Source organism: Lactococcus muris (assembly GCF_042849115.1).
Taxonomy (GTDB): domain Bacteria; phylum Bacillota; class Bacilli; order Lactobacillales; family Streptococcaceae; genus Lactococcus; species Lactococcus muris.
Genome location: NZ_BAAFQO010000003.1, coordinates 113,979 through 162,214 on the forward strand (window position 1 = coordinate 113,979; position 48,236 = coordinate 162,214).

The 48,236-nt window shown below is 39.1% G+C and carries 54 protein-coding genes and 2 pseudogenes (1 of these 56 only partly in view); 53 read left to right on the forward strand and 3 right to left on the reverse strand.

The window, feature by feature from the left end:
- The 9 genes in view from ACGHCK_RS02975 to ACGHCK_RS03015 are tightly spaced (at most 24 nt apart) and all read left to right on the forward strand, a layout consistent with a single transcriptional unit that may run on beyond the window.
- Positions 1–183 carry the end of an NAD-dependent epimerase/dehydratase family protein gene (locus ACGHCK_RS02975; protein ID WP_251420319.1) on the forward strand. The gene continues 762 nt to the left of window position 1, outside the view, so the window shows 183 of its 945 coding nt (coding positions 763–945); its start codon lies beyond the left edge, outside the window; it ends in the stop codon at positions 181–183.
- Entirely contained in the window at positions 180–1,613 is a 1,434-nt protein-coding gene (locus ACGHCK_RS02980) for a lipopolysaccharide biosynthesis protein (RefSeq protein WP_271327889.1), read from the forward strand. The genes ACGHCK_RS02975 and ACGHCK_RS02980 overlap by 4 nt, the downstream gene beginning before the upstream one ends.
- Positions 1,606–2,745, forward strand: a complete 1,140-nt coding sequence (locus tag ACGHCK_RS02985; protein ID WP_251420317.1) for a glycosyltransferase family 4 protein — start codon at positions 1,606–1,608, stop codon at positions 2,743–2,745. The genes ACGHCK_RS02980 and ACGHCK_RS02985 overlap by 8 nt, the downstream gene beginning before the upstream one ends.
- Positions 2,742–3,572 carry a LicD family protein gene (locus tag ACGHCK_RS02990; RefSeq protein WP_202229690.1) on the forward strand — a complete coding sequence of 277 codons (831 nt, stop codon included), beginning with the start codon at positions 2,742–2,744 and terminating at the stop codon, positions 3,570–3,572. The genes ACGHCK_RS02985 and ACGHCK_RS02990 overlap by 4 nt, the downstream gene beginning before the upstream one ends.
- Positions 3,569–4,570, forward strand: coding sequence for a glycosyltransferase family 2 protein (locus tag ACGHCK_RS02995; protein WP_251420314.1), 1,002 nt, complete (start codon positions 3,569–3,571; stop codon positions 4,568–4,570). Before ACGHCK_RS02990 ends, ACGHCK_RS02995 begins: the two co-directional genes overlap by 4 nt.
- 1 nt (position 4,571) lies before the next feature.
- Complete coding sequence (locus ACGHCK_RS03000) at positions 4,572–5,459, forward strand: glycosyltransferase family 2 protein (RefSeq protein ID WP_202229694.1); 888 nt, start codon at positions 4,572–4,574, stop codon at positions 5,457–5,459.
- Between the two features lie 24 nt (positions 5,460–5,483).
- On the forward strand, positions 5,484–5,900 hold the full coding sequence (gene tagD / locus ACGHCK_RS03005) for a glycerol-3-phosphate cytidylyltransferase (protein ID WP_251420313.1): 417 nt from the start codon (positions 5,484–5,486) through the stop codon (positions 5,898–5,900).
- Between the two features lie 24 nt (positions 5,901–5,924).
- Positions 5,925–7,649 (forward strand): surface protein, encoded by a 1,725-nt coding sequence (locus ACGHCK_RS03010; RefSeq protein WP_271327890.1) that lies wholly within the window; start codon positions 5,925–5,927, stop codon positions 7,647–7,649.
- 9 nt (positions 7,650–7,658) lie between these two features.
- A complete protein-coding gene (locus ACGHCK_RS03015) occupies positions 7,659–9,026 on the forward strand; it encodes a DUF2142 domain-containing protein (RefSeq protein ID WP_202229700.1) in 1,368 nt (455 codons plus the stop codon).
- 97 nt (positions 9,027–9,123) lie between these two features.
- Here ACGHCK_RS03015 and ACGHCK_RS03020 read toward each other — a convergent pair whose 3' ends face one another.
- Entirely contained in the window at positions 9,124–10,722 is a 1,599-nt protein-coding gene (locus ACGHCK_RS03020) for a GH25 family lysozyme (protein WP_202229702.1), read from the reverse strand.
- Between the two features lie 174 nt (positions 10,723–10,896).
- On the opposite strand from ACGHCK_RS03020, the gene guaB reads away from it, so the two are divergent.
- The 11 genes and pseudogenes from guaB (at position 10,897) to ACGHCK_RS03075 (ending at position 19,268) form a co-directional block, all read left to right on the forward strand.
- Positions 10,897–12,378, forward strand: coding sequence for an IMP dehydrogenase (gene guaB / locus ACGHCK_RS03025; RefSeq protein ID WP_202229704.1), 1,482 nt, complete (start codon positions 10,897–10,899; stop codon positions 12,376–12,378).
- Positions 12,379–12,674: 296 nt separating this feature from the next.
- Complete coding sequence (locus ACGHCK_RS03030) at positions 12,675–14,321, forward strand: glycerophosphodiester phosphodiesterase family protein (RefSeq protein WP_251420311.1); 1,647 nt, start codon at positions 12,675–12,677, stop codon at positions 14,319–14,321.
- A gap of 220 nt (positions 14,322–14,541) precedes the next feature.
- The gene (gene rpsU, locus ACGHCK_RS03035; protein ID WP_003134539.1) at positions 14,542–14,718 is read left to right on the forward strand and encodes a 30S ribosomal protein S21; all 177 of its coding nucleotides are present in this window, start codon (positions 14,542–14,544) and stop codon (positions 14,716–14,718) included.
- Between the two features lie 178 nt (positions 14,719–14,896).
- Positions 14,897–15,831, forward strand: a pseudogene (gene comGA, locus ACGHCK_RS03040) (competence type IV pilus ATPase ComGA).
- Between the two features lie 10 nt (positions 15,832–15,841).
- Positions 15,842–16,798, forward strand: a pseudogene (gene comGB, locus ACGHCK_RS03045) (competence type IV pilus assembly protein ComGB); the annotation flags it as partial.
- Between the two features lie 17 nt (positions 16,799–16,815).
- On the forward strand, positions 16,816–17,121 hold the full coding sequence (gene comGC / locus ACGHCK_RS03050; protein WP_394304467.1) for a competence type IV pilus major pilin ComGC: 306 nt from the start codon (positions 16,816–16,818) through the stop codon (positions 17,119–17,121).
- A complete protein-coding gene (comGD, locus tag ACGHCK_RS03055; RefSeq protein WP_237459868.1) occupies positions 17,081–17,512 on the forward strand; it encodes a competence type IV pilus minor pilin ComGD in 432 nt (143 codons plus the stop codon). The genes comGC and comGD overlap by 41 nt, the downstream gene beginning before the upstream one ends.
- Positions 17,484–17,786: a competence type IV pilus minor pilin ComGE gene (gene comGE, locus ACGHCK_RS03060; RefSeq protein WP_251420309.1), complete on the forward strand. Its 303-nt coding sequence runs from the start codon at positions 17,484–17,486 to the stop codon at positions 17,784–17,786. Before comGD ends, comGE begins: the two co-directional genes overlap by 29 nt.
- Entirely contained in the window at positions 17,764–18,192 is a 429-nt protein-coding gene (gene comGF, locus ACGHCK_RS03065; protein WP_237459870.1) for a competence type IV pilus minor pilin ComGF, read from the forward strand. Before comGE ends, comGF begins: the two co-directional genes overlap by 23 nt.
- Positions 18,193–18,194: 2 nt before the next feature.
- Entirely contained in the window at positions 18,195–18,368 is a 174-nt protein-coding gene (locus tag ACGHCK_RS03070) for a hypothetical protein (RefSeq protein WP_202229764.1), read from the forward strand.
- 54 nt (positions 18,369–18,422) lie between these two features.
- The gene (locus ACGHCK_RS03075; protein WP_202229714.1) at positions 18,423–19,268 is read left to right on the forward strand and encodes a metal ABC transporter solute-binding protein, Zn/Mn family; all 846 of its coding nucleotides are present in this window, start codon (positions 18,423–18,425) and stop codon (positions 19,266–19,268) included.
- A gap of 70 nt (positions 19,269–19,338) precedes the next feature.
- Here ACGHCK_RS03075 and ACGHCK_RS03080 read toward each other — a convergent pair whose 3' ends face one another.
- Complete coding sequence (locus ACGHCK_RS03080) at positions 19,339–20,220, reverse strand: RluA family pseudouridine synthase (protein WP_202229716.1); 882 nt, start codon at positions 20,218–20,220, stop codon at positions 19,339–19,341.
- 71 nt (positions 20,221–20,291) lie between these two features.
- On the opposite strand from ACGHCK_RS03080, the gene ACGHCK_RS03085 reads away from it, so the two are divergent.
- The 6 genes from ACGHCK_RS03085 to ACGHCK_RS03110 all read left to right on the forward strand — a co-directional run bounded on the left by ACGHCK_RS03085 (position 20,292) and on the right by ACGHCK_RS03110 (position 26,961).
- The gene (locus ACGHCK_RS03085; RefSeq protein WP_271327892.1) at positions 20,292–22,583 is read left to right on the forward strand and encodes a PBP1A family penicillin-binding protein; all 2,292 of its coding nucleotides are present in this window, start codon (positions 20,292–20,294) and stop codon (positions 22,581–22,583) included.
- A gap of 167 nt (positions 22,584–22,750) precedes the next feature.
- Positions 22,751–24,586, forward strand: a complete 1,836-nt coding sequence (locus tag ACGHCK_RS03090) for an acyltransferase family protein (protein ID WP_251420303.1) — start codon at positions 22,751–22,753, stop codon at positions 24,584–24,586.
- Between the two features lie 41 nt (positions 24,587–24,627).
- Positions 24,628–24,777 carry a 50S ribosomal protein L33 gene (gene rpmG / locus ACGHCK_RS03095; protein WP_202229722.1) on the forward strand — a complete coding sequence of 50 codons (150 nt, stop codon included), beginning with the start codon at positions 24,628–24,630 and terminating at the stop codon, positions 24,775–24,777.
- 5 nt (positions 24,778–24,782) lie between these two features.
- Complete coding sequence (gene secE / locus ACGHCK_RS03100; protein ID WP_202229724.1) at positions 24,783–24,980, forward strand: preprotein translocase subunit SecE; 198 nt, start codon at positions 24,783–24,785, stop codon at positions 24,978–24,980.
- Between the two features lie 112 nt (positions 24,981–25,092).
- A complete protein-coding gene (gene nusG, locus ACGHCK_RS03105; RefSeq protein ID WP_277612219.1) occupies positions 25,093–25,638 on the forward strand; it encodes a transcription termination/antitermination protein NusG in 546 nt (181 codons plus the stop codon).
- 45 nt (positions 25,639–25,683) lie between these two features.
- Positions 25,684–26,961 carry an MATE family efflux transporter gene (locus tag ACGHCK_RS03110; protein ID WP_251420302.1) on the forward strand — a complete coding sequence of 426 codons (1,278 nt, stop codon included), beginning with the start codon at positions 25,684–25,686 and terminating at the stop codon, positions 26,959–26,961.
- 46 nt (positions 26,962–27,007) lie between these two features.
- Here the strand turns inward: ACGHCK_RS03110 and mscL are convergent, their stop codons facing one another.
- Positions 27,008–27,388 carry a large-conductance mechanosensitive channel protein MscL gene (gene mscL / locus ACGHCK_RS03115; protein ID WP_202229730.1) on the reverse strand — a complete coding sequence of 127 codons (381 nt, stop codon included), beginning with the start codon at positions 27,386–27,388 and terminating at the stop codon, positions 27,008–27,010.
- 311 nt (positions 27,389–27,699) lie between these two features.
- Between mscL and rpsJ the strand changes: the two genes are divergently transcribed.
- The 27 genes from rpsJ to ACGHCK_RS03250 all read left to right on the forward strand — a co-directional run bounded on the left by rpsJ (position 27,700) and on the right by ACGHCK_RS03250 (position 47,897).
- Positions 27,700–28,008, forward strand: a complete 309-nt coding sequence (gene rpsJ, locus ACGHCK_RS03120) for a 30S ribosomal protein S10 (protein ID WP_003129973.1) — start codon at positions 27,700–27,702, stop codon at positions 28,006–28,008.
- 14 nt (positions 28,009–28,022) lie between these two features.
- On the forward strand, positions 28,023–28,646 hold the full coding sequence (rplC, locus tag ACGHCK_RS03125) for a 50S ribosomal protein L3 (RefSeq protein WP_202229732.1): 624 nt from the start codon (positions 28,023–28,025) through the stop codon (positions 28,644–28,646).
- Positions 28,647–28,668: 22 nt separating this feature from the next.
- The gene (gene rplD / locus ACGHCK_RS03130) at positions 28,669–29,295 is read left to right on the forward strand and encodes a 50S ribosomal protein L4 (RefSeq protein WP_202229734.1); all 627 of its coding nucleotides are present in this window, start codon (positions 28,669–28,671) and stop codon (positions 29,293–29,295) included.
- Positions 29,295–29,597 (forward strand): 50S ribosomal protein L23, encoded by a 303-nt coding sequence (locus tag ACGHCK_RS03135; protein WP_202229736.1) that lies wholly within the window; start codon positions 29,295–29,297, stop codon positions 29,595–29,597. Before rplD ends, ACGHCK_RS03135 begins: the two co-directional genes overlap by 1 nt.
- Before the next feature lie 15 nt (positions 29,598–29,612).
- Entirely contained in the window at positions 29,613–30,446 is an 834-nt protein-coding gene (gene rplB, locus ACGHCK_RS03140; protein ID WP_202229738.1) for a 50S ribosomal protein L2, read from the forward strand.
- Positions 30,447–30,629: 183 nt separating this feature from the next.
- A complete protein-coding gene (rpsS, locus tag ACGHCK_RS03145) occupies positions 30,630–30,908 on the forward strand; it encodes a 30S ribosomal protein S19 (protein WP_003133742.1) in 279 nt (92 codons plus the stop codon).
- 15 nt (positions 30,909–30,923) lie between these two features.
- Positions 30,924–31,271: a 50S ribosomal protein L22 gene (gene rplV / locus ACGHCK_RS03150; protein ID WP_202229740.1), complete on the forward strand. Its 348-nt coding sequence runs from the start codon at positions 30,924–30,926 to the stop codon at positions 31,269–31,271.
- A 12-nt stretch (positions 31,272–31,283) separates the two neighbouring features.
- Positions 31,284–31,937, forward strand: coding sequence for a 30S ribosomal protein S3 (gene rpsC, locus ACGHCK_RS03155; protein WP_202229742.1), 654 nt, complete (start codon positions 31,284–31,286; stop codon positions 31,935–31,937).
- A 3-nt stretch (positions 31,938–31,940) separates the two neighbouring features.
- Positions 31,941–32,357: a 50S ribosomal protein L16 gene (gene rplP, locus ACGHCK_RS03160; RefSeq protein WP_202229744.1), complete on the forward strand. Its 417-nt coding sequence runs from the start codon at positions 31,941–31,943 to the stop codon at positions 32,355–32,357.
- Positions 32,354–32,563 (forward strand): 50S ribosomal protein L29, encoded by a 210-nt coding sequence (gene rpmC / locus ACGHCK_RS03165; RefSeq protein ID WP_003133747.1) that lies wholly within the window; start codon positions 32,354–32,356, stop codon positions 32,561–32,563. Before rplP ends, rpmC begins: the two co-directional genes overlap by 4 nt.
- Positions 32,564–32,581: 18 nt before the next feature.
- Positions 32,582–32,842, forward strand: a complete 261-nt coding sequence (gene rpsQ / locus ACGHCK_RS03170; protein WP_003133748.1) for a 30S ribosomal protein S17 — start codon at positions 32,582–32,584, stop codon at positions 32,840–32,842.
- A gap of 22 nt (positions 32,843–32,864) precedes the next feature.
- Positions 32,865–33,233, forward strand: a complete 369-nt coding sequence (rplN, locus tag ACGHCK_RS03175) for a 50S ribosomal protein L14 (protein WP_202229746.1) — start codon at positions 32,865–32,867, stop codon at positions 33,231–33,233.
- Between the two features lie 166 nt (positions 33,234–33,399).
- The gene (rplX, locus tag ACGHCK_RS03180; protein ID WP_202229748.1) at positions 33,400–33,705 is read left to right on the forward strand and encodes a 50S ribosomal protein L24; all 306 of its coding nucleotides are present in this window, start codon (positions 33,400–33,402) and stop codon (positions 33,703–33,705) included.
- Between the two features lie 19 nt (positions 33,706–33,724).
- Entirely contained in the window at positions 33,725–34,267 is a 543-nt protein-coding gene (rplE, locus tag ACGHCK_RS03185; protein ID WP_202229750.1) for a 50S ribosomal protein L5, read from the forward strand.
- A gap of 19 nt (positions 34,268–34,286) precedes the next feature.
- A complete protein-coding gene (locus ACGHCK_RS03190; RefSeq protein ID WP_003129946.1) occupies positions 34,287–34,472 on the forward strand; it encodes a type Z 30S ribosomal protein S14 in 186 nt (61 codons plus the stop codon).
- Positions 34,473–34,696: 224 nt separating this feature from the next.
- On the forward strand, positions 34,697–36,313 hold the full coding sequence (locus ACGHCK_RS03195) for a Na/Pi cotransporter family protein (protein WP_271327893.1): 1,617 nt from the start codon (positions 34,697–34,699) through the stop codon (positions 36,311–36,313).
- 228 nt (positions 36,314–36,541) lie between these two features.
- A complete protein-coding gene (locus tag ACGHCK_RS03200) occupies positions 36,542–37,495 on the forward strand; it encodes an L-lactate dehydrogenase (RefSeq protein WP_202231547.1) in 954 nt (317 codons plus the stop codon).
- A gap of 566 nt (positions 37,496–38,061) precedes the next feature.
- On the forward strand, positions 38,062–38,460 hold the full coding sequence (rpsH, locus tag ACGHCK_RS03205; RefSeq protein ID WP_202231546.1) for a 30S ribosomal protein S8: 399 nt from the start codon (positions 38,062–38,064) through the stop codon (positions 38,458–38,460).
- Positions 38,461–38,549: 89 nt separating this feature from the next.
- Positions 38,550–39,086 carry a 50S ribosomal protein L6 gene (gene rplF, locus ACGHCK_RS03210; RefSeq protein WP_202231545.1) on the forward strand — a complete coding sequence of 179 codons (537 nt, stop codon included), beginning with the start codon at positions 38,550–38,552 and terminating at the stop codon, positions 39,084–39,086.
- A gap of 142 nt (positions 39,087–39,228) precedes the next feature.
- Positions 39,229–39,576 (forward strand): 50S ribosomal protein L18, encoded by a 348-nt coding sequence (gene rplR / locus ACGHCK_RS03215; protein ID WP_202231544.1) that lies wholly within the window; start codon positions 39,229–39,231, stop codon positions 39,574–39,576.
- Positions 39,577–39,596: 20 nt separating this feature from the next.
- Positions 39,597–40,091 (forward strand): 30S ribosomal protein S5, encoded by a 495-nt coding sequence (gene rpsE, locus ACGHCK_RS03220; protein ID WP_202231543.1) that lies wholly within the window; start codon positions 39,597–39,599, stop codon positions 40,089–40,091.
- 10 nt (positions 40,092–40,101) lie between these two features.
- Positions 40,102–40,284 (forward strand): 50S ribosomal protein L30, encoded by a 183-nt coding sequence (gene rpmD, locus ACGHCK_RS03225; RefSeq protein ID WP_003134512.1) that lies wholly within the window; start codon positions 40,102–40,104, stop codon positions 40,282–40,284.
- A gap of 254 nt (positions 40,285–40,538) precedes the next feature.
- Complete coding sequence (locus ACGHCK_RS03230; protein ID WP_202231542.1) at positions 40,539–41,588, forward strand: BMP family lipoprotein; 1,050 nt, start codon at positions 40,539–40,541, stop codon at positions 41,586–41,588.
- Between the two features lie 199 nt (positions 41,589–41,787).
- Positions 41,788–42,240 (forward strand): 50S ribosomal protein L15, encoded by a 453-nt coding sequence (gene rplO, locus ACGHCK_RS03235; protein WP_202231541.1) that lies wholly within the window; start codon positions 41,788–41,790, stop codon positions 42,238–42,240.
- Positions 42,241–42,310: 70 nt separating this feature from the next.
- A complete protein-coding gene (secY, locus tag ACGHCK_RS03240) occupies positions 42,311–43,627 on the forward strand; it encodes a preprotein translocase subunit SecY (protein WP_251420298.1) in 1,317 nt (438 codons plus the stop codon).
- Positions 43,628–43,779: 152 nt separating this feature from the next.
- Entirely contained in the window at positions 43,780–47,106 is a 3,327-nt protein-coding gene (locus ACGHCK_RS03245; RefSeq protein WP_271327894.1) for a leucine-rich repeat domain-containing protein, read from the forward strand.
- A 143-nt stretch (positions 47,107–47,249) separates the two neighbouring features.
- Positions 47,250–47,897: an adenylate kinase gene (locus tag ACGHCK_RS03250; protein WP_251420295.1), complete on the forward strand. Its 648-nt coding sequence runs from the start codon at positions 47,250–47,252 to the stop codon at positions 47,895–47,897.
- Positions 47,898–48,236 lie beyond the last annotated feature (339 nt).

A 48,236-nucleotide genomic window follows, 5' to 3' on the forward strand; every position in this document is an offset into this window, starting at 1 on the left:
TTGATTCGCTTTTCCCAAAGCAATTTAGGCAAAGTGGTAGATGTCAAATATGCTGAACCAAGAGAAGGCGATATTAAACTTTCAATCAGTAACATCCAAAAATTAAAGAAAATAGGATATAATCCAAAGTATAATCTCGAAAGTGGAATGAAGAAATACTTAGATTATGAATTTCACAAATGAAAAACGAGTTTAAATCAGGAATATTTTTCACGGCAATTGCTCAGTACAGTACCGTAGTTGTACAACTCATCCTCAATATGGTGCTTTCACGGCTATTGACCCCTGAGCAAATAGGGATAGTAACTACGGTACAAGTGTTAATTTTATTTTTCCAACTCTTAACTGGTACGGCTATCGCACCAGCAATTGTGCAAAATAAAGAGTTGAAGCTTGAAGATTATGGAGTGATTTTTAATTATACAATCTTAATTGGCGTGATTACCTCTCTATTTTTCGGAGTTGTTGGTGGCTTTACATTATCAACAATTTTCAACGACCCAATCTATATTCCGATCAGTTGGTCAATGTCACTTATAATTCTTACTGCAGCGATGAACCAAGTGCCTAATGGTATCCTCAGTAAGGAAAAGAGATTTAAGGCAATCAGCCTTAGATTGGCTGGGGCAAGCATAATTAGCGGGGTAATGGGTATAACTGCTGCATTAATGCATGCTGGGATATATTCATTGGTAATCACCTTTACGATGATTGAAGCAATCATACTTGTGTTGAATTTACGACTGGTAGATATTAAGTTTACAAGGTCAATGCATCTTGGCCCAATGAAGAAAATCTTTTCATTTGTAAAATATCAAACGAGCTTTTTATTATTAAACTACTTTTATCGTAACTTCGATAACCTACTTGTAAGTAAGTTTTTTGGCGCCAAGCCCTTAGGAAATTATTCAAGAAGTTATCAATTGCTATCACTTCCGATAACTGTATTCTTAAGTGTCGTCAATCCTGTTTTACAACCTATTTTGGCCGAACATGAAAAAAATGTCCCTTTAATAAGAGATACATATTTAAAAATTAGTCAAATCCTCGCCTTTATCGCTATTCCGGTATCTGTTTTCTTTTCACTCAATGCTGAACCCATCATTTACTTGCTGTTTGGGAATCAATGGGGCGGAGCAGTCGTGCCCTTGAAATTTTTAAGTTTGAGTATATGGGCACAGATGCTGGCACAGATGATGCCAGCGATATGGCAGGCAAGAAATCTTGTGAGGATCCAATCCTTTAATGGGATAGTTTCTTTAGGAACTATTTGCATAAGCATCATAGTTGGAATTTCCTTTGGTTCAATAGATACTGTGGCAATTGCAGTTTCCATCTCTTATATCATTAATTTTATTATTTCAGGAAGTTTGTTAATGAGTCGCGCACTTGAAGGGAAGTTTCGTCTAATAGTACGAAATCTCATCAAACCTTTCATTCTGGGAATACTACTTTATGCAGTTTTATATTTCACACAAGATTTTACTAATATTTTAAATTCCTTTGTTACCCTTCTTGTGAGAGGAAGTATTTGGCTAGCTTTGATTGTAGTTTTCTTGTACTTCTCTGGCGATTTGAAAAATATAAAACAATTGGTGAAAAATAATGAATAAAACAGTTGCGATTTTTAATGGATATTACCTGCCTCATTTAGGTGGTGTCGAACGCTATACCTACAATGTTAGTAAAAAACTGCACGAGCGGGGCTATAATGTCATTATAGTGACGACTCAGCATAGTGATGATTTGCTTAACGAAGAGGTACAAGATGGAATAAAAATTTATCGTCTTCCTGTAAAAAATATTTGGAAAAACAGATATCCATTTTTGAAAAAGAACGCCTTATATCATTCTTTAATAAAGAAAATTTCATCTGAACCCATTGATTATTATATCGCCAATACTCGTTTTCACCTTCCTGCCTTGTTAGGAACTGAACTGGCAAAGAAAAAAGGAAAAGAAGCAATCGTTATCGAGCATGGTTCGTCCTACCTTACCTTGAACCAGCCCATTTTAGATTTATTTTTACAAAAAATTGAGCATTGGTTGATAAAGAAGGTGAAGAAAAATACTTCCCTTTTTTATGGTGTATCCAAGGAAGCTTCTGAATGGTTGAAAACTTTTAACATACATGCAAAAGGTACACTTCCTAATGCAGTCTCCATTGAAGAGTATAATAACCAAAAGATAGAAAAAGTCCAGGATAAGATTGTTATTTCCTATGCTGGGCGATTGATTCCACAGATGAAAGGCGTTGAAATATTGCTTTCGGCTTTTGAAAAGCTTTCAAAAGAACGAGAGGACTTGGAACTGATTATAGCTGGTGATGGTCCACTATTAAAGGATGTTCGGACACAGTATCAACAAGAAAATATAAAATTTTTAGGACGACTCCCTTATGAGGGCGTACTAGAGTTAGATGCGAAATCGGATATTTTTGTTCTGATGTCTCGGAGTGAAGGTTTTGCGACAGCAATGCTTGAGGCAGCCATGCTAGAGAATGTTGTAATTGCAACTCCAACTGTCGGTGGAGCACGAGATATTATGCCAGATGAAAGTTATGGCTTTATTATCGAAAACAGTGAATCTGCACTACTTCAAACGCTGAGAAAAATCATTGCGGATAAAGAAGAGATGAGACGCATACAGAAAAAAGTCTCTAAGAATGTGGTAGAAAACTTTACTTGGGAACAATCAGCAGAAGCTTTCGTAAAAGTTTTCAAAGAATTGGACGAGAAAAAATGAAAGAGATAACTCAAGAAGAACTTCGTGAAATACAGCTTGACCAACTGGCTTATATCGATACTATTTGTCGAGAAAATGGTATTGAATATACTTTAGCTGGCGGCTCTTTGATTGGAGCTATGCGTCATGGGGGCTATATTCCATGGGATGATGATATTGACATCGAGCTTACACGATCAAACTATGAACGCCTCATTAAGATTTTGATGGAAAAACTCCCAGATGAGAGATATGCTCTTCTTTACTATAAAGTCAGAGAAACTTATCTTCCTTTTGCAAAGTTATATGATACACGTACAACATTTGAAAGTAAAATTGATAATTTGAATAGAGGAACAGGAGTGTTTTTAGATATTTTTCCGATGGATATTTTACCGGATGATGCGGAAGAACGAAAGCAGTTTAAAAAAGAGTTCTTGAAAAAAGCCGTTCGATTAACGGCTTCAAATCCTCATGGTTTAGACTTTGCCAGTGCAAGCAGAAAACTTTATTTTTGGGGGAAGTTGATTTTGTGGATGCCGCAGCATCTCAAATACCGTGGAAAATATCGAACTTTAGCTGAACAGTTAGATCTCTTTATGCAAAAATACAATAATACAGATAACAATCTAGTCTCATATCTGTATACTGGTTATAAAAATGCAATTTTTCCTAAAAAAATCTGGGAAGAATATGAAGATGTAAAATTTGAGCATTTGATTTCTCGAAAACTGAAAGATCATGATGCTTATCTCTCCCGTCAGTATGGCGATTATATGAAATTACCCCCAGAAAATGAGAGAGTAAATCATGAATACTATAAATGGTTTTGGAAGGATAAATCATGAAATTTAGCATTATTATCCCAGTTTATAATTCGGAAAAGTATATCGAAAAATGCGTATCCAGCATTACTCAGCAAACACATCAAGATTTAGAGATTCTTTTAATAGATGATGGTTCAACAGATAATTCTGGAAATATATGCGATGAACTATCAAAGGCTGATTCCAGAGTGAAAACCATTCATCAAGAAAATGGAGGGACATCAAAGTCTAGAAACACAGGTTTAAAAGAAGCCACGGGCGACTATATTATGTTTATGGATAATGATGATTTATGGTCGACTAAAGATGGTTTGGCGGCTATAAACAGCCAACTTCTAGAATCTAAGGCTGATGTTTTAATGTTTGATTCTGCAATTGAACGTAATGGAAACGTAGATCATGTAGGAGAATCTAATTTTTCAAGAGATAGAGTATTAAAACAACCTACAGAAGTCGCTTTGAAAGAATTAATTGTAGGGAATAAATTGGTTCGAGCTGTTTGGACAAAGGTAATCAAAAATGATTTAATAAAAAAATATCATTTGGAATTTCCAGTAGGAATGAGAAATGAAGATACAGCTTTTACAGCAGATTTAATTGCTGTAGCTCAAAGCTACGACTGGTACAATTATCATTTTTACACTTGGATTAAAACAGGAGTGAGTCAAACTTCGCAAAGAGTCTCTCTTCAAAGTATGAAGGATTTAGAAGAAATTTTGGTTGCTAACTTCGATAGAGCTTCAAAAATAGAAAATAAAGAAATAAAAAAAGCTTTTTTATCTTATTTGGCCTATCCATATGTAGTTCTCTTAGGGCAAGCTAAAGAATATCAGAAACAAGATAAAACGGCGAGTCTCCAAATAATAAAAAACTTGGAACAATATAAATTTATCTTAAATATTGAGGGGCATCCCACAGTCAAAAAGATAAAATACATTTATAAAATATTTGGATTCAAAGTAGTCGTCCACCTTTTAGGAAGAGAAATGAATAGAATATACAGAACACAAGGAATTTGACATGGGATATAGTTTGACAATTCTGACCCCTACATACAATAGAGCATATGTCTTACCCAAGCTTTATGAAAGTTTAACAGGGCAGACCAATCTGGAGTTCACATGGTTAGTAGTCGATGATGGAAGCAGTGATAATACAGAAGAGCTAATCAACGAATTTATCAAAGAAGAAAAGATAAAGATTGTATATATTAAGCAAGAAAACGGTGGAAAGCACAGGGCTCTAAATACAGGAGCTAAAGCGGTTACTACTGATGCTGTATTTGTTGTAGACAGTGATGACTACTTGACTTCTGATGCAGTGGAAACAATTCTTAGCTCATGGAATATTGTAAAAGAAAACAAGCTTATGGGAATCAGCCTTTTACGAGGCTACAGTGAAACAGAGGTAATAGGGGAAGAGTTTCCTGAGAACTATCTCATTAAAAATTTCAATGAGGTCAGGTATAATATGGGGATAAAAGGAGATAAGGCAGAAATCATAGATGCTGAAATTATGAAATCAAGCCCATTTCCAGATATCCCTAGCGAACGCTTCATGAGTGAAGGAGTGGCTTGGAAAGAAATGGCTAAAAAGGGCGACTCACTCTTCATTAATAAGATTATCTATATCACAGAGTATCTTGAAGATGGCTATACAAGTTCTGGCAGAATGCTACTCATCAATAATCCACTTGGAGCCATGCTCAATGCAAAGATGGCGATGACAGATGAATTTACTCTAAAAGTTCGCTTAAGAAATGCTCTCCTGTACATTGCTTATGGCTACGTTGCGCATAAGAGTAGAAAAGAGATTGTTCAAGAAAGTGGTCAGAAAGCCCTTGTTCAGTCATTACTCCCATTTGGTTGGTTGTTTTACCGGTACTGGAAGTTTAAATATAAATTTTAAGTATAGGAATTGAAAGGAAAAAGAATGAAAACAGTCTTAGTTGCAGGAACATTTGATATTATACATGAGAGTCATATCAATATGCTTAAAAATGCGCGTAATCTTGGCGATCGCTTGATTGTTATGGTTTCTACGGATGAGTTTAACTGGAATGAAAAACAAAAACGAGCTTATCAGGAGTATGATACGAGAAAATATATTTTAGAAGCAATACGCTACGTTGATTTGGTTGTGCCAGAACAGTCATGGGATGATAAAGCGCTCTATATTGATATGTTCGATGTCGATATTTTTGCCATGGGAGATGACTGGCGGGGCAAATTTGATAGCCTTAAAGAACAGTTTCCAAATTTGAAAATAATGTATTTTCCACGTGGAAAAACATCTTCTTCTAAAATAAAAAAAGACCTTTGGGAAATGTATCAAGAAAAAGAAGAATAATTCGTAGGTAAAAATGGAGAGCTCATGTTAGAAAAAAATCTACCCATATTAAAAAGAAAGATGCCATACATACTTTTTTGTACGTTTTTTGGCCTCCTTTTTTTGAACATGCTATTTGCCCCAGTAAAAGCACAGGCTGCACAAGTAGAGAAATTATCGACTAGAATTGAAGTGAGCAATAACGGGACACCTGTCATAAATACTTCTTTCAGTGCTTTGAATGTTGAGGTTGCTATGCAGCAAATCAAGAAGGGGGAGTTTTCACAAAGCTTTCTTGAGGGGGGAGCATGGAAGACCTTTCTTCAAAGTGCTCCAAAATGGATGAAAGTTCAAGGAGATGAAGTTCTTTTTGATAATGGTTTGAAGTTTGGCCCAGGAATTATACTTAATGATGCAGATGCTAGAAAAATAATGAATAGTATTCTGGTTTCTAATGGGAAAGCTATTATTGAGCAGTTAAACTTAGAGACATCAGATGTACCAGAATCTCCAGTAGCTTTTTATCAGCCAGGCAAATTTACAAATAAATTTACCAATCAAAAAGGAATTGCAGAGACAACGTTGTCTGCAGGATTAACGGCTGTTTTAGATGCCCAGTTGAACTATGTCAAGTTGATTGATGTGCAGAACAACAATCAAACTTTTTCCATTGATTTGGAGAATACGAGTCCAGACTTGAAATTTAATTTGCAAAGTGTAACCCCAGAGGAGAAAACCACTTTTGGTCAGTATGTTGTCTCATTGGATCAGAGTTTGGAGTACCATCTTATCATCAACCGGAATCTGCTACACACGACAGATTCAGTGACGTTGTCCCTGCCTGCCAATTCTCAACTTGTTGTGGATTCCATCGAGAGTTCAAATCCTGAGGTAAAAATTACTCCCAATCTCCTTGCCTTTGATGAAAATACTGCAAGTGGTCCCTCTCCTGTTGTTGCTGCAACGGTAGGGTTTAGTGAGGGTTTGAATCAAGATGTTGTGGTCATAGTCAAGACACATATGAATAAAGCATTGATTTCAGCGGCAAACCCGCTTGAACTCAATCTAAGTTTGCAGGCAACCACGACTCAAAATGGAAATGGTATCCAGCTGGCGACCACTCCTGATTTGGTTACTTCGGGTATTAATTTTGCGATGATTGACGGTGAAAAATTATCTTTGGCTTCCGGTGCAGAATATGTTTTGGGGCGCGAGAGAGGAGAGGTAAAAGAGATATACTCACCCGATGGTTCTTGGAGAGAAGTGCAAGACTTAGACAGCAATCTTTCTTCCATTGCTGAAGTCATTAAGGGAGGACAAAGATACACGATTGCATCAGGGAGTGGAGCAATCCCTCTGGCTACGACTCGGTTTAACTTTGACTTAGACAAGAACAGAGCTATCAATCGCTCCCTTATCCAAATATATGGCTTGAGTAAGGGTGAAAAGTATTTTCTATATCAGATTAAGGCCGCACAAAACTATACAGAGAACAATAAGATTCATTATTTTGATGTGGATTATTCTACTCGAATTTCAAAGAATGGAACTTCAATCAGTGAAAGCACGGTTTCAAAATCCAATACGGCTCTGCCGACACTTAATGGGAGTATCCCAGATTTTGCGGCAGGAGAAAATGAATACCATCCGTTATTGATTAGTGATGCTCCTGTAAGAAAAATAGATGTGCTAAAAAAGATAGTTATTAGTGTTGTGGCTTTTATCCTTATAGGTGCTGTTTCTGTTTTTGCTGTTATTAAATATTTGTAAGGAGATTATATGAAAACTAAAGAATTTGATAAGGTTGAGAAAAATCTCCATAAAATTTATTTTGTTGTAGCGGTGATAATCAGTAGTGTTCTTTCCATCGGGATGCCTTTGTTTAGTGAACCGGATGGCCAATGGCATTATTCGGTGAGTTCAAATATTGCACATCTCAGCAATGATTTGTCTGCCTATGGTGAACCCATAGGAACAGGTACGGATGTTCAGGAAGCTGCCTATCAGAGGGGCGATTGGTTTGAAAAGTACTTTGAAAATCAAATTGTAAAAATGCCGATAGAGAAAATTCCAAGAACAAGTTCTATCCCGCCGGTCTTAAACTTTAACTTTCTAGGTCATGCCATCCCGGCTTTTGGTGTCTGGCTAGGTTATCATATTTATCCATCTGTTGGTGTTATGGTCGTCGTTGGGCGTTTGGTTTCTAGTTTAGTTGCTAGCTTTGCGATTTGCATGATTATTAAGTACTTGAAACGAGGGAAGTTACTTTTTATGGCGCTTTCCCTGACACCAGTTATCGTAGCTACGACGGCAAGTTTATCTTATGATACACTTTCTTATATTGCAGCATTGCTGGTCTTCATGATTACGATTAATGTCTATGAAGCTAAACGTATGACTTGGAAGTACGCACTTGCGATGCTTGCCACGACAGTTTTTGTTATGATAGGGACAAAAACAAACATAAAGATTTTAGTGGCTCTTTTTCCACTCGTTGCTTTTGTATTATTTCTTCAACGTCGTAAAGAGCTAGGAAAAAGTAGTTTTCTTAACTTGAACCGCAGAAGTCTTGTGATTTTGAGTGTTACCGGTACGGCATTGCTGGTATTGGCTTTGGCTGCTGTTTTCACTTTTAAACCTAGTTTATTGTTTTCAGCTTACCGCATTATTATTAATTTCATGGTGAATCTAGCACCGGGTCTTTCAACGAATAATATATTTATCGGCTTGCTTGTCTCACCTTACCCAGGTTACAATTACATGCCTTATTGGGTAGCAGGAGCATGGTATATTCTCCTAGTGCTTGTTATGCTGTCCGAGGAGAAGTTTGTAAAATCAAAATTATTAAGTTTTGGAGCTTTGGGGCTTTTTCTAGCCAATTTTTTAGGTGTTTATCATGGATTTTTGACATTTTTGGGAGCAGGCTATAATCCTGCACCTAATAACATCGTGGCAGGGGCAATCTATGGTCAGCAGGGCAGGTATTTTACGCCATTTATTCCCTTACTTGCCTTAGGATTGTCTAATACAGCTCTTCCACTCAAAATATTGTCCAAACGTTCAGTCCTATATTTGACTGTCGGGCTTGCTTTTGTTTCTAACTTTATCTTAATTTTTGCTACCTTGTTTGGCATCTATTATCTATAGCAAGAAGAAAAGTAGAACTAAAAATTGCTTTTGGGTTCCTATAAGTAAAAACGCTTAACCATGTGCACAAACATGCCAAGGTTAAGCGTTTTTTCTATTATCGTAAAGTATTGTAAAAGCGATTGATAAAGGCTGCCATCTCTCCACGAGTGATGCTGGCATCAGGTCTGAATGTGGTAGGCGTATAGCCTGTTGTGATTCCTTTTGACTTCAACCAGTTGATGTCATTTTTGAACATGTTATTGTTTATATCTGTGAAAGGTGAGCTATAGGTTCCTGAAGCTGGTGCTTTCCCCATAGCTTTAGCTGTACGATGCAAGAAGGCTGCCATTTGTCCACGGGTTACATTTCCATTTGGATTGTAGTGTGGTATCGTACCATTTGAAATATTTGCTGCTGTCAACCAAAGAATTTGGTTTTTATACTGGTTGATATCCGTATAAACATTGAATGGAGGTGTATAGCCTGGAGCTCCAGCTAAACGGTGAAGAAATACAGACATCTCTCCGCGAGTGACATTTGCATCGGGATTATATGTAGTTGGTGTGTAACCTGTGGTAATCCCAACACTATAGTTCCAGTTGATGTAATTTTTGTAAATGGAGTGAGAGATGTCTTTAAATGGAGAAGAACCTGGATTTTTAACAGGAAGATGAACAAATTTCACTGAAATTCTTGGAAGCTCTCCGCTGCTAAAAATATTTGCATAATCAATGCTTACATCCAAAGGGCTGCGTTTACTAAAGTTTGTAAAGTACATTTGGCTTGTATATTGCCATGCGCCAAACTGTGTATTTTGGAGATTAGAGGCACTAGGTTTTCCGTAAAGATACTGGGCAATCCAGAGATTTTTTGCGCCCAATTTTTTTGGCTCCATTTGACCGGTTCCGTCAACAGCCCAAGCTTTTGAAGTGTAATGACGTGTGGTAGCAAAGCCTTGTTTTTTAAGCTGATCTGCAAAATTCTGTGAGGCAATCGTCCAATCCCAGTAAGGCATACTGCCGACACTGCCAGCTGGAACATATTCAGCATCGTTAATCATGACAGTGCTCGCTGGAAGTCCATATTGTTTAGCGATTGAAGCAAAGAAATTTGCTTCTGCTCGAGCTGTATTGTTTACTGTAGCTTGAGCAGTTCTGCCCGACTCAGAAAAGTGAGAGAAATGATAAACGGCAATTACAAGTCCAGCCCTTTGTGCCATTTGGATATGTGATTTGGCGTAGGGATTGACATAATTTGTACTTTCGGTCAGTTTGACGATGACTGTTTTAACCCCTTGTGCCTTTAACTGATTGAAGTCACTTTGGGTCATCCAAGATTGCCAAGAAGCAATATCAACCGCATCTTTACGCGGCAAGCTTGCATCATTGGAAACAAGATCTGAAGGGGCATTTCTTAGATTTGTTTGTTCACTTTCTCTGGCAACTGAACGACGAAAACGGCTTGCATTTTTAGGAATATCTGCTTCTTCAGAGAGTTCCTCTTTAACAGTTTGCCCATCCTCATCAACAGCAGCCAAGTTTCCTTGAGCATCAAGAGGTGCTGCCATAGGGTTTTCGGCTGTTTGTACTTCGGCATAGTAGCCCATTGGGTGGTTATCTACCGGAACTTCAGCAATTTCTGCCTTGACTGTGTGGCCAGCAAGAATGCTGAAACATATTCCGGTAAAAACGGCTGCTTTTTTTATGTTAATCATTTTTTCCTCATTACTATATTAATTATTAGTTTTTCTATCACTACTTATTCTACCAAAAAGCACAAAGCAATGAAAATTATTTAAAAAAATTTTTTTAAAATTAGTAAAAAATCATTGAAATCCCTAAAATATAGTGATAGAATAGTAAAAATATATATTTGGAGGATAAATTTAATGTCAAATTGGGAAACAAAGTTTTTGAAAAAAGGTTACACTTTTGATGATGTATTGTTGATTCCAGCAGAATCACATGTGCTGCCAAATGAGGTGGACATGCGTACCAAATTAGCGAAGAACTTGACATTGAATATTCCGATTATCTCTGCTGCTATGGACACTGTGACAGACAGTAAAATGGCGATTGCAATGGCGCGTCAAGGTGGGCTTGGCGTTATTCATAAAAACATGAGTATTGCTGATCAGGCCGAGGAAGTGCATAAAGTAAAACGCTCAGAGTCGGGCGTTATCACGGATCCATTCTTCTTAACGCCTGAGCATAAGATTGAAGAAGCTGAAAACTTGATGGCTACTTATCGTATTTCTGGTGTACCAATTGTTGAAACATTGGAAAATCGTAAACTTGTGGGTATTTTGACAAACCGTGACCTGCGTTTTGTTTCAAACTACAATCAAGAAATCAAGAATGTTATGACTTCTGAAAACTTGATTACAGCCCCTGTAGGAACTTCTTTGCGTGAAGCTGAGGAAGTTCTTCAAAAGCACAAGATTGAAAAACTGCCATTGGTCGATGAAAGTGGTAAACTTGCAGGCCTAATTACAATCAAGGATATTGAACGTGTGATTGAGTTCCCTAACGCAGCAAAAGATAGCCAAGGTCGTCTCTTGGTTGCAGCAGCGGTTGGCGTAACTTCTGATACTTTTGACCGTGCAGAAGCACTTTTCACAGCAGGAGCAGACGCTATTGTTATTGACACTGCACATGGTCACTCTGCTGGTGTCTTGCGTAAGATTAAGGAAATTCGTGAACACTTCCCAGATCGTACGTTGATTGCAGGAAATATTGCTACCGGTGAAGGTGCACGTGCACTCTTTGAAGCTGGTGTTGATGTCGTTAAAGTTGGTATTGGCCCAGGATCAATCTGTACAACGCGTGTCGTAGCAGGTGTTGGTGTTCCACAGATTACTGCTATCTACGATGCGGCAGCAGTTGCGCGTGAATATGGCAAAACAATCATCGCTGATGGCGGAATCAAATATTCAGGCGACATTGTGAAAGCTTTGGCAGCAGGTGGAGATGCAGTAATGCTTGGTTCAATGCTTGCTGGTACAGACGAATCACCAGGTGAATTCGAAATCTTCCAAGGCCGTAAATTCAAAACGTATCGAGGCATGGGCTCGCTTGCGGCGATGAAGAAAGGTTCAAGTGACCGCTATTTCCAAGGTGCTGTCAATGAAGCAAATAAATTAGTACCAGAGGGTATTGAGGGACGTGTCGCCTATAAAGGAACAGCTACAGACATCATTTTCCAAATGGTTGGTGGCTTGAAATCAGGAATGGGTTATACTGGCGCGGAGAATATTCTTGCCTTACATGAATCTGCACAATTCATCGAAATGTCAGGCGCTGGGTTGAAAGAGTCACATCCGCATGACGTGCAAATCACCAAAGAGGCTCCTAACTATTCAGTACAGTAATTGATAAAAACAGATTTGGTCTGTTTTTATATAGCCTTGCAGTTCTCGAGAGTTTCTGCTTTGGAAAAGATAATCGTATTAACGCTTAAGGAGGATAGGGACACTGTCCTCTTTTTTCCTGTAAAAATGTAATTAATTTACGACAAGGTTTGTGGGGAAGCTATAGAAAGATGATGAACGGTAATCTTTGTATTTGACTGCCTCCTAACGGGAAGCAGAATTTTAGAAAATATGTTAGGATGAGTATGAATAGTTTAGTCATTAGACAATGAATAAGAGAGTCTGTGGGAGAAAGTATGAAAAAATATCAAAAGATTTTAATGCTGGGGACAGTGTTTTTATCCTCTTTACAAGGTGTCGTTGCAGGAGCTAGTGAAATCACTACTCACAGTTCTTTAGAGAGAATAGAGGGAGCTGACGATGGCGGCTCAGTAGAATTGCCAGAGAGTGAAGTTCCCCAATATATGGATGAAAGTCCAGTCAGTAAAGACACGAGTAGTTCTGTTGCAGGAACTGTTCGCTCAGATACTGAAGAAGTTTCAGACAACAGTGGTGAAACTGAGAGAAAGGTTAATGCAACTGAAATTAAGCCAGAGCAACAAGCCGAAGAACGATCTGAGTATAGTTTAGATAGGGGGAAAAATCTACCTAAGATTCCAGTTGACTTAAAAGCATTAGCAGTAAAAAATCCAGGTTCTTCTCCATTTAAAGACATCTCTCACTCTATTTACAAAAATTATATCAACTGGAATTATAGTGTTGGAATTACCACAGGTTACACACCAACTACATATAAACCAGATTATTACGTTACGCGGGGTGAGATGGCCGTATTTCTCCACCGTTTAGCTGGAGCTCCAGACTATACACCTCCATTCAATGTTTATACGGATATCAACCAATATAAAAATCAAATCCTGTGGTTGACAGCAGCAAATATTTCAAATGGTACGATACCACACTATAATCCAAATGGAAATGTAACCCGCGGACAAATGGCGGCCTTCTTACATAGAATGGCAAAAGAATCTGGAAAGGCACCAAAGAACGGGAAGTATGAGTCCCCTTTTCAAGATACGCAAAACAACATGTTTAAAAATGATATAGGTTGGCTATATTCTAAAGAAATCACAACAGGTTATACACCGACCACATTTAGACCAGATGCATCGATTACACGAGGCGAGATGGCAGCGTTCATCTATCGATTTTATAATAAAGTTGCAATAGTAAAACCTCATGTGCCAGTTGCTGATCCGTGGAAATATGTCATTTCACATCGAGGAAGTGCAGAACGTGTGGAACATACATTTGCGGCTTACGACTTAGCAATACAGCAAGGGTCAAAGAATATTGAACAAGATATTGTTGTTTCAAAAGATAAAACTTTATATGTTTCACATGATTTGTCAGCTAAACGCTTGACGGGAGTAGATAGATTATACTCAGATATGACTGATTCTGAAATTTCGAAACTTAGAGTAGCCAATGGAGAACCAATCCACACCCTTCAGTCAGTATTTGAGAGATATGGGAACAAGGTAAACTACATTGTCGAACTTAGAACTGCAGACCAGGCCCTTCCTTTTATGAATATGGTTCGGCAAAATGGTTTAGAAAATAATGTCGTCGCTCAAAGCTTTGCAGAAAATGTTCTACAGAAAATAGAGACTATAGCTCCTAATATTCCTAAAATGCAAATAGTAGAAACTCAAGCAGAGCTTGATAAAGCTTTGAAGTCCCCAGTATCCGATACGATTTGTATGGTCTGGAGCATCATGAACAAGGATAATGTTGATAAGGTGCATAAACAAAATAAAGTTGCGAGTGCTTGGACCTTGAATAGTGAAGCGTATATTAAAAAAGCAATTTCTTTAGGTGTTGATAATTATTTCACAAACTATACAGGTTTAGCTATTCGGTTGGAGAAAGAATATAGATAAGTAAGATATAAAAAGGCATAAACCAGTAGTGTTGAGCTTATGTAAGGAAGCAAATTCAGCTTTTTATCCCTTTTTTCAAGAAATACGTCATTATTTTTTGTCTACGGAGATTTACGATATAAACATAGTGTAAAAGAATTTGACAAACTAAGAAAAATTTGATAGAATGCTAAAAGTGCTCTTTAGGGAGTAAATATGAAAATGAAATGGGGTGAAATCAATGTCAAAAACTATCGTTCGTAAAAATGAATCGCTTGACGACGCTCTCCGCCGTTTCAAACGTTCAGTAACAAAAGCTGGAACTCTTCAAGAGCTCCGCAAACGTGAACACTACGAAAAACCTTCTGTAAAAGCTAAACGCAAGTCAGAAGCTGCACGTAAACGTAAAAAATTCTAATTGAAAATTTTGAGCCTGTCTTTTGAACAGGTTTTTTTCATTTCGTTTTACTTTAGTACATCAGAAGGGAAATATGCAATGTGGAGCACAGCAAGCTGTGTTCTTTTTTTCAAAAATATTGTGACAATGCACTAGTTTTTTCGTACTAATCAGTGTGGTTTATCTAAGGGGAGAGAGAATGATACAGGATTTGGCGAAAAAAATTTTACATCAAGCAGTAGAAGAAAAGGTGCACGATCTTTATTTAATAGCTGTGCGGGGAAGCTACCAACTTTATTTTCGCACAGCAACCGAAAGAAGATTTGAGCAAGATCTATCCCTTGAGCAGGGTCAAGCTCTGATTGCTCATATGAAGTTTGTATCCGGGATGAATCTCGGAGAAAGTAGGCGCACACAGTTAGGCTCTTGTTCTTATATGTTAGGCAGCGGGGAACAGCGTCTGCGTCTGTCCACTGTTGGTGATTTTGAGGGGCAGGAGAGCATGGTCATACGTCTTTTACACCAAAGACAAGTTCAATTAGATTTCTGGCATAATGATATCTTTGAAAATATGATGGGTGGAAGGGGACTTTATCTTTTCTCAGGCCCCGTTGGTTCAGGTAAAACCAGCTTGATGTATAGATGTGCGCGGCAGTATTTTAAAAATCAACAAGTTATTTGCATTGAAGATCCGGTAGAGCTTGTGGAGGAAGAGTTCTTACAGCTTCAAGTGAATAAGGTAATCGGAAATGACTACGATGCTTTAATCAAGCTGTCACTTCGTCATAGACCCGACTTGCTTATTGTTGGAGAAATACGTGACAGTCAGACTGCTAAAGCAGTTTTACGGGCGAGTTTGACAGGTTATACTGTTTTTTCAACGGTTCATGCGCGCTCCATCTCAGGCGTAGTTGCGCGCTTGAAAGAACTGGGTTTAACGGATTGGGAATTGCGTTCCAGTCTTCAAAGAGTAATTTATCAACGATTAATTGCAGGAAAAGGACTGCTTGTTTATGAAAAAAAGAATTTGAAGATTGGCAGCCGGAACTCTGGAATGCGCAGATTGACCAGTTGGTTACAGATGGATTTATCTCACCTGCTACAGCTTCACACGAAAAAATTGAGCCTAGCTAGACAAATTAAACTTATTCAGTTAATGAACAATCTTTTCACGAGCGGTTTTCATATCGGAGAAATTATTGATTTTCTTGAGCGCTCTGGCTTGACGGAAAAGCAGTTTACCTCTCAAATGAGAAGGGGATTATTGAGAGGAAAGAGTCTTTCAGGCATTTTAGATGATCTCAAATTTTCTGGAGATGTTGTGACACAGTTGTCTTTAGCAGAGTCACATGGGAACATTGAACTTACGTTAGGTTTAGTTGAACAGAATCTGACCCGCGTTTTGAACATTCGAAGAAAGTTGATTCAAGTTGCTACTTATCCCTTAATTCTTCTAGTTTTCTTGGCTTTCATCATGTTGGGACTGAAAAATTATTTATTACCCCAACTGGAAGAAAACTCGAGTTTAGCCGTTAAAATTATTCAAAACTTACCTTTACTTTTTTTATCCAGTATATTAATATCCGTTATTTTTTTCTTAATCTGTAAGCTTTATTTTAGAAAAAAGACAGCTTTAGAAAATATGAGAGTGCTTGTGAAACTGCCCATCATAGGGAGTTTTGTACAGCTTTATCTGACTGCTTATTTTTCAAGAGAATGGGGCAACTTGCTTGCTCAGGCAGTGGATTTGCGTCAAATTTGTTTTATCATGCAGGAACAGAAAAGTCGTATTTTCAAAGAGTTTGGTTTAGATCTTCTTTATTCTTTGGACAGCGGGAAAAAGTTTGAAGAAGCATTGAGGGTTCATCCGATATTTACAAAGGAACTATCATTGATTGTTGAGTATGGAGAACTTAAGTCAAAGTTAGGTCAGGAGTTGATCGTTTTTTCCGAAGAAAGCTGGTCCAGATTTTTTGAAAGAATAGAAAGGGCGATGCAACTTATTCAACCTCTGGTTTTTCTGATTGTCGCAGTACTGATTATTTTAATTTATGTCGCAATGTTACTCCCCATATATAATAATATGGGATCTATGATGTAGAAAAGATGGAGATAAGGATGAGAAATAAAACTCTAAAGGCTTTTACTCTGATCGAAATGCTAGTTGTTTTGCTTATTATTAGCGTTTTACTTTTGCTATTCATTCCTAACTTAGCTAAAGAAAAGAAAAATATAGAAAATACAGGTCAGACTGCTGTTGTGAAGGTTGTTGAAAGTCAAGCGGAGCTTTATCAGTTGGATAAGCAAGAGGGACCAAGTTTAGGAAAACTTGTTTCTTCTGGTTTGATTACGCAGAAACAAGCTGACAGCTACAATGACTATTATGCAAAAAATCCTAATGCCAAACGTCATGTACCGAATTAAGGGATTCACTCTTTTAGAAAGTTTGCTGGTTCTTTTCATATGTTCCTTTGTTATTATGGTTTTTGCAGGTTCTGTAAGGCAGGGGATAAGGGTTGCACGTGCTGAGATTTTTGTTTTACAGTTTGAGCGCTTGTATAAGGATACACAGTATCTTGCAAGTCTAAAAGGAGAAAGTCAGACCCTACAGTCTATAAAGGGTTATTTGCGTAGTCGGGAGGAAGAATTAAGGATACCGGAGGAAGTGGAAGTCAATGATTTCTCCATTACTTTTGATAAAAATGCAGGAAATTCAAGTTTACAGAAAATATCCCTCTATTTGCCTTATCAGGAGAAAACAGTATCTTATCAATTGGAAATTGGAAGTGGAAAATATAAGAAAAAAATCTCTTAAAGCCTATATTTTGTTGGAAAGCATGGTAGCCATGACTCTACTCATTTTTTTAGTCACTTTTGTTTTGGATCAAGTTATACAAGTCAAGAAACAAACACATGAAGAAAATAGAAAAATAGAGGCATTAAATGTGGCGCTTATGGCGGTAGATATAGGAGAAGAGCGTTTGAAAATAAATGATGTAGAAGTTTTTATTGAGGAAAGCACTTCAAAAATCGTTGTCTGGGAATCTGGAAAGGTACTTATTACTCTTGAAAAAAAGAAAACTTTCTAGCTTCACACTTTTGGAATCACTCATTGCTTTATTGGTATTATCTGGTACTTTCTTATTGTTTCTAAGTATGACAAGGCTTTTTCATGAAGAAGTGAAACAAGCCACAGTGGATAATACGCAAGACTGGCAATTATTTTGTAACTTGATGCGAGCTGAGCTTGAGGGAACAACATTGGACAGAGTAGAGGGTAACTATCTCTATGTAAATAAAAAAGTTCCTTTGCGCTTTGGTTTATCCTCACGAGGAGATTTTCGAAAAACAAATGCAGATGGCAGAGGTTATCAACCGATAATCCACCATTTGAAAAAAGCAGAGATAAGTCAAAAAGGACAGAAGATAAAAATTGTTCTATTTTTTGAAAAAGGAGGCAGTCGTACATTTTTATACAGATTTTTAGAGGAGTAAAATTGAAAGCGAGTATTTTAGCTTATACTCTTGCTCTTTCACTTATATTTAGCTTACTTTTACAATATTATTTACAAGGAGCCGTCAATGCTAAAAAACAAAGATTGCTGCAACGTGACCGTTTAGAAACTCAACTGAGAGAAAAGCTTGATAAGCGTTTGGAAAATAGAAATTAAAACAAAAATACTTAACTGGTTGACATTATTTCGACTTTATATTATACTAGCTTTATGAAAAAATATACTCTCTTATTACTTATTCCTGTTTTGCTCTTGTTGACAGCCTGTCAAAAAGCAGCAGACAGCAAGCCGCAAATTGTGACAACCTTTGAGCCGATGTATGAGTTCACCAAAGCTATCGTGGGCGATAAAGTTGAGGTTGTCAATATCGTTCCTGCTAACCAAGAAGCGCATGATTTCGAGCCAAGTGCCAAAGATATGACTACTTTGACAAATGCAGATGTTATTGTTTACAATTCGAAAAATCTTGAAACGTGGGCATCTTCTGCGAAAAACAAAGGTATAAAAATAGAGGCCAGTACTCCTGTAGAAAAAATTGGCGACGATCCTCATACATGGGTTAGTCCAAAGTCTGCTCTTCTAGAAGTACGCTATATCGCAGAAGAATTATCTAAAAAATTCCCTGACTATAAGGAAGAGTTCACTAAAAATGCTGACAGCTATATCGATAAGTTGAAAAAAATTGATCAGAGTTTTGATCAGTTAAAAACGGCTAAGAACAAGACATTTATTACACAGCATGAAGCTTTTGCCTACTTGGGGCGTGACTATGGTTTGACACCGGTTGCTATCACAGGGCTTGATCCAGAAATGGAGCCCTCAAGTGCCACATTGATTAAACTGAAAGATGAGATGCAAAAAGCCAATTTAGATACAGTTTATTCAGAGGAAAATTCTAGCAGTAAGCTGGCAGAAACTTTAGCAAGAGAAGCAGGAGCTCGACTACTGCCTATTAACCCAGTTGAGGGACTGACAGACGAACAAAAAAAAGCAGGTGAAAGTTACCTGACAATTATGGAAGAAAATCTAAGATTTTTGAAAGAAACAATTAAATAGGACTTAAGCTTATTTTAAGAAGCTTTCACTATAATAAAGTCCTTCCTAAAAAAATCTTTTCATAAAACTCCTAGAGTCCACTTTTTAAAAGTGGACTTTTTTCATAGATGAAAGTATCACTCGGGGCTGCTATTTCGATGTCTTCTCCAGATAAAGGATGAACAAAACTTATTTTTCCAGCATGAAGCATCATCCGGCTCTTTGTTGAGTAGGGATGATAGAGTGGATCCCCGATAATAGGATGTCCTTCACTCGAGAGATGAACACGTATTTGATGAGTACGCCCAGTATCTAGTGTGCACCGCACCAAAGAGTACTTCTTGCTTTTGTCGAGAGTTTCTATGTGGGTGATGGCTTTTTTACCTCTCTTGCTGGCTACATATTTTTTGCGATTGTGTCGGTCTCTTCCTATATTTTTATGGAGAGTTAAGTTTTTTTCGCTAAAATAACCTTGGACGACTGCATAATAGGAACGGTGAATTTTGTTTTCTTCAAACATTTTACCAATGATGGGCAGGATAAATTGATTTTTGGCAAAGAGAACGGCTCCTGAGGTTTCTTTATCTAAACGGTGTACGACAAATGCTGGGGCGTTGAGATAGGCTGTAACATGATTTTGTAGTGCTAACTCTTGGGGACTATTGCCATGTGTTTTCATACCTTCGGGCTTATTGACGATGATAAGATGTTCGTCTTCATATAAGATATCTGCGAGGCTCGGATCTCCCGGCTCAACAGTAAGGAAATCAAAATCTTCTTGATCGAAAACAAGTGTTACTTTGTCGTTTGGTCCAACAGTTTCCTCCCAACTTGCAAGCAGTCCGTTGATGAAAAGATGCTTTTTCATACGCAAAAGATGTCTTTGCTTGCGGGGCATTGACCATGTGTACTCAAGCAGATGCGAAACACTTTGCTTTTTAATTTTTTTTGGTAAAATTAAACTAAATTTCATATAGAATATTGTAACACAAAGCCTTTTTTGTTAGAATAGGCAAAATATAGAACAAAGGATTTTTTAAATTCATGTCAGAAGAAAATCAAAGTTTTAGCCGACGTGCTAAAAATAAGAAGTCATCCAAAAGTATAGAGAAAAATAATATAGAAGAAAAGGTGATGAAAGAAGCGGAAGTTCCGCTTGAGGACCTTAGGGGTATAAAAAAATATTTAAGAATCATGGCGCCTTATACAGAAAAAATAAGGCAGTTTTTACGTCCGGTCAAACGCTTTTGGAAGAAGTATAACTTAACCAAAATTACCATCATTGCTGTTTTAGTCATGATTTTAGCAATTGGTTCTTACCTTTTTTATTTGGCTAAAACAGCCAATGTTTCAATTTTGCAAAAATCAATTGATGCTCAAACACAAATTGTAGATAAAAATGGGGATGAGGCTGGTCTTCTTTATGGCAGTAAGGGGACAACGGTTAAGTTTGAGCAAATCAGTGACAATATCAAAAATGCTGTTGTGGCGACAGAGGATCGCACATTCTATGAAAATCATGGGGTAAATCTCAGTCGCTTTGCCTTAGCTACCTTTACTTTTGGGAAGTTTGGTGGTGGTTCAACAATTACCCAGCAGCTAGCCAAAAATGCCTATCTTACCCAGAAACAAACCATTGACCGTAAAGCGCGTGAGTTTTTCTTAGCTTTAGAAATCAATAAACATTACAACAAGCAAGAGATTCTTGCAATGTACTTGAATAACGCTTATTTTGGTAACGGTGTTTGGGGCATTGAAGATGCGAGTAGGAAATACTTTGGTGTTTCTGCAAATCAGGTCACAGTAGATGAGGCGGCAACCCTTGCTGGTATGCTTAAAGGTCCGGAAATTTATAATCCGCTTTATCAGGACGGAAAATACGCAACGCCGCGACGTAATACTGTCTTACAAAATATGGTAAGTGCGGGCTATCTGAAACAAGCCGAAGCGGATAGTTATGCTTCGATTGATCTCAAATCGAAGCTTAAAGATACTTATGTTCCTCAGTCAGCAGCATACAAATATCCAAGTTACTTCAATGCTGTAATCTCTGAAGCAGAACGTAAATATGGTCTCAGCCTTCAAGATATCATGAATGATGGCTATAAGATTTATACGACTTTAGATCAGAATAAGCAGGCAGGGATGCAGGTTACTTATGATAATCCCGCTCTTTTCCCTCAAGCTGCCGATGGCACCCATGCACAGTCAGGCGCTGTTGCGATAAATCCAAAGACTGGAGGTGTCGAAGCGCTTGTTGGTAATGTTACATCTGAGAATCATAATAGCTTTTTTGACTTCAACTACGCGACACAGTCTAGACGCTCTACGGGATCAGTTATCAAACCTCTCATTGCTTATCTTCCTGCTGTTCAGGCAGGCTGGGCAATTGACAAAAGTTTGGAGGATAAGCCTACAACTTATCCGCCAGACAACTGGAAACCGCAAAATTACAGTGGTGAATATTTGGGCACTGTTCCTATGTATCAGGCTCTGGCTAACTCCTATAATATTCCAGCGATTAACACTTATCGGGATATCACACCTGAAAAAGGTAATGCTGTGGGCCGGGAATTTGGTCTGAATCTTAAGAAGGAAAATGAAAATAATACTTTATCCACAGTCCTTGGCTCTGGTGTTGAAACGAACCCTTGGGAAATGGCCCAAGCCTATGCAACATTTGCAAATGATGGAGTAATGAACAGTGCACATTTGATTACCAAAATCGAAAATGCAGCTGGCGATACAATTGCTACAGCTAATGTTACGCAAAAGCGTATTATGACTAAAGAAGTGGCAGAAAAGATGAACGCAATGATGTTGGGGACATTTACGAACGGTTCGGCTTGGAATGCAGCTCCTGCTAGTTATGCTATGGCGGGTAAAACGGGGACCAACAATACAACAGACCAATGGGTTGTCGGCTATACACCAGACATTGCGATTGCGCTTTGGATTGGCTTCCCAAATGAAACGAATGAGCAACAACAATTGCAGGGAACATCTGAAGGACAACCCTCTGTAATTTTCCGGAATATAGCAAGTTATCTGTTGCCTTATACGGCGGGGACGGCGTTCACAGCTGAAAATGCCTATGCTATGCATAACATTGCTCCTATTACTCCAGCCTGGACAGCACTCCGTGACCAGCAAGATGCGATTGTTTATCAAGAGCAAAGTGCGCAAAATACGACAGGAAATATACCGAAAAGTGAATCTTCTAGCAGTGCTTCCTCAGGTACAGGCAGTGGATTTGATTTCCAAAAAACAGTTGATGATGCAAAAAATGCCGCTAAAAATATTTGGGACAATATTACTGGATTTTTCAATAGGTAAAATGTTCTAAAAAATTACTAAAAGTGGTAGAATAGAGATAGTGCATAAGTTTAGAAAAAAAGTCATGCCACGGCTTTTTTTCTTACAAAAATGTGAGCCAAAAGTTAATCTAAACAGGGTAAAATAAGTAGTGAAATTAAAATTTATTTTTTAGAGGGAGGACAGTGGTGGAAGCAAAAAAACGTTTTGTTAGTGGTTTCAATGGCTTACGTACCTTAGGGGTTTTTGCTGTCATTTTATATCATCTTTATCCACAAAAAATTCAGGGTGGCTTTTTAGGCGTTGTCCTCTTCTTTGTCCTCTCTGGCTATTTGGTGACGGATTCATTGCTAAGAGAGTTTAAGGAGACTAAAAAGATAAGCCCTCTTAACTTTTGGAAAAAAAGAATGAAGCGTATTTACCCCATGCTTTTAGCTGTCTTTCTGATTGTCTCTCCTTATCTGTTGTTCTTCCAGAACAATCAGATGAAAGGCTTGCGGTCAAATTTCTTGTCAAGTGTTTTTATGGTTCAGAACTGGTGGCAAATCCAACAAGGTTCGTCTTATTTTGCGGATGCGGCAGGTGAGTCACCTTTTAAACACATATATTATCTCGCGATTGAGGGACAATTCTTTCTTTTTTGGCCACTTATAGTCATTTTTTTGGTGAAAATTATTCGCAGTAAGAAACATAGTTTTTTATTGCTTAACTTTTTAGCAATAATCTCATTAATTTTGATGATTGCTCAGTATAAGGTTGGCCAAGACCCAACACGTGTTTACTATGGAACAGATACGAGGGTCTTTAGCCTTTTCATGGGAGCGAGTCTGGCTTTCATCTGGCCACTGAACAAAAGTCATGCTAATTTGAACAAGAGAGGGCAAGTATTTGGTCGCAATCTATTATTAGGTGTCCTTGCCCTTACGTTGCTCTTATATATCTTTATGCCAGCGCAAAGTCCACTTACATACTATGGTGGCCTCTGGTTTGTTAGTCTCTTGTCAATGCTCTTAATTGCCTTAGTTGTGCATCCAGGGTTGAAAGCGAACAGAATATTTTCGAATAGAGTTTTTGATTATATCGGCTCGCGTTCCTATGGCATTTATTTATGGCAGTTACCAGTATTTGCTCTGGCTGCTGCAAAAATTATTAATCCTACAAGCTGGTACAATGTTATCTGGCAGTTGTTTCTAGTTTTTGCTTTGTCTGAACTCTCTTATCGTTTTATTGAAGGTCCGCTCGTGGCTTACGATTATAGCAAATTATGGCCATGGATTAAATCAAAGGCAGAAGACATTAAGCAAGATAAATGGCGAGCATTACCCAAAAAAGTACTCGCAGTTGTCATCTTGGTAAGCACTTCTTTGATTATCATCTTAACCTCTCCCAAGTCTCCACATGATCAACAAGTCTTAGAAGCCAAGATTATGGAACAGCAAAAAGCTCTTGAAGAGGCTAACTTGAAAGCTGCAAATGCGCGTGTCAGTGCCCCTCTTAAAAGTATTGCTGAAAAATACGGTGTTGATCCCGTGGTTGCAGAAAAAGCAAGTAAAATGCAAATTTTTGCAGTTGGAGATTCTGTCATGGTGGCAGGTTCAACAGATCTTCAAGAGGCCTTTCCAAGAATGACGATTAAAGCCGTCGTAGGGGAACAAGTAGATTCTGGTGCGACGATTTTAGCAGAGAATAAGGAGGCTGTTCAAAAGGCAGATGCTATTTTGATTGGTTTAGGCACAAATGGAACACTAACTATTGGGAATACGAATTATGTTGAAAAGATTATGCAAGAAGTTGGTGACAAACCTGTTTACTGGATCAATAATCTCATGCCCCGTCCTTGGGAAAAGAGTAATAATAGTCAGTTAAAGGAAATGGCTAAAAAGTATCCCAATTTGACAATTATTGATTGGCACGGTCTTTCGGAAAACCAAAGCTCATGGTTCTATAGTGACGGTATCCATCCAAAAGATCAAGGTGCGATAAACTATACACGCTTGATTTTGGAAAGTATGGCGAAAAAATAGAGAGATTTGAATTTTTTTCGGAGTTCTGCTAAAATAATAGCATGTTAAAAAAAGCGGGATTGGCATGCACTGTCTGTGGCTCGAGAAATTACTCTCTACAACTGTCCAGGACAGCAAAAGAAAAACGCATTGAAGTCAAAAAGTTTTGCTCACGATGTGGCAAACATACTTTGCATAAAGAAACGAGATAAAGTAAATGTTTAAATTTATTGGTAGTGTTGTCAAAGAAATGAAGTTAACAACGTGGCCGACACGTAAACAGTCTGTTATTGATTTTTTCATGGTTATTGAATATACTGTTTTTTTCCTCATCTTTTTGATGATTTTCGACTGGGTAACGCAAAATGGTATTACAAGTGCTGTACAGTACCTACTTCCATTTGTACGTAATTAGTGATATAATGAAGGAAGAGGCGAGAGCCTTTTTCTTATACAATCCGTTCAGACTATGAACTTACAAATTTGAAAATAAATAATAAAGAGGTACTCAAATGGACGAAAGTACATTGACAAGTTTTGACCAAGGCTGGTTTGTTATCCAAACTTACTCTGGTTACGAAAAAAAAGTTAAAGAAGATTTGCTTGAGCGTGCAGAACTTTATAACATGGCGGACAAAATTCTTCGCGTTGAGATTCCAACAGAAACGGTTCGCACAGAAGTGAACGGTAAGATGAAAGATGTTGAAGAAAATTTGTTCCCGGGTTATGTTTTAGTGGAAATGAACATGACAGACGAAGCTTGGTTTATCGTTCGTAATACACCGAATGTTACAGGGTTTGTAGGTTCACACGGTAACCGTTCAAAGCCAACGCCGCTTTTTGAAGAAGAAATTCAAGAAATCCTTATTGGTATGGGCAAAGTTGTGCGTGAGATTGACTTTGATATTTTTGTTGGTAAGCGTGTGCGCATTATTGATGGCGCTTTCTCAGGATTTGAAGCACCTATTACTGAAGTTTTAGGCGATGATAAGATTAAAGTTATGGTAGACATGTTTGGACGTGAAACACCAGTAGAACTTGATTTGCATCAAATTGAAGAAGTCAAAGGATAAAAATAAGAGCGTATCTCTAAGAGTGCGCTCTTATTTACCCTAAATATGAAATCAACAAAAGAAATCTTAAAATTTGCACTCCCAGCCGTTATCGAAAACTTTTTACAAATGTTGATGGGGCTTAGCGATACATTTTTAGTCACGCGACTTGGTCTTGCAGCTGTAGCAGGGGTTTCGCTGGCAAATAACATTATTACTGTTTATCAGGCGATATTCATTGCTTTAGGTACGATATTATCAAGTGTTCTTGCTCGAAAAATGACGGGACACATGCTTAACGCAGGTGTGAAACTTACCGTGTTATTAGGCGGTCTCATTGGAATATTAACGGCAATATTCACTCAGGACTTGGTTCATTTTTTTGGTGGGCGTGGCGAAGTAGCTGCTTTAGGTCAGACTTACTTGCTTTTAGTTGGGGGAACAATTGTTCTTTTAGCATTGATGACAAGTTTTGGAGCAATTATCAGAGCAAATGGAGATACCCGGACGCCAATGTATGCCAGTTTTTTTGCCAACATCTTCAACCTCCTTCTTTCGGCTGTATTGATATTTGGCCTCCATATGGGAATTGTCGGAGTAGCCTTGGGAACGATAGCCTCAAGAGCTTTGGCTCTCCTTTATTTATGGAAAAAATTGAAAGAGAAAAATTTAAAGCCGACAAAAACTTTTTTCACAGAAAAAATCAGCAAGGAATTGATTTTTTTGACAATCCCAGCTGCGGGAGAGCGTTTGGCTATGCGTGTAGGGGATCTAGTAATTATGGTTTTGATTATTACTTTAGGCAACCCTGTATTTGCAGGTAACGCCATCGGTGAGAGTATCACACAGTTTAACTATATGCCTGCCTTTGGTTTAGCCACTGTTACCGTAATTTTAGTTGCTCAAGAGTGGGGGCAAAAAAATATCGAAGCCATTCGCTCTTATATCACAAAGACTTATTGGCTGGCAAGCAGTATGATGTTTGCTATTGGTTTATTTCTATTTTTAGCCTCCTCATTCTTGAGTCGACTTTTCACTTCAGATACAACGGCTCTTGCAGCCAGTCACACAGTTATCCTTTTTTCCTTCTTAGCAACATTTTTTGTGACGGGAACGACAACTTATACAGCAGCTTTTCAAGGAATAGGAAATGCAAAGCTTCCCTTATATACAACAATTGTAGGAATGCTCGTCATTCGTGTGGGCCTTGGGTACGTTCTCAGTCAAATTTTTGCATTTGGGCTGGAGGGGATATGGTTTGCTGTTCTTGCAGACAACTTTTTCAGATTTGTTTTTATGAAACTACGTTTTCAGAGAACAATGCAGCACTATCTTAACATCTAAAAAGTCATCCCGTTTAGTTTTGGATGACTTTTTAGATGTTATAAAATTATTTTGAAAGTTCTTTTTCTTTTAAGAGATCACGGATTTCGCGTAATGTCTCCAGTTCTTCGTTGACTGCAGGAGTATCCTCGGCAGCTTTTTTAGGAAAGAGCTTGTTGATTGCCTTAACGATAATGAAGACAATAAAGGCAGTAATCAAAAAGTTCAACACATCATTTAAGAAAGCACCGTATGCAAAAGTTGCGCCAGCAACTTTGACTGACATGTGGGTTAGGGCTCCATCTTGAACAAAGAGTCCGATAAGAGGATTGATGAGATTGTTAACCAAAGAAGAAACGATGGCTGTGAAGGCTGCACCGATGATAACACCGACAGCTAAGTCTAGAACATTCCCACGTAAAATAAATTCTTTGAATTCTTTAATCATAAGTTCTCCTATTATTATATGTATATATTGTTATTATATAGTATTTCTAAAGCGATGTGAATTATTTTGTCGCAAAATTTAATCCGGATAGGTTATCTTGCCCAGCTATGCAGCAGAAAGGAAATAATTTACAAAAAAATTATTTATACTCTTGACAAGACAGGTGTGCTTTGATAGAATGGATAGGTGCTGTAAAAATTGCAGTATTAGCGATGAAGCGAGAGGTTGCGACACACCCGAAAGTATTGCCATACTTCGGTGTCGGTTTTCCCGCTGAGCTAGCCTATTAACAAATAGACGAAGGAGAAAAAATGGCAACTAAAAAAATCCGTATCCGCCTCAAAGCATACGAACATCGTATCCTTGACGCTGCTGCTGAAAAAATTGTAGAAACTGCAAAACGTACAAACGCAGAAGTAAGTGGTCCAATCCCACTTCCAACTGACCGTAGCGTCTACACAGTTATTCGCGCGACTCACAAATACAAAGACTCACGCGAACAGTTTGAAATGCGTACACACAAACGTTTGATTGATATCATTGAACCAACACAAAAAACAGTTGATTCATTGATGAAACTTGATCTTCCAAGTGGCGTAAACATCGAAATTAAATTATAAGAAAGGTAATTCTCATGTCAAAAGGAATCTTAGGGAAAAAAGTGGGAATGACTCAAATCTTCACAGAAAACGGTGAATTAATTCCCGTAACTGTGATCGAAGCAACTCCGAACGTAGTACTTCAAACAAAAACTGTCGCTACAGACGGTTACGAAGCTGTTCAAGTTGGTTTCGATGACAAACGTGAAGTTTTGTCTAACAAACCTGCCAAAGGTCATGTAGCTAAAGCTAACACAGCTCCTAAGCGCTTCATTCGTGAATTCAAAGGAATCGAAGGCTTAGAAGTTGGCTCAGAAATTAAAGTTGATACTTTCGAAGCTGGAGATGTCGTTGATGTTACCGGTATTTCTAAAGGTAAAGGTTTCCAAGGACCAATCAAACGTTGGGGACAATCACGCGGGCCAATGGCTCACGGGTCACGTTACCACCGTCGTCCTGGTTCAATGGGACCTGTTGCAGCGAACAGAGTTCCTAAAGGCAAACGCCTTGCTGGACGTATGGGTAATAAGAAAGTTACTGTACAAAACCTTGTTATCGCTCAAGTGCTTCCAGAACAAAACGTTATCCTTATCAAAGGTAACGTACCTGGAGCTAAAAAATCATTGATCGTTATCAAATCAGCGATCAAATCTAAATAATAAGGAAAGGAGATAGATTATAATGACAAAAGTATCATTATTTAAACAAGACGGCACACAAGCTGGTGAAGTAACACTTAACGATGCAGTATTTGGTATCGAACCAAACGAAGCTGTACTATTTGATGTCGTTCTTTCACAACGTGCTAGTCTCCGTCAAGGTACACACGCTCATAAAAATCGCTCACTTGTATCTGGTGGCGGTAAAAAACCATGGCGTCAAAAAGGAACTGGACGTGCCCGTCAAGGTTCAATCCGCTCACCACAATTCCGTGGTGGTGGTACTGTCTTCGGTCCTAACCCACGCAGCTATGCTTACAAACTTCCACAAAAAGTACGTCAGTTGGCCCTCAAGTCAGCATACTCACAAAAAGTTATTGACAACACACTTGTTGCTGTTGACGAACTGAACTTCACGGCACCAAAAACTAGCGAATTTGCTAAGGTTCTTGAAGCTCTTTCAATTGAGCGTAAAGTACTTGTTGTTCTTCCTAATGAAGGTAACGAATTTGCAGAACTCTCTGCTCGTAACCTTAAAAACGTGAAAGTATCGACTGCTAACTCAGTAAGCGTACTCGATCTTGTAAACACTGACAAAGTTCTTGCTACGCAAGCAGCTCTGTCTCAAATTGAGGAGGTTCTTGCATAATGTCTCTTTATGATGTAATCCGTAAACCAATTATTACAGAAGCTTCTATGCAAGCAATGGATCAAAAGAAATACACTTTTGAAGTAGATGCTCGCGCACACAAACTCCTTATCAAACAAGCTGTTGAAGCAGCATTTGAAGGTGTTCAAGTTGCATCTGTAAACACAATCAGCGTTAAGCCTAAAGCTAAACGTGTGGGTCGTTATACAGGTTTCAAGCCTGGCTATAAAAAAGCAATCGTCACTTTGACTGAAGGTTCAAAATCTATTGATCTCTTCGGCGAAGGCGAAGACGCAGAATAATAAAGGAGGAAAATCGTGGGAATTAAAGTTTACAAACCAACCACAAACGGTCGTCGTAACATGACTGGTAGCGATTTTGCAGAAATCACTACAAGTACTCCTGAAAAGAGCTTGCTTGTAAGTCTTAGCAAAAAAGCTGGTCGTAATAACCTTGGCCGCATTACAGTACGTCACCACGGTGGCGGACACAAACGTAAATACCGCTTGGTCGACTTCAAACGTACAACTGATAACGTAAAAGCTAAAGTTGCTACTATAGAGTATGATCCAAACCGCTCAGCTAATATCGCCCTTATCGTATACGAAAATGGGATTAAGTCATATATCCTTGCACCTAAAGGTCTTGAAGTTGGTATGACTGTTGTATCTGGTCCTGAATCAGACATTAAAGTTGGTAATGCATTGCCACTTGCTAACATCCCAGTTGGTACTTTCATCCACAACATTGAGTTGAAACCAGGTAAAGGTGGACAGCTCGTACGTTCAGCTGGTACGTCTGCACAAGTCCTTGGTACAGAAGGTAAATACACACTTGTTCGTCTTCAATCAGGCGAAATGCGTATGATTCTTTCAACTTGTCGCGCTACAGTTGGTACAGTTGGTAACGAGCAACACAACTTGATCAACTATGGTAAGGCTGGTCGTACACGTTGGCGTGGTATTCGTCCAACAGTTCGTGGTTCTGTAATGAACCCGAATGATCACCCACACGGTGGTGGTGAAGGTAAACAACCTGTTGGTCGTAAGTCACCAATGACACCATGGGGCAAACCAGCTCTTGGTCTCAAAACGCGTAACAAAAATGCACGTTCTAACAAACTTATTGTTAAACGTATCAACGATAAATAATTTTTCAATATGCTTACAGATGTAAGCGTTGGAAAGATAGTCCTGAGGCGCTTTCTCGGCGTCTTGCTAAAATTGATAAAATTTGTCAACTTTAGCAAGATGTCGAGAAGATGTCTATATTTTATCCGCCAACCTGGCCCTGGCAGCCAGCGTGGTATCAAATTTAAAGGAGAACTCAAAAATATGAGTCGTAGTCTTAAGAAGGGGCCTTTCGCTGATGAGCATTTGATGAAAAAAGTCGAAGCTCAAGAAAACGCCGAAAAGAAATCTGTGATTAAAACTTGGTCACGTCGTTCTACAATCTATCCTAATTTTGTAGGACTTACAATTGCTGTTTACGATGGACGCAAGCACGTTCCTGTTTATGTTCAAGAAGATATGGTTGGACACAAATTAGGTGAATTTGCACCAACTCGTACATACCGTGGTCACGCTGCTGACGACAAGAAAACTAGACGTTAATAGGAGGAGAACAAAATGGCAGAAATTACTTCAGCTAAAGCAACTGCAAGAACAGTTCGCGTTTCACCTCGTAAAACTCGTCTGGCTACAGACTTGATTCGTGGTAAACGTGTTGCGGATGCAATTGCAATCTTGAAATTTACACCGACTAAAGGTGCTGCAGAAGTTCTTAAAGTAATGAACTCAGCTATTGCTAATGCAGAGAATAACTTTGGTCTTGAAAAAGCTAACTTGGTAGTTAGCGAAACTTTCGTCAACGAAGGACCAACAATGAAACGTTTCCGTCCACGTGCGAAAGGTTCAGCTTCACCAATCAACAAACGTACTAGCCACATTACAGTAGTAGTGGCTGAGAAAGAATAAGGAGGTAAAATCGTGGGTCAAAAAATTCATCCAATTGGTATGCGTGTTGGCGTTATTCGCGACTGGGATGCCAAATGGTATGCTGAGAAAGAATATGCGGATTACCTTCACGAAGACTTGGCTATTCGCCAGCTTATCCAAACAAAACTTGCTGATGCTTCAGTCTCACTTATCGAAACTGAACGTGCGGTAAACAAAGTTATCGTTACTTTGCACACTGCAAAACCAGGTATGGTTATCGGTAAATCTGGAGCTAATGTTGATGCACTTCGTGCAGAACTCAACAAGCTTACTGGTAAACAAGTTCACATCAATATCGTTGAGATTAAACGTCCTGACTTGGATGCTCACTTGGTTGGTGAAGGAATTGCTAAACAACTTGAAGCACGTATCGCTTTCCGTCGTGCTCAAAAACAAGCTATCCAACGCGCTATGCGTGCAGGAGCTAAAGGGATTAAAACTCAAGTATCTGGTCGTTTGAATGGTGCGGATATCGCCCGTGCAGAAGGATACTCTGAAGGTACAGTTCCACTCCACACATTGCGTGCGGATATCGATTACGCTTGGGAAGAAGCAGACACTACTTACGGTAAACTCGGCGTTAAAGTTTGGATCTACCGTGGTGAAGTTCTCCCAACTAAAAAATCTGCGAAAGGAGAAAAGTAATCCATGTTAGTACCAAAACGTGTAAAACACCGCCGTGAATTCCGCGGTAAAATGCGTGGCGAAGCTAAAGGCGGTAAAGAAATCGCATTCGGTGAATATGGTCTTCAAGCGACTACATCTCACTGGATCACTAACCGTCAGATTGAAGCAGCCCGTATTGCTATGACGCGTTACATGAAACGTAACGGTCAAGTTTGGATTAAAATCTTCCCTCACAAATCATACACAGCCAAAGCTATTGGTGTGCGTATGGGTTCAGGGAAAGGTGCTCCTGAAGGTTGGGTATCACCAGTTAAACGTGGCAAAATCATGTTTGAAATTGCTGGTGTAAGTGAAGAAGTAGCACGCGAAGCTTTGCGTCTTGCCTCTCACAAACTTCCAGTCAAGACTAAATTTGTAAAACGAGGTGACGCAGAATGAAATTGAACGAAACAAAATCACTTCTCAAAGATCTCCGTGCTTTGTCAATCGACGAATTGGCTACACGCGAAGCTGAATTGAAAAAAGAATTGTTTGAACTTCGTTTCCAAGCTGCAGCTGGTCGTCTCGAAAACACAGCGAAACTTGACGAAGTGAAGAAAACAATTGCACGTGTTAAAACTGTGCAACGCGAATTGACTAAATAGATCGGGAGAAATACATAAATGGAACGTAATCAACGTAAAGTTTATCAAGGCCGCGTGGTTTCAGACAAAATGGATAAGACTATCACCGTTGTCGTAGAAACTAAACGTAACCACCCAGTCTATGGTAAACGCATTAACTACTCTAAAAAATACAAAGCTCATGACGAAAACAATACTGCCAAAACTGGTGATATCGTACGTATCATGGAAACTCGTCCACTTTCAAAAGACAAACGTTTCCGCTTGATTGAAATCGTTGAAGAAGCTGTAATTATCTAAGCTATACTAGGAGGAAAAAAGCATGATTCAAACAGAAAGCCGTTTGAAAGTTGCAGATAACTCTGGTGCCAAAGAAATCTTGACTATCCGTGTACTCGGTGGCTCAAGCCGTAAATTCGCTGGTATTGGTGATGTTATCGTAGCTACAGTAAAATCAGCTGCCCCTGGTGGAGCTGTTAAAAAAGGTGAAGTTGTTAAAGCTGTTATCGTTCGTACTAAATCTGGTGCTAAACGTCCTGATGGATCTTACATCAAGTTTGATGAAAACGCAGCAGTTATTATCCGTGACGATAAAACACCTAGAGGAACACGTATCTTTGGCCCAGTAGCTCGTGAACTTCGTGAAGCTGGTTATATGAAGATTGTTTCTTTGGCACCTGAGGTTCTCTAATATCTAGAGGAGTTCGTAAATAAAGGGGACATTGTCCCCTCTGTTTACGTCAAAACTAATAAAACAAGAAAAATCTAATTTCGCATTTATAAATTCACTTCTATCTTGGATAGAAATAGTCCCCTACGCTGTAGGGTGCCCATAGGGCGTAAGAAAGGAATATCAAATGTTTGTAAAAACTGGAGATACTGTAAAGGTTATCGCAGGTAAAGACCGCGGTACAACAGGTAAAGTTATCAAAGCTTTACCAAAAGTGAACAAAGTCATCGTTGAAGGTGTTGCTATCGTGAAGAAACACCAAAAACCAGACGCTGTTAATCCAAACGGCGCTATCCTTGAAATTGAAGCACCTATCCACGTTTCTAACGTACAAGTGCTTGATAAAAACGGTGTAGCTGGTCGTGTTGGTTATAAAGAAGTTGACGGCAAAAAAGTTCGTTTCAACAAAAAATCAGGCGAAGTCCTAGACTAAGACGGGAAGGAGAAAGAATATGGCTAATCGTTTAAAAGAAAAATACTCTAACGAAGTAGTACCAGCATTGACTGAAAAATTCGGTTATACTTCAATCATGGCAGTGCCAAAAGTTGAAAAAATCGTGCTTAACATGGGTGTTGGGGATGCAGTGAGCAACTCAAAAAACCTTGACAAAGCCGTTGCTGAATTGGCTTTGATTTCTGGTCAAAAACCATTGATTACTAAAGCTAAAAAATCAATTGCGGCTTTCCGTCTTCGTGAAGGGCAAGCTATCGGTGCGAAAGTAACGCTTCGTGGCGAACGTATGTACGAATTTTTGGATAAACTCGTAACTGTTTCTCTTCCACGTGTACGTGACTTCCATGGTGTATCAAATAAAGCATTTGATGGACGTGGAAACTACACACTTGGTGTGAAAGAACAATTGATCTTCCCAGAAATTTCATACGATGATGTTGATAAAGTACGTGGTTTGGATGTTGTTATCGTAACAACTGCGAATACTGACGAAGAATCACGTGAATTGCTTGCTAAACTTGGCATGCCGTTTGCTAAATAATAGGATAGGAGAATAACTAATGGCTAAAAAATCTATGGTTGTTAAAAACCAACGCCCTGCAAAATTCTCAACGCAAGCCTACACTCGTTGCGAACGCTGCGGACGCCCGCATTCAGTTTACCGCAAATTTAAACTTTGCCGTATCTGTCTTCGTGAGTTGGCTTATAAAGGTCAACTTCCAGGCGTTAAGAAAGCATCTTGGTAATTTGAATTTTATATAAAGGGCATCTCTTAGAAATTCTGCTCATGCCCAGACAATTCTTAGAAGGAATTGTAGCTCTAACATATAAAAATTTCTTCCCTTTGAGGGAAGTTTTTTTCTTTTATAAAAGCTGTTATAATATCACTTCTGAATAAAATTAAAATAAGATATACTTAAGATGAGAAAAAATGAATCTGAAGGGATAAAGTGAAAATGAGGGATAAGGCATGACCATCTATGATATCTTTTTTTTGTTAGGAGGCTTGGGACTCTTTTTATATGGAATGAGCTTGATGAGTGAGGGCTTGAGCTTAGTTGCAGGGTCAAAACTGAAAAACATCTTACGCCGACTAACACGTAATAAATGGTTGGGTGCCTTCTTTGGGTTCATTATTACGGCGATAATTCAGAGTTCGACAGCAACGACTGTTATGGTATTGGGATTTATCGACTCCTCATTAATGTCTCTTAGTCAAGCCGCAGGTGTGATTATGGGTGCTAATGCTGGAACGACTTTGACGGGTATACTGTTCACATTTAATATCCAAGATATTGTTCCTTTTGTTATTTTTCTCGGGACAATAACAACTCTTTTTGTTAAACGCAAAACCTTTAATCATATGGGGTTAATTTTGCTTGGCTTTGGTCTTTTGTTTTTAGGTCTGAATCTTATGAGTTCTTCGATGGTTCCCTTACGGGAATCGGCTTTTATGGCAGATTTATTTGTTCATACTCAAATGCCCCTGATTGGTCTCGTTGTCGGTTTCATTGTAACGGCGTTGATTCAAAGTTCAACTGCCTCAGTTGGTATTCTATTGACCATGGTGGCCGCAGGAGTTGTTGTTGATCTCCAGCAAGCGATTTTTATTTTATACGGCTTTAATGTGGGGACAGTTGTGACGACCTTAGTGGCGTCTATACGTGGTAATAAGACGGCTCAACAAGCAGCCATGGTTCATGTTCTGTTCAATGTTGTGGGCGCTTTGATTTTCACAGTTTTTACAGTTTTGCCCCTAGGTTTTGTTTCTTTTATTCAGAGTACTTCAGAAAATATTGCCCTTCAGTTGGTTTATGCACATATTGTTTTTAATGTTGCAACGCTGTTCATATTGCTTCCGGTGTCTAAATATATAATTCAACTCTCTGAAAAAATTATTAAGGCAGATTCGGAGGAGTCTCCTCAGCTTAAGTTAAAATTTATCGATCGACGATTGATTTACTCGCCAGAGATTGAAGTTGAGCATATTCTTAAGGAGATTCAAAGGACCTTTGAGCTTGTGCATGAAGATTTTAAAGAAGCTACAAATTATAAGACAATAGGGAAAAAACGACAGGAAGTCTATTTGCTGTCTAACGAAGCCTTAATCGAATATTTGGTCAAGGAGATTAACAGAACACTTACTAATGTAAATACGGTCAAGTTGAAAGAAGAATTTGCTATAACCGTTGGAATCTGTTATAAAGTTATTAATTATTTGCGCCAAATAGAAGAACAAGCTAAAGATATTGCGCTTAGCCTGCAACGCTATGAGCAACCTGAAACTATAGATGATAGTGGCAGAGAAGAGGGAGAGTTAGCTATTCATCTGGTTATGGAAGCGATAGTGCCGTTAGTGGATAGAATGCTCTTACAGATTTATGAGTTTTTAAAGGAAAAACTGTACCAAGAAGATAAAAAATTAGTGCAAGATATTGAGAGATTGGATCAAGAGATATTGAATCTTACACAAATTAATAGGGATTTACTCAGAGCAGATTTTGAAGATATTCGGATTTTTAATAGTCTCCGTCGTATCAGTGCAGACGCAGTAAGTATAGCAGTAACGTTAGAACATAAGAGGTGAAAAGAGCACGAAGATAGCTCTTTTTTTGTCATCTATAGTAGCACATTCAAGAAATGCTAAACAGCTTTTACCGACTTATTACATACAATGAGTAGTACATTTTATACATTTATAAATAAAATATTTGATTCAAAAAATTAATGCCTTTTATTAAATTAATTTATTTTACAAATTAATGATTGTGCGGTAAGATATAAGTATAAAGGTAATACGAAAGGAAGTACAGGAATGAAAGTCACAAATAGAAAAGTAGTAGTTATAGGCACAGGATTTGTTGGGACAAGCATTGCCTATTCGATGATTAATCAAGGGATTGTCAATGATTTGGTACTTATAGATGTGAACCAAGAAAAAGCAGAGGGAGAAGCACTGGACCTTCTAGATGGTATTTCATGGGGGCAAGAAAACATTAATGTAAAAGCCGGCGGCTATGAAGAATGTAAGGATGCCAATGTTGTAGTTATCACTGCAGGTATCAATCAACAGCCGGGTCAAACGCGATTAGAACTCGTGGATACGAATGCAAAAATTATGAAATCCATTGTTCATGAGGTGATGAATTCGGGATTTGATGGTGTGTTTGTCATTGCTTCTAATCCTGTAGATGTATTAACTTATTGTGCTTGGAAAGCTTCAGGTTTACCAGCATCAAGAGTAGTAGGTACAGGCACAACATTGGACACCACTCGTTTCCGCAAAGAACTTGCGACAAAACTTGAAATTGATCCTCGAAGTATCCACGGCTATATTATCGGAGAGCATGGAGACTCAGAAGTCGCAGTTTGGTCGCATACAACAGTTGGTGGTAAACCAATATTGGAATTTATCGTTCAAAATAATCGCTTAGAAGTTGCAGATTTACAAATTTTATCAGATAAAGTAAAAAATGCAGCTTATGAAATTATTGACCGTAAAAAAGCAACTTACTATGGCATAGGTATGAGTACAGCAAGAATTGTAAAAGCTATTTTGAATAATGAGCAGGCTGTTTTACCTGTATCTGCTTATCTCGAAGGCCAGTATGGAGAAGAAGGACTATTTACCGGTGTACCTTCAGTTGTAAATCAGACAGGAGTTAGAGAAATTATTGAGTTAAATATTGACCCTCAGGAACGCCAAGCATTTAAAAAATCTGTAAAACAGTTACGCGATGTTATTGAAAAGCTGGAGTGTAAAGATTAAGTTTTATTCTGCTTCCCTTACTTCTTTGTCTGCACACTTTCTGACTTAAAAGCTGAGATAATATAGGGTTTATTCAAACTTACGCATCTTCAAGAAAAGTAAAGGAAGAGTCTGGAAGAATTTGATAGAAAAAAGGGGACAAAAGTCCCCAACAAGAAAAAAACTGCTTAACCGCGCGTATAAGAATGCTGCTGTTAAGCAGTTTTTCTTTTGCTTTTTATAATTTTAAAAATTAGACAAAAGGCAGAGAACGGCGGAAAATGTCTAATTCGGGATTGTTAGTCACTGTGGCTCAAACACCGACTCAGCTTGTGTTTGAGTGTTCTCGATTGATGTCTTTCTTCTACATAACTTAATTCTTTAAATCGTGCATAATCGCCATCTTAGTTTAGAAGATTAGGAGGATTTTTTTAAATTGCTGTGTTTTCCATGGAGAAACACCCGAACCTATTGACATGATACAAATATTTTGATAAAGTATATAGGTTCGGTCTTTTAAAAAAGACCTCATTAATTTGAAAGTGGGATTGAACAAACCCAAACTACAAATAAGGAGAAATTACATTATGGTAATGACAGACCCAATTGCAGACTTCCTCACACGTATCCGTAACGGAAACATGCGTCGTTTCGAAGTTGTTGAAGCACCTGCTTCAAAAATTAAGCGTGAAATCGCAGAAATCCTTAAAGCTGAGGGTTATGTGAAAGACGTTGAGTATGTTGAAGATAACAAGCAAGGTATTATCCGTGTGTTCTTAAAATACGGAAAAAACAACGAAAAAGTTATCACTAACTTGAAACGTATCTCTAAACCAGGTCTTCGTGTTTACGTGAAATCTGATGAAGTACCACGTGTTCTTAACGGACTTGGTACAGCAATCATCTCAACTTCTGAAGGCGTTGTGACGGATAAGGTTGCACGTTCTAAGAATATCGGTGGTGAAGTTCTTGCTTACATCTGGTAATCTCTTACTGGTAAGCAGAAAAACATTATAATTGTGAAAACAGGCAGTAGAAATACTCTTGATAATTTAACAGAAAAGGTAAAAAAAACATGTCACGTATTGGTAATAAAGTCGTTGTTTTACCAGCTGGTGTAACAGTTGAACAAAACGGCGCAACAGTAACAGTTAAAGGCCCTAAAGGCGAATTGACTCGTGAGTTTTCAACAGCAATCACGATGGAAATCAATGGCTCTGAAGTAACATTCAAGCGTCCTGATGACTCTAAAGAGATGAAAACTATTCACGGCACTACTCGTGCAAACTTCAACAACATGGTTGTTGGTGTAAGTGAAGGTTTCCGTAAAGAACTCGAAATGATCGGGGTTGGTTACCGTGCACAACTTCAAGGTTCAAAACTTGTATTGGCTGTTGGTAAATCTCATCCAGATGAAGTTGAAGCTCCAAAAGGTATCACTTTTGAAGTTCCAGATGCTACACACATTAACGTTTTGGGCTCAGATAAAGAAGTCGTTGGTCAGACAGCAGCTTATATCCGTAGCCGTCGTGCACCAGAACCATATAAAGGTAAAGGTATTCGTTACGTTGGCGAATTTGTACGTCGTAAAGAAGGTAAAACTGGTAAATAATCTCTTGAAGATTATAATCCGTCATTTGGTGAATATAAGTTTGCCAAAATTCTGCTTAAGCAGAAACTTCCCGCTTGCATTTTTTGCAAGAAAATCGATGGCAAAAACTATCGAAATATAAAATATTAAAAGAGGTAGAATTGTGATTTCTAAACCAGATAAAAACAAGCTCCGTCAAAAACGCCATATTCGCGTTCGCGGAAAAATCTCAGGTACTGCTGAGACTCCACGTTTGAATGTTTTCCGTTCAAACACAAATATCTATGCACAAGTTATTGATGACGAAGCAGCTGTAACACTTGCATCTGCATCATCACTTAAATTGACTGGTACTAAAACAGAACAAGCAGCTGAAGTTGGTAAACTTATTGCAGAAGCTGCTAAAGCTAAAGGCATAGAAGCAGTTGTATTTGACCGCGGTGGTTATCTCTATCACGGACGTGTCCAAGCACTTGCAGAAGCTGCACGTGAAGCTGGATTGAAATTCTAAGGAAAGGGGTAATCATTAAAATGGCTAGAAACGAAGAAGTTAAAGAATTCGAAGAACGCGTTGTTGGAATCAACCGTGTTACTAAAGTTGTTAAAGGTGGACGCCGTCTCCGCTTTGCCGCACTTGTTGTAGTTGGTGACCGTAATGGTCGCGTAGGTTTCGGTACTGGTAAAGCTCAAGAAGTTCCAGAAGCAATCCGTAAAGCTATCGAAGCAGCTAAGAAAAACATCATTACAGTACCTATGGTAGGAACTACTGTCCCTCATGAAGTGCTTGGTGTATTTGGCGGCGGTAAGATCCTTATCAAACCAGCTGTAGAAGGTTCTGGAGTTGCCGCAGGTGGTGCCGTTCGTGCCGTCCTCGAACTCGCAGGTGTTGCTGACGTAACATCTAAATCATTAGGTTCAAACACAGCAATCAACGTTGTTCGTGCAACAGTTGAAGGTTTGCAACAATTGAAACGCGCTGAAGAAGTTGCGGAACTCCGCGGCAAATCAGTAAGCGATTTGGCATAAGGAGGATATCATGGCTCAAATCAAAATTACATTGGTAAAATCACCAATCGGCCGTATCCCTGCACAACGTAAAACTGTTGTTGCACTTGGCCTTGGTAAACTTGGTTCATCAGTTGTGAAAGAAGACAATGCAGCACTTCGCGGCATGGCTAACTCAATTTCACACTTGGTAACAATTGAAGAAGTTAAATAATAAGTAAAAAAGTTCAGATTATCTGAACTTTTTTTGTGAAAAATTGTAAATATTTTCAAACTGGAAAATTAAATAAGTAAAAATATACAGTGAATTTTAGGGTATAATTATTTCCAATGGCCGTAGCGTACCCAGATGTGAACATCTAAATAGATTAGACTTTACTAAGGGATATGTTTTCTACTCTGTAAAGAATAGCCTCTTTTTTGTTGAGTAATGGCCTGTCGTATTATGAAATGTGGAAGGAAGAAAAAATGAACAAACGTATTTTTACACTTGCAGCAGTCGTCTTTGCATCAGTAATCGTACTTGCAGGGTGTGGAGGACGACGTGCAGAAAAAATGCAAGGCGAAACAGCTCTTAAAGCAGCCTTAGTCTTAGGTAATGATGGCGTAGATGATCGCTCGTTTAACCAGTCGGCTTGGGAAGGGCTACAAGCTTGGGGGAAGGACAATGGTTTGTCTAAAGGGAAGGGAATTAACTATTTTCAGTCCAATTCTCCAGCTGAATTTACATCAAACTTTAATTCGGCTGTTTCAGGCGGTTATGATTTAATTTTCAGTATTGGCTTTGTTTTGCAGGAGGCAACTTCTCAAGCTGCGCAAAACAACCCGGATACAAAATTTGCTGTTATCGACTCTGTAATTGAAGGTAAAAACAATGTTGTTTCTGCCACTTTTGCGGATCAGCAATCTGCTTATCTGGCTGGTGTTGCGGCAGCTAAGACAAGTAAAACCAACCACGTAGGTTTTATCGGCGGTATTAAATCCGATGTTCTTGCAGCCTTTGAAAGTGGATTTACAGCGGGAGCTAAGTCTGTAACTCCAGATATCAAAGTGGATGTACAGTATGCGCAATCTTTTACAGATGCAGGTAAAGGAAAAACAATAGCTTCAGCAATGTATGCGAGTGGGGCAGATGTTATTTACCAAGCAGCTGGTAGTGTAGGTGCTGGACTGTTCACTGAGGCTAAAAATCTGAATGAAACAAAAAATGAAGCAGATAAAGTATGGGTTATTGGTGTTGACCAAGACCAAGAATATTTGGGCGGCTACACTTCTAAAGATGGGAAAAAATCAAATTTTGTTCTTGTTTCTACAGTGAAAGAAGTTGGAAATGCAGTTCAGGATATCGCAAGCAGAACAGCAAAAGGCAAGTTCCCAGGCGGTGAAAAACTCAAATATGACCTATCCAATGGTGGCGTAACACTTGCGCGCGACAACGCTTCTGATGAAGCATGGAAAGCCGTTGAAGCAGCAAAAGCTGATATTGTTTCGGGTAAAATTGTTGTTCCTGCAAAATAATTATAGAAATAACATGCGTGCTCTCACGCTTTTTATGCCAATAATGCCCTCTTTTTTGAAAAATTTGCATTTCCAGAGCAAATTTAGTAAAATGGAGAAGGTTTAAAAGCCCAAAATTAGAAAAAGTACAGGCGAGTCAAACTCCATCCTTCCTTAGAGTGGAGCAAGGCGTCAGCATTGTACAAAATAAGGAGAAAACATGAAACTTCATGAAATGAAAGCTGCAGAAGGCAGCCGTAAAGTGCGCAACCGTGTAGGTCGTGGTACTTCATCTGGTAACGGTAAAACATCTGGTCGTGGACAAAAAGGTCAAAAATCACGTTCAGGTGGTGGCGTACGTCCTGGTTTTGAAGGTGGGCAAACAGAGTTATTCCGCCGTCTTCCAAAACGCGGTTTCACTAACGTAAATCGTAAAGAATACGCAATCGTAAACCTCGATACTTTGAACCGTCTTGGCGATGGAGCAGAAGTTACAGCTGAAACACTTGTAGCTGCTAAAATCATCAAAGATGTTAAATCTGGTATCAAAGTTCTTGCTAACGGCGAATTGACAGTTAAAAACCTTAAGGTTAACGTTGCGAAAGCTTCTGCTGCTGCAAAAGCTGCTATTGAAGCTGCTGGTGGTTCTGTAGAAACTCTTGAAGCAAAATAATTCAATTGGCGGTTGTGGATCAACCGCTTATTTTATAGGATTAATATTTAAGAAAGTTTAGAGGGAAATTATGTTTTTCAAAACTCTAAAGGAAGCCTTCAAGATAAAAGATGTGAGAGCGCGAATCATCTTTACCATCTTTATTCTTTTTGTCTTTCGACTAGGTGCACATATTACAGTGCCGGGAATCAATGTTGAAAACTTGAATGCCCTAAGTGACTTACCGTTCCTGAACATGATGAATTTGGTTTCAGGTAATGCCATGCAAAACTACTCACTGTTTGCCATGGGGGTATCGCCTTATATCACAGCTTCAATCATTGTCCAGCTCTTGCAAATGGATATCTTGCCGAAGTTTGTCGAATGGTCAAAACAGGGGGAAATTGGACGCCGTAAGCTTAATCAAGCGACACGATATATTACTCTAGTTTTAGCTATGGCTCAGTCTATTGGTATTACTGCAGGTTTCCAAGCGATGAGTTCGGCAAATATCGTACAAAATCCAAACTGGCAAACTTATCTGATGATTGGTGTTATTTTGACGACGGGGTCAATAGTTGTTACTTGGATGGGGGAACAAATCAATGAAAAAGGATTTGGCTCAGGTATCTCAGTCATTATCTTTGCAGGGATTGTTTCAGGTATTCCAAGCGCCGTACACGAAGTTTACACAGAATGGTTTGTAAATGTACGTCCAGGTCAAATTCCAACATCATGGATTATGTTGGCTATCCTAGTTATTGTATCTGCATTGATTATTTACTTCACAACATTTGTACAACAAGCTGAACGTAAAGTACCTATTCAATATACAAAGTTGACACAGGGTGCGCCAACAAGTTCATACTTGCCACTTCGTGTTAACCCAGCTGGTGTTATCCCAGTTATCTTTGCGGGGTCAATTACAACAGCTCCTGCAACAATTTTGCAGTTCTTGCAGCGTGCCCAAGGGAACAATGTGGGTTGGCTTAATAGCTTACAATCTGCTCTTTCATACAACACATGGACAGGAATGCTGTTTTATGGTTTACTGATTGTTCTCTTTACCTTCTTCTATTCATTTGTACAAGTTAATCCGGAGAAGATGGCAGAAAACCTGCAAAAACAAGGGTCATATATCCCATCTGTTCGCCCAGGTAAGGGAACGGAAAAATATGTTTCAAGCTTGCTTATGCGCTTAGCCACAGTTGGTGCTCTTTTCCTTGGCTTTATCTCGATTTTGCCAATCGTTGCCCAAAACATTTGGGGCTTGCCAAAGATTGTTGCCTTGGGAGGAACCTCTCTCTTAATCTTGATTCAGGTTGCGATTCAAGCAGTTAAACAGCTCGAAGGCTATCTTTATAAGAAAAATTACAAAGGATTTATGGATAATCCGATTGAGGGCTAGTGAACTTCTGGCGTTGTGACTGAAGTTATCTATGCCCTACAACTCAAAAATATACTAAGGCTTTCATTTTACCTTGGTATATTTTTTTATTTTGATTTCCATATGATATAATAAAAGAGTAATGAGTTTTAGATGAGAAAAAGGAGAGAAACATGAGTGATAAAGGGAAACAAAAAAAGAACAAACGGCTGGCAATTTCTCTAGGTATTGTTAGTCTTTTGGGCTCCCAAGTTGCAGGGTCTATCGCTCCAGCTTTCGCGCAAACAGCTCCTCTTTCTCACGAGGCTTTAAGCCAAGAAGCACAACAAACGCCCCTTGCCCCTAAAGATATATTGCTTGGAAGTCAGCAGATTAATGCGATTTTCCCTGATGCTAGATTGGCAGCGGCTGTTGCTTATCGTTTGCAAAAAGTTCCTACAGACTTTGTCACTCAAACTGACTTGAACAATATAACCACTTTACAACCTACATCTGGAGCACCGATTGAGGGAATTAACAGTCTGGAAGGCATACAGTTTCTCACACGGATGACGACTTTTGGGATTACAAATGGTAATCTTTCTGACGTTAACAGTTTGGTTCCGCTTGAAGGCTTGGCAACTTCTAGTTTGACGAGTTTGAATCTAGGCAGCGCCCGAATTACAGACATTACTTCACTGGCTAAGTTGACACAGTTACGCAATCTGTCATTGGTAACCAACCGCATTGTCAATATCGAAGCGATTGGTGCATTAAAGGAGCTGAGGAGTCTTAACCTCACAAGTAATCGCATCGTAGACTTATCGCCCTTGCAAAATCTCCCCAGCGATGTTTTGACTGACCTGACCTTGAGTGAAAATACAGGACTTGGTGCAGGGACGACAGTCAATGCTGCGCTCTCCCATTTTACAGCACTCACGCGTTTAACACTGGCAAATGCAGGTATATCAAGCTTGGCCCCCGTTGCTGCCATGAATAGTCTGACCTACCTTTCTGTGGGGCGCAATCAAATTGACGATGCAGGGCTTCAAGCGGGAAATCTGTCTGCCAAGACAAATCTTACAACGCTTTACTTAAGAAATAACATGATTACTGAAGCAGGATTAGCAGAACTTTCGGGCTTGTCCAACCTGGTTTCACTTTACCTTTCAAACAATCTTATCTCTGATCCTCAAATTGGGGCAGCTGCACCATATGCTTTAGCTCCTTTGTCCTCACTTACAAGCCTGAAGACACTTGAACTTAATAACAATATGTTGCGTAGCCTGGCTCCTCTCCAAACTTTGAGTGGCTTGGTCGATCTTTCAGCAACTGGGCAAACTTGGCGGAAGGTAGAAACGAACCGAGGCCAGGCCCCCAATGAAACTGTTGGGATTTATAACAAAAACAGTATGTTTCCAAGTGACTCTGAACAATTAAGCATCGTTCAGGGCTCTGGGAGCATCGTATTTGATACGCCACCTTTGCGTGTACTCTGGCAAACGCTCGGAGACAACACATTGGAGTGGGTGATGCCCTCTGGTTTAGGCTCAGGGATTTTCTCCGGTTTAGCCGTGTATCCAACTCTGGGAGAAGTGGGAGAGCCCAACCCTGAACTAGGACCTATCAATATGCTTTTTCCTGACCCTGGTTTAGCTCAAGCCGTGGCTGATGTACTTGGCTTTGATGTGACACACATATTGACACAAAGTGAGGCGGACAGCATTGAAACTTTAGATGCTTCAAGCCGAAGTATCAGTAAGCTCAACGGCTTGACGCTTCTTCGTCGTCTTATCACACTTGATTTGTCTGATAATGACTTGAACACAGGAAGTCTCACTTTCTTTGCAAATGTCCCTACAGGCAGTTTGCAAAACTTGGACACCATCCTTCTTGATCAAAATCACCTCAATGATTTAAGAGCCTTCTATCATTTTCGAGGGGGAAATATCGGCGGACTCACTCTTTCAGCCTTAGATCAGCGTATTTATCTTGCGGATGTCAGCCACCGTGAAGCAACAGCTTTTAGCATTTATAACTTGCAGGAGCTTCATGATCGGACCAGTCTAGCCTTGGATCAGGTGCCGGAAGGCAGTCATATCGCTGAGCAGCTTCTTTGGGATTATATAGGTGAAAACCAAGCTGCCCACTGGACGGCACAAAATATTGAAAATATCGCATCCGGTCAATTTTCTGGTCAGGTTATCCAAACAGTTACTCCAAATCAATTTGATGTTCCTATTAATCAAATTTTTTCTGACCCAAAAGTTCAGGAAGCTATTGCAGCTGCGTTGACAGAAGGGCGGGATCGCCCTTCCCCAATACCTCCTGTTGCAGTGACGGATTATACATCAGCTGCAGAGTTGGCCCTGCTAGGTCTTGAAACAGCAGGGAATAAATATCCCAGAAAGTTGACATTGGATGGCGTCGCGCTTTTGGACGGACCAAATGTTCTTGGAGGTGGTGAGCATTATGTGGGACTTGCTACTCTCCCTAATCTCCAAGAATTGACGTTGACTCATGCGACAGTGACAGATTTTTCAACTCTGACTCATTTGCCCAATATGACGCATTTGACTATCAATGCAACAGCTGGCGTTGCTAATGCCATGGAAATGTTTAATCACCCTAATCTAAACTCTCTTCGTCACCTAACTCTGAATCAGAACGGTATCACGGATGTCTCGCAGCTGAGAGCACTTTCTGGATTGAACACCCTGACACTCAACCATAACCAGATTGCGAATCTGGGAGTTCTGTCCCGGCTTCTTCAGCTAGCCTCTGGTTTGACAAGTATTGTGGCAGAGGAACAAAGTCTTACGCGTCCTGCTGTTCTGACTTTTACGGATAGCCCGACAGATGTCTTTAACATTGATGAAAAGGCAGTAGATGCGAGCAAATGGTCCATGACTCAAGGGCAAGGGAGTTTGCGAACCCAAGCAAGTCCGAGTCAAACATTTGTCAACTATAGTCAAGCTTTGGCAGATAACAAACTCCGTTGGGAGGAAAGTCAAATTTTTACCAGTAATCCACGTATTGAGGTTTCCTTTTCTGGTACAATCACACAAACTTCCTTACCGCAAGCTGCTCCGACAAAACCTGTGATTGATAGCCTAACAGGAAATTCCTCCGAAGGCTATGTGGTCACAGGGACAGGAAAAGCAGGAGAAACGATTCTTATCCATGATTCTGGAGGTAATGTCATTGCCACAACGACCGTCCAAGCTGATGGAACTTGGAGGGCGGAGATTTCTTCTGGAAAAGTAAGGCCGGGACAGATGATTTCGGCTGTCAGTAAAAATGCAGATGGAAAAATTTCTGAGGCTGTTCAAACAAGAATTCCAGAAGATTCTGAGACAGAGAAAACTGGACCACAGGAAGAAAGTCCTGTAGAGACAAAGGAAGAACAAAATCTTCCAGACTTAGGGGAGATAGCCTTGCCTGCCTTGGCTCTTGGAGGAAGCAGTCTTGTGGCTGCAGTGCTGCTTTGGCTAAAACAGCGCAAATCACAAATGAAATAATGAAAAGTCTTGTTTTAGGCAAGGTTTTTCTTTATTTATCTCCAGAAATACGATAAAATATTAAGGTGTAAAGATGCTTTTAGGACTGAAAAAGAGATTTTAGTGCCTATAGCAAACTTGTAATAAGAAAACAGGAGAAGAAAATGAACTTGCTAATCATGGGCTTGCCAGGCGCAGGTAAAGGAACACAGGCAGAATTTATCGTAAAAAACTACGGGGTAAATCACATCTCTACTGGAGACATGTTCCGTGCAGCGATGAAAAACGAAACAGAGATGGGCAAACTTGCCAAATCTTATATTGACAAAGGAGCTCTAGTTCCAGATGAAGTGACAAACGGAATCGTTAAAGAACGTTTAGCACAAGATGACATCAAAGCCTCAGGTTTCTTGCTTGATGGCTATCCACGTACATTTGACCAAGCAGAAGCTTTGGACAAGATGCTGGTTGAGCTTGGCATTAAACTTGATGCAGTCATCAACATTGAGGTAAACCCAGATATCTTGGTTGAACGCTTAAGCGGACGTTATATCTGTCGTACATGTGGTGCAACATACCACAAAATCTTCAAACCAACTAAAGTTGAAGGCACATGTGACGTTTGTGGTGGACATGATCTTTACCAACGTGCTGATGATAATCCAGAAACGGTTAAAAACCGTTTGGAAGTAAATATTAAGGAATCCGCACCTATCTTGGAACATTATACAGAGCTTGGCTTAGTCAAGACTATTGATGGGGGTCAGGCAATGGAAAAAGTAACGGAAGATATTCAAGAAGTTCTTGGATAAGATATAAAACTTATGAATCCGCTAATCCTATAAAGAAAAGAAGCTCCAACCGGGGCTTCTTTTCGCATACCTAAAAGCCAAGCCCCCAGCCAAACCACCCATCCTTTTCTCATCAAACACTCATTTCATTTGACCTTTTTTTTTATACTATAGACTCAGAAAGTAAACGTAACATTAGAAATACAAATGTAATGAAAAAGTCTAAACCAAACGTTACGTCAAAGGAGGAGTTTATGACACCAGAAAAGAAAAACCAGCGGCGGCTGCGCAACCTCGCGCTCCTGTCCCTCTTATTGCTCTTGGTAGGCGGCACCTTCGCCTTCCAAGCCTTCAACCAGC

Coding starts and splice junctions, on each gene's coding strand:
- rpsS (WP_003133742.1), top strand. CDS start 30,630: ATGAGTCGTAGTCTTAAGAAGGGGCCTTTCGCTGATGAGCATTTGATG.
- ACGHCK_RS02990 (WP_202229690.1), top strand. CDS start 2,742: ATGAAAGAGATAACTCAAGAAGAACTTCGTGAAATACAGCTTGACCAA.
- rpsU (WP_003134539.1), top strand. CDS start 14,542: ATGTCAAAAACTATCGTTCGTAAAAATGAATCGCTTGACGACGCTCTC.
- rpmG (WP_202229722.1), top strand. CDS start 24,628: ATGTTAAAAAAAGCGGGATTGGCATGCACTGTCTGTGGCTCGAGAAAT.
- secE (WP_202229724.1), top strand. CDS start 24,783: ATGTTTAAATTTATTGGTAGTGTTGTCAAAGAAATGAAGTTAACAACG.
- rplD (WP_202229734.1), top strand. CDS start 28,669: ATGACAAAAGTATCATTATTTAAACAAGACGGCACACAAGCTGGTGAA.
- ACGHCK_RS03020 (WP_202229702.1), bottom strand. CDS start 10,722: ATGATTAACATAAAAAAAGCAGCCGTTTTTACCGGAATATGTTTCAGC.
- guaB (WP_202229704.1), top strand. CDS start 10,897: ATGTCAAATTGGGAAACAAAGTTTTTGAAAAAAGGTTACACTTTTGAT.
- ACGHCK_RS02985 (WP_251420317.1), top strand. CDS start 1,606: ATGAATAAAACAGTTGCGATTTTTAATGGATATTACCTGCCTCATTTA.
- ACGHCK_RS02995 (WP_251420314.1), top strand. CDS start 3,569: ATGAAATTTAGCATTATTATCCCAGTTTATAATTCGGAAAAGTATATC.
- ACGHCK_RS03080 (WP_202229716.1), bottom strand. CDS start 20,220: ATGAAATTTAGTTTAATTTTACCAAAAAAAATTAAAAAGCAAAGTGTT.
- rpsH (WP_202231546.1), top strand. CDS start 38,062: ATGGTAATGACAGACCCAATTGCAGACTTCCTCACACGTATCCGTAAC.
- rplP (WP_202229744.1), top strand. CDS start 31,941: ATGTTAGTACCAAAACGTGTAAAACACCGCCGTGAATTCCGCGGTAAA.
- rpmD (WP_003134512.1), top strand. CDS start 40,102: ATGGCTCAAATCAAAATTACATTGGTAAAATCACCAATCGGCCGTATC.
- secY (WP_251420298.1), top strand. CDS start 42,311: ATGTTTTTCAAAACTCTAAAGGAAGCCTTCAAGATAAAAGATGTGAGA.
- rpsJ (WP_003129973.1), top strand. CDS start 27,700: ATGGCAACTAAAAAAATCCGTATCCGCCTCAAAGCATACGAACATCGT.
- ACGHCK_RS03075 (WP_202229714.1), top strand. CDS start 18,423: ATGAAAAAATATACTCTCTTATTACTTATTCCTGTTTTGCTCTTGTTG.
- ACGHCK_RS03010 (WP_271327890.1), top strand. CDS start 5,925: ATGTTAGAAAAAAATCTACCCATATTAAAAAGAAAGATGCCATACATA.
- rplO (WP_202231541.1), top strand. CDS start 41,788: ATGAAACTTCATGAAATGAAAGCTGCAGAAGGCAGCCGTAAAGTGCGC.
- rpsE (WP_202231543.1), top strand. CDS start 39,597: ATGGCTAGAAACGAAGAAGTTAAAGAATTCGAAGAACGCGTTGTTGGA.
- ACGHCK_RS03085 (WP_271327892.1), top strand. CDS start 20,292: ATGTCAGAAGAAAATCAAAGTTTTAGCCGACGTGCTAAAAATAAGAAG.
- ACGHCK_RS03245 (WP_271327894.1), top strand. CDS start 43,780: ATGAGTGATAAAGGGAAACAAAAAAAGAACAAACGGCTGGCAATTTCT.
- ACGHCK_RS03030 (WP_251420311.1), top strand. CDS start 12,675: ATGAAAAAATATCAAAAGATTTTAATGCTGGGGACAGTGTTTTTATCC.
- ACGHCK_RS03250 (WP_251420295.1), top strand. CDS start 47,250: ATGAACTTGCTAATCATGGGCTTGCCAGGCGCAGGTAAAGGAACACAG.
- comGC (WP_394304467.1), top strand. CDS start 16,816: ATGAGAAATAAAACTCTAAAGGCTTTTACTCTGATCGAAATGCTAGTT.
- ACGHCK_RS03015 (WP_202229700.1), top strand. CDS start 7,659: ATGAAAACTAAAGAATTTGATAAGGTTGAGAAAAATCTCCATAAAATT.
- rplX (WP_202229748.1), top strand. CDS start 33,400: ATGTTTGTAAAAACTGGAGATACTGTAAAGGTTATCGCAGGTAAAGAC.
- rplF (WP_202231545.1), top strand. CDS start 38,550: ATGTCACGTATTGGTAATAAAGTCGTTGTTTTACCAGCTGGTGTAACA.
- rplV (WP_202229740.1), top strand. CDS start 30,924: ATGGCAGAAATTACTTCAGCTAAAGCAACTGCAAGAACAGTTCGCGTT.
- tagD (WP_251420313.1), top strand. CDS start 5,484: ATGAAAACAGTCTTAGTTGCAGGAACATTTGATATTATACATGAGAGT.
- rplC (WP_202229732.1), top strand. CDS start 28,023: ATGTCAAAAGGAATCTTAGGGAAAAAAGTGGGAATGACTCAAATCTTC.
- mscL (WP_202229730.1), bottom strand. CDS start 27,388: ATGATTAAAGAATTCAAAGAATTTATTTTACGTGGGAATGTTCTAGAC.
- ACGHCK_RS03135 (WP_202229736.1), top strand. CDS start 29,295: ATGTCTCTTTATGATGTAATCCGTAAACCAATTATTACAGAAGCTTCT.
- rplE (WP_202229750.1), top strand. CDS start 33,725: ATGGCTAATCGTTTAAAAGAAAAATACTCTAACGAAGTAGTACCAGCA.
- ACGHCK_RS03195 (WP_271327893.1), top strand. CDS start 34,697: ATGACCATCTATGATATCTTTTTTTTGTTAGGAGGCTTGGGACTCTTT.
- ACGHCK_RS03230 (WP_202231542.1), top strand. CDS start 40,539: ATGAACAAACGTATTTTTACACTTGCAGCAGTCGTCTTTGCATCAGTA.
- rpsQ (WP_003133748.1), top strand. CDS start 32,582: ATGGAACGTAATCAACGTAAAGTTTATCAAGGCCGCGTGGTTTCAGAC.
- comGD (WP_237459868.1), top strand. CDS start 17,081: ATGCAAAAAATCCTAATGCCAAACGTCATGTACCGAATTAAGGGATTC.
- rplN (WP_202229746.1), top strand. CDS start 32,865: ATGATTCAAACAGAAAGCCGTTTGAAAGTTGCAGATAACTCTGGTGCC.
- ACGHCK_RS03200 (WP_202231547.1), top strand. CDS start 36,542: ATGAAAGTCACAAATAGAAAAGTAGTAGTTATAGGCACAGGATTTGTT.
- ACGHCK_RS03110 (WP_251420302.1), top strand. CDS start 25,684: ATGAAATCAACAAAAGAAATCTTAAAATTTGCACTCCCAGCCGTTATC.
- ACGHCK_RS02980 (WP_271327889.1), top strand. CDS start 180: ATGAAAAACGAGTTTAAATCAGGAATATTTTTCACGGCAATTGCTCAG.
- ACGHCK_RS03000 (WP_202229694.1), top strand. CDS start 4,572: ATGGGATATAGTTTGACAATTCTGACCCCTACATACAATAGAGCATAT.
- rpmC (WP_003133747.1), top strand. CDS start 32,354: ATGAAATTGAACGAAACAAAATCACTTCTCAAAGATCTCCGTGCTTTG.
- ACGHCK_RS03190 (WP_003129946.1), top strand. CDS start 34,287: ATGGCTAAAAAATCTATGGTTGTTAAAAACCAACGCCCTGCAAAATTC.